Source organism: Streptomyces sp. NPDC090077, assembly GCF_044747545.1.
Lineage (GTDB): Bacteria > Actinomycetota > Actinomycetes > Streptomycetales > Streptomycetaceae > Streptomyces.
In genome coordinates this window covers 1-57,671 of the sequence record NZ_JBIVEG010000011.1, presented here as the reverse complement: position 1 = coordinate 57,671, position 57,671 = coordinate 1, and the positions used below count along the sequence as shown (strand labels likewise).

43 protein-coding genes and 1 rRNA gene (1 of these 44 running past the window's edge) are annotated in these 57,671 nt (G+C 73.6%); 33 read left to right on the top strand and 11 right to left on the bottom strand.

From position 1 onward, the window contains the following. The 11 genes from ACIPW5_RS19730 to ACIPW5_RS19680 form a co-directional block, all read left to right on the top strand. A protein-coding gene (locus tag ACIPW5_RS19730; protein ID WP_401246320.1) for an ATP/GTP-binding protein crosses the window boundary here: on the top strand, positions 1-2,181 show its 3' portion. 165 nt of this gene lie to the left of the window's left edge; the window shows 2,181 of its 2,346 coding nt (coding positions 166-2,346); its start codon lies off the left edge, out of view; its stop codon occupies positions 2,179-2,181. 111 nt (positions 2,182-2,292) lie between these two features. Further along, the gene (locus ACIPW5_RS19725) at positions 2,293-3,873 is read left to right on the top strand and encodes a PucR family transcriptional regulator (RefSeq protein ID WP_401246317.1); all 1,581 of its coding nucleotides are present in this window, start codon (positions 2,293-2,295) and stop codon (positions 3,871-3,873) included. Between the two features lie 156 nt (positions 3,874-4,029). Next, on the top strand, positions 4,030-5,475 hold the full coding sequence (locus tag ACIPW5_RS19720) for an aldehyde dehydrogenase family protein (protein ID WP_401246314.1): 1,446 nt from the start codon (positions 4,030-4,032) through the stop codon (positions 5,473-5,475). Between the two features lie 212 nt (positions 5,476-5,687). Further along, a complete protein-coding gene (locus tag ACIPW5_RS19715; RefSeq protein ID WP_401246311.1) occupies positions 5,688-7,637 on the top strand; it encodes an acyl-CoA dehydrogenase family protein in 1,950 nt (649 codons plus the stop codon). Positions 7,638-7,736: 99 nt separating this feature from the next. Continuing rightward, the gene (locus ACIPW5_RS19710; RefSeq protein ID WP_401246309.1) at positions 7,737-9,056 is read left to right on the top strand and encodes a hypothetical protein; all 1,320 of its coding nucleotides are present in this window, start codon (positions 7,737-7,739) and stop codon (positions 9,054-9,056) included. Positions 9,057-9,068: 12 nt separating this feature from the next. Next, on the top strand, positions 9,069-10,331 hold the full coding sequence (dxr, locus tag ACIPW5_RS19705; protein ID WP_401246306.1) for a 1-deoxy-D-xylulose-5-phosphate reductoisomerase: 1,263 nt from the start codon (positions 9,069-9,071) through the stop codon (positions 10,329-10,331). Continuing rightward, positions 10,328-11,629 carry a M50 family metallopeptidase gene (locus ACIPW5_RS19700; RefSeq protein WP_401246303.1) on the top strand — a complete coding sequence of 434 codons (1,302 nt, stop codon included), beginning with the start codon at positions 10,328-10,330 and terminating at the stop codon, positions 11,627-11,629. Before dxr ends, ACIPW5_RS19700 begins: the two co-directional genes overlap by 4 nt. A gap of 176 nt (positions 11,630-11,805) precedes the next feature. Continuing rightward, positions 11,806-12,963: a flavodoxin-dependent (E)-4-hydroxy-3-methylbut-2-enyl-diphosphate synthase gene (gene ispG / locus ACIPW5_RS19695; RefSeq protein WP_362470209.1), complete on the top strand. Its 1,158-nt coding sequence runs from the start codon at positions 11,806-11,808 to the stop codon at positions 12,961-12,963. 143 nt (positions 12,964-13,106) lie between these two features. Further along, on the top strand, positions 13,107-13,952 hold the full coding sequence (locus ACIPW5_RS19690) for a GNAT family N-acetyltransferase (protein ID WP_401246300.1): 846 nt from the start codon (positions 13,107-13,109) through the stop codon (positions 13,950-13,952). A gap of 120 nt (positions 13,953-14,072) precedes the next feature. Continuing rightward, positions 14,073-14,657, top strand: a complete 585-nt coding sequence (locus tag ACIPW5_RS19685) for a GNAT family N-acetyltransferase (RefSeq protein ID WP_401246297.1) — start codon at positions 14,073-14,075, stop codon at positions 14,655-14,657. A 43-nt stretch (positions 14,658-14,700) separates the two neighbouring features. Continuing rightward, positions 14,701-16,398: a proline--tRNA ligase gene (locus tag ACIPW5_RS19680; RefSeq protein ID WP_401246295.1), complete on the top strand. Its 1,698-nt coding sequence runs from the start codon at positions 14,701-14,703 to the stop codon at positions 16,396-16,398. 699 nt (positions 16,399-17,097) lie between these two features. Here the strand turns inward: ACIPW5_RS19680 and ACIPW5_RS19675 are convergent. From ACIPW5_RS19675 to ACIPW5_RS19660, 4 genes are read right to left on the bottom strand one after another with little or no spacing between them, the layout of a single operon-like run. Continuing rightward, positions 17,098-17,964, bottom strand: a complete 867-nt coding sequence (locus ACIPW5_RS19675) for a slipin family protein (RefSeq protein ID WP_401246292.1) — start codon at positions 17,962-17,964, stop codon at positions 17,098-17,100. A 44-nt stretch (positions 17,965-18,008) separates the two neighbouring features. Then, positions 18,009-18,911 carry an aminoglycoside phosphotransferase family protein gene (locus ACIPW5_RS19670; protein ID WP_401246289.1) on the bottom strand — a complete coding sequence of 301 codons (903 nt, stop codon included), beginning with the start codon at positions 18,909-18,911 and terminating at the stop codon, positions 18,009-18,011. Positions 18,912-18,927: 16 nt separating this feature from the next. Next, the gene (locus tag ACIPW5_RS19665) at positions 18,928-19,386 is read right to left on the bottom strand and encodes a DUF4439 domain-containing protein (RefSeq protein ID WP_401246286.1); all 459 of its coding nucleotides are present in this window, start codon (positions 19,384-19,386) and stop codon (positions 18,928-18,930) included. After that, on the bottom strand, positions 19,383-20,003 hold the full coding sequence (locus ACIPW5_RS19660; protein ID WP_401246283.1) for a hypothetical protein: 621 nt from the start codon (positions 20,001-20,003) through the stop codon (positions 19,383-19,385). The genes ACIPW5_RS19665 and ACIPW5_RS19660 overlap by 4 nt, the downstream gene beginning before the upstream one ends. 114 nt (positions 20,004-20,117) lie before the next feature. Here ACIPW5_RS19660 and rimP point away from each other — a divergent pair, with 114 nt between their 5' ends. The 9 genes from rimP to ACIPW5_RS19615 all read left to right on the top strand — a co-directional run bounded on the left by rimP (position 20,118) and on the right by ACIPW5_RS19615 (position 32,202). Next, on the top strand, positions 20,118-20,615 hold the full coding sequence (rimP, locus tag ACIPW5_RS19655; RefSeq protein WP_401246280.1) for a ribosome maturation factor RimP: 498 nt from the start codon (positions 20,118-20,120) through the stop codon (positions 20,613-20,615). Positions 20,616-20,617: 2 nt separating this feature from the next. Next, positions 20,618-21,619, top strand: coding sequence for a transcription termination factor NusA (gene nusA / locus ACIPW5_RS19650; RefSeq protein ID WP_401246277.1), 1,002 nt, complete (start codon positions 20,618-20,620; stop codon positions 21,617-21,619). Between the two features lie 143 nt (positions 21,620-21,762). After that, the gene (locus ACIPW5_RS19645; RefSeq protein ID WP_401246274.1) at positions 21,763-22,050 is read left to right on the top strand and encodes a YlxR family protein; all 288 of its coding nucleotides are present in this window, start codon (positions 21,763-21,765) and stop codon (positions 22,048-22,050) included. A gap of 148 nt (positions 22,051-22,198) precedes the next feature. Then, the gene (gene infB / locus ACIPW5_RS19640; RefSeq protein WP_401246272.1) at positions 22,199-25,288 is read left to right on the top strand and encodes a translation initiation factor IF-2; all 3,090 of its coding nucleotides are present in this window, start codon (positions 22,199-22,201) and stop codon (positions 25,286-25,288) included. Between the two features lie 153 nt (positions 25,289-25,441). Next, on the top strand, positions 25,442-25,735 hold the full coding sequence (locus tag ACIPW5_RS19635) for a DUF503 domain-containing protein (protein ID WP_007266901.1): 294 nt from the start codon (positions 25,442-25,444) through the stop codon (positions 25,733-25,735). A 33-nt stretch (positions 25,736-25,768) separates the two neighbouring features. After that, complete coding sequence (rbfA, locus tag ACIPW5_RS19630) at positions 25,769-26,221, top strand: 30S ribosome-binding factor RbfA (RefSeq protein ID WP_007266902.1); 453 nt, start codon at positions 25,769-25,771, stop codon at positions 26,219-26,221. Further along, positions 26,218-27,129 carry a tRNA pseudouridine(55) synthase TruB gene (gene truB, locus ACIPW5_RS19625; protein WP_401246269.1) on the top strand — a complete coding sequence of 304 codons (912 nt, stop codon included), beginning with the start codon at positions 26,218-26,220 and terminating at the stop codon, positions 27,127-27,129. The genes rbfA and truB overlap by 4 nt, the downstream gene beginning before the upstream one ends. Positions 27,130-27,372: 243 nt before the next feature. After that, positions 27,373-31,122, top strand: a complete 3,750-nt coding sequence (locus ACIPW5_RS19620; protein WP_401246267.1) for a serine protease — start codon at positions 27,373-27,375, stop codon at positions 31,120-31,122. Between the two features lie 120 nt (positions 31,123-31,242). Then, positions 31,243-32,202 carry a bifunctional riboflavin kinase/FAD synthetase gene (locus tag ACIPW5_RS19615; RefSeq protein ID WP_401246264.1) on the top strand — a complete coding sequence of 320 codons (960 nt, stop codon included), beginning with the start codon at positions 31,243-31,245 and terminating at the stop codon, positions 32,200-32,202. Positions 32,203-32,267: 65 nt separating this feature from the next. On the opposite strand, the gene ACIPW5_RS19610 is transcribed toward ACIPW5_RS19615, so the two are convergent. The 3 genes from ACIPW5_RS19610 to eccE form a co-directional block, all read right to left on the bottom strand. Beyond that, a complete protein-coding gene (locus ACIPW5_RS19610) occupies positions 32,268-35,252 on the bottom strand; it encodes an SCO5717 family growth-regulating ATPase (RefSeq protein ID WP_401246262.1) in 2,985 nt (994 codons plus the stop codon). Between the two features lie 172 nt (positions 35,253-35,424). Beyond that, positions 35,425-36,141: a hypothetical protein gene (locus tag ACIPW5_RS19605; RefSeq protein WP_401246259.1), complete on the bottom strand. Its 717-nt coding sequence runs from the start codon at positions 36,139-36,141 to the stop codon at positions 35,425-35,427. Then, positions 36,138-37,412, bottom strand: a complete 1,275-nt coding sequence (gene eccE / locus ACIPW5_RS19600; RefSeq protein ID WP_401246256.1) for a type VII secretion protein EccE — start codon at positions 37,410-37,412, stop codon at positions 36,138-36,140. The genes ACIPW5_RS19605 and eccE overlap by 4 nt, the downstream gene beginning before the upstream one ends. A gap of 157 nt (positions 37,413-37,569) precedes the next feature. On the opposite strand from eccE, the gene eccB reads away from it, so the two are divergent. The 4 genes from eccB (at position 37,570) to ACIPW5_RS19580 (ending at position 41,229) form a co-directional block, all read left to right on the top strand. Beyond that, a complete protein-coding gene (gene eccB, locus ACIPW5_RS19595) occupies positions 37,570-39,144 on the top strand; it encodes a type VII secretion protein EccB (RefSeq protein WP_401246253.1) in 1,575 nt (524 codons plus the stop codon). An 11-nt stretch (positions 39,145-39,155) separates the two neighbouring features. Continuing rightward, positions 39,156-40,370: a type VII secretion-associated serine protease mycosin gene (gene mycP / locus ACIPW5_RS19590; RefSeq protein ID WP_401246251.1), complete on the top strand. Its 1,215-nt coding sequence runs from the start codon at positions 39,156-39,158 to the stop codon at positions 40,368-40,370. A 150-nt stretch (positions 40,371-40,520) separates the two neighbouring features. Continuing rightward, positions 40,521-40,874: a WXG100 family type VII secretion target gene (locus ACIPW5_RS19585; RefSeq protein ID WP_401246248.1), complete on the top strand. Its 354-nt coding sequence runs from the start codon at positions 40,521-40,523 to the stop codon at positions 40,872-40,874. A gap of 43 nt (positions 40,875-40,917) precedes the next feature. Next, the gene (locus ACIPW5_RS19580; protein WP_401246245.1) at positions 40,918-41,229 is read left to right on the top strand and encodes a WXG100 family type VII secretion target; all 312 of its coding nucleotides are present in this window, start codon (positions 40,918-40,920) and stop codon (positions 41,227-41,229) included. 72 nt (positions 41,230-41,301) lie between these two features. On the opposite strand, the gene ACIPW5_RS19575 is transcribed toward ACIPW5_RS19580, so the two are convergent. Together ACIPW5_RS19575 and eccCa are read right to left on the bottom strand one after the other, a co-directional pair. Beyond that, on the bottom strand, positions 41,302-41,535 hold the full coding sequence (locus tag ACIPW5_RS19575) for a DUF397 domain-containing protein (protein ID WP_401246242.1): 234 nt from the start codon (positions 41,533-41,535) through the stop codon (positions 41,302-41,304). Between the two features lie 138 nt (positions 41,536-41,673). After that, positions 41,674-45,627: a type VII secretion protein EccCa gene (gene eccCa / locus ACIPW5_RS19570; protein ID WP_401246240.1), complete on the bottom strand. Its 3,954-nt coding sequence runs from the start codon at positions 45,625-45,627 to the stop codon at positions 41,674-41,676. A gap of 188 nt (positions 45,628-45,815) precedes the next feature. Between eccCa and eccD the strand changes: the two genes are divergently transcribed. From eccD to ACIPW5_RS19540, 6 genes are all read left to right on the top strand, one after another. Continuing rightward, positions 45,816-47,279: a type VII secretion integral membrane protein EccD gene (gene eccD / locus ACIPW5_RS19565; RefSeq protein ID WP_401246238.1), complete on the top strand. Its 1,464-nt coding sequence runs from the start codon at positions 45,816-45,818 to the stop codon at positions 47,277-47,279. 171 nt (positions 47,280-47,450) lie between these two features. After that, positions 47,451-47,738, top strand: coding sequence for a 30S ribosomal protein S15 (rpsO, locus tag ACIPW5_RS19560; RefSeq protein ID WP_007266917.1), 288 nt, complete (start codon positions 47,451-47,453; stop codon positions 47,736-47,738). 287 nt (positions 47,739-48,025) lie between these two features. Further along, on the top strand, positions 48,026-50,245 hold the full coding sequence (locus tag ACIPW5_RS19555) for a polyribonucleotide nucleotidyltransferase (protein WP_285346230.1): 2,220 nt from the start codon (positions 48,026-48,028) through the stop codon (positions 50,243-50,245). Further along, positions 50,242-51,621 carry a M16 family metallopeptidase gene (locus tag ACIPW5_RS19550; RefSeq protein WP_401246234.1) on the top strand — a complete coding sequence of 460 codons (1,380 nt, stop codon included), beginning with the start codon at positions 50,242-50,244 and terminating at the stop codon, positions 51,619-51,621. Before ACIPW5_RS19555 ends, ACIPW5_RS19550 begins: the two co-directional genes overlap by 4 nt. A 31-nt stretch (positions 51,622-51,652) precedes the next feature. Further along, positions 51,653-52,405, top strand: a complete 753-nt coding sequence (dapB, locus tag ACIPW5_RS19545) for a 4-hydroxy-tetrahydrodipicolinate reductase (protein ID WP_401246231.1) — start codon at positions 51,653-51,655, stop codon at positions 52,403-52,405. A gap of 16 nt (positions 52,406-52,421) precedes the next feature. Then, positions 52,422-52,871, top strand: coding sequence for a hypothetical protein (locus tag ACIPW5_RS19540; RefSeq protein WP_401246228.1), 450 nt, complete (start codon positions 52,422-52,424; stop codon positions 52,869-52,871). A 65-nt stretch (positions 52,872-52,936) separates the two neighbouring features. Here the strand turns inward: ACIPW5_RS19540 and ACIPW5_RS19535 are convergent, their stop codons facing one another. Both ACIPW5_RS19535 and ACIPW5_RS19530 read right to left on the bottom strand, forming a co-directional pair. Beyond that, positions 52,937-53,488 (bottom strand): PH domain-containing protein, encoded by a 552-nt coding sequence (locus tag ACIPW5_RS19535; protein ID WP_401246225.1) that lies wholly within the window; start codon positions 53,486-53,488, stop codon positions 52,937-52,939. Positions 53,489-53,536: 48 nt separating this feature from the next. Then, positions 53,537-53,788, bottom strand: a complete 252-nt coding sequence (locus ACIPW5_RS19530; protein WP_401246222.1) for a hypothetical protein — start codon at positions 53,786-53,788, stop codon at positions 53,537-53,539. A 484-nt stretch (positions 53,789-54,272) separates the two neighbouring features. Between ACIPW5_RS19530 and dapA the strand changes: the two genes are divergently transcribed. The 3 genes from dapA to ACIPW5_RS19515 form a co-directional block, all read left to right on the top strand. Next, positions 54,273-55,172 (top strand): 4-hydroxy-tetrahydrodipicolinate synthase, encoded by a 900-nt coding sequence (gene dapA, locus ACIPW5_RS19525; RefSeq protein ID WP_401246219.1) that lies wholly within the window; start codon positions 54,273-54,275, stop codon positions 55,170-55,172. Between the two features lie 113 nt (positions 55,173-55,285). Continuing rightward, entirely contained in the window at positions 55,286-56,971 is a 1,686-nt protein-coding gene (locus ACIPW5_RS19520; protein ID WP_401246216.1) for a ribonuclease J, read from the top strand. 616 nt (positions 56,972-57,587) lie between these two features. Then, a 16S ribosomal RNA gene (locus ACIPW5_RS19515) occupies positions 57,588-57,671 on the top strand; the annotation flags it as partial.

Below are 57,671 nucleotides of genomic sequence, written 5' to 3'. Positions count from 1 at the left end.
GGGGTGTGGCGCTACGGGCACGTGCCGCGCGGCGAGAACGAGGAGGACACGGCCACCGACCGGTCACTGCTCAGCGGTGTGGTGATCTCCTTCCTCGCGTGCGTCCTGCTGTGGTCCCTGATCACCGACAACTACATCCCGTACACCAACCTGCCGGTCAGGCTGCTCACCCCGTCCGAGTGGTGGAACAAGCTCACCGGGGAGCCCAAGACGGGCGCGGGCGTCGCCGCTCTCCAGGCGTACATGCTGCTCGTCACCGGGGTGCTGGTGTGGTGGTTCAGCCGCCTCGGTTCGTGGGGCCTGGCCTTCGAACGGCTCGTGGCCGCCAGGGGGCCGCGCGCCCGGGTGGCCGGTGCGGCGGGGCTGGCGCTGTTCGTGGTGGTCGTCATCTGGACCCGTACCGTGCCCCTGCTCAGCCTCCTCGGCGGTCATCTCCCCCTCGCGGAGATGACCGAAGGGGAGCAGCGGCTCGTCACCTACCTCGTGACCGCGGTCGCCCTGGCGCCGTTCCTCGTCTTCTTCACCCGGCTCGCCCTGAAGCCGGCCCCCGGCCGCAGGGTCCAGCGCCCGGCCGCGGTGCCGGCCGGCGCCGACCCCGCCGCCTGGCACGAAGTGGAGGCCGCCGGGCTCGTCGAGGCCGCCCGGCGGCTCGTGGCCGAGGGTGGGGGCGGGCGGATGAACGACGTGGACTTCGCGCGGATTCGGCGTGCCTGGGAGTCCGTGCGGGCCGACCCCACCCGGCTGGGGGCCTTCGACGCCGCCGTGCGGGACAAGGGCGCCGGCGCCTGCGTGCACCCCTCCGGCGACCGCGACCTGCCGGTCCGCGCCGCCCGGCACGACCTGCTCACCCGCCAGGTGCTGCTCGGCACCGTCGAGGAAGGAGAGCGCAACCCCTACGCCCGCCGCGGCACCGGCCTCGCCCTCGACCCCGGGGTGCTCGGGACCTCCCTGCTGGCCGTCGGCCCCTCCGGCACCGGCAAGACTGCCCGCCTCGTGCGGCCCGTCGTCGAATCCCTCGCGCTCCAGGCACTGGCCGGGCAGGCCGCCGTCGTCGCCGTCGGCGCGGCCGGCTCGCAGCTCGGCCCCGACGCCGCCTACGACATCGTCGTGCGCGTCGGCGACCCCGCCTCCGTCCACGACCTCGACCTCTACGGCGGCACCGCCGACCCCGACGAGGCCGCCGGCCTCCTCGCCGAGGCCTTCGTCGGAGACGTCCCCGGCATCGACGTGCGCCGCGCCGCGACCACCCTCGCCCAGCTGATCGGCCCCTTCCGCGAGGCGTACGGCCGCTTCCCCGCCGTACCCGAACTGCGCGAGCTCCTCGACGGGGTCCCCTCCGCCCTCACCGCCCTCCGCCAGGCCCTGGAGGGCACCGGACGCCAGGCCATGCTCCGCGAGCTCGACGCGCGGCTGCGCCAGCAGGGGGCACCCGGCGACCCCGGCCCGGCCCTCGCCGACCGCGCCGCCCTGCTCGACCGGCCGGCGTTCAGCGGCTTCTTCGACGTCGGCGCGGTCGTCGGCGGCTCCGAACGGCGCGGGCGCCCCTTCTCCCTGCGCGCCCTCGAACACCCCGTCCGGGTCCGCGTCGACCTCCCCGAGCGCGCCCACGCCGACGCCTCCCGGATGCTGGCCCGGCTGCTCCTCGCCCAGTTCAACGCCGCCGCCACGGCCCGCGCCGACCGCTCGCTCTTCGCCTTCCTCGCCCTCGACGACGCCTCGCACACCCTGACCCCGGAGACCGTCCGGGGCGTGCAGCGGCTGCGCTCGGCCAACGCCGGCGTGCTGCTGACCCTGCGCACCCTGGACGACGTACCGGAGCACCTGCGCACCCCGCTGCTGGGCGCGGTCGGCTGCCGGATGGCCTTCTCCGGGGTCACCACCTGGGACGGGCAGCGCTTCGCCGAGGCCTGGGGCACCGAATGGGTCGAGACCCGGGACGTCACCCACCGCACGGTCTTCGCCGACCAGCCGCTCACCCGGGCCATCCACGCCTTCCGCAAGCTGGTCACCGGGAAGGCCGTGACCACCGACGCCGTCACCGTGCGCCAGGTCGAGCGGGAGCGCTGGTCCGCCTCCGAGCTGGCGCACGCCGTGCCGCCCGGCTGCGCGGTGCTGTCGTTGACCTCCGTCCGCGGGGAACGCGCCGCCCCGCTGCTGCTCCGGCTGTCGGGAACCGGCTGAGGATCGGCTGAGAGGACCCGTACGGGGTGGCAGAATCGAAAGGGGCCGTTCATACGCCATGGCGAAAACCCGTGCCGGGCCCCCTCCGCCCGCCCTCCCGTCTGGAAACCGATGCCGCTCACCCTCGCCTCGCTCGTCCAGCACTCGGCGCTGAAGCTCACCGTCCGGGCCGGGGAGGACCGCCTCGACACCCCCGTGCGCTGGGCCCACGTCAGCGAGCTCGCCGACCCCGTCCCCTACATGGAGGGCGGCGAGCTCCTGCTCGTCACCGCGATGAAGCTGGACGCGGACGACCCCGAGGAGATGCGCCGCTACGTACGCCGGCTGGCCGCCGCCGGGGTCGTCGGCATCGGCTTCGCCGTCGGGGTCAACTACGAGGCCATCCCCGAAGCACTGCTCCAGGCCGCCCGCGAGGAGGACCTGCCGCTGCTGGAGGTGCCCCGGCGGACCCCGTTCCTCGCCATCAGCAAGGCCGTCTCCGCCGCCCTGGCCGCCGACCAGTACCGGGCCGTCACCGCGGGCTTCGAGGCGCAGCGGGAACTGACCCGGGCCGCGCTCTCCGCCGACGGCCCGGCCGACCTGCTGGCGAAGCTGGCGGCCCACGTGCACGGCTGGGCCGCGCTGTACGACACCTCCGGCGCCGTCGTCGCCGCCGCCCCCGACTGGGCGGCGCGCCGGGCCGCCCGGCTCACCCCCGACGTGGAGCGGCTGCGCGAGCGGCCCGCGCCGGCGAGCGCGGTGGTGGGCGGCGCCGAGGACCGGGTCGAGCTCCAGTCCCTCGGTACCGGGCGGCGGGCCCGGGGCGCCCTCGCGGTGGGGACGGCGGCCCCGCTCGGCACCGCCGAGCGGTACGCGGTGCACTCCGCCGTCGCGCTGCTGACCCTGACCACCGAGCGCTCCCGGTCGCTGCACGACGCGGAGTCCCGGCTCGGCGCGGCCGTGCTGCGGATGCTGCTGGAGGGCGAGCCCGAGCACGCCCGGGCCGTGGCCGGGGACCTGTACGGGGCACTGCTGGAGGCGCCCTTCCGGATCGCCGTAGCCGAGCCGGCGCTGCCGGGCACCGCCCAGCCGGAGGGGCTCGCGCTGCTGGCCGACGCGGTCGAGTCGGCGGCGGCGCGGACCGGGGAGACGCTGCTGCTGGTCCCGGAGCCCGGCCGGCTGGTGGTGCTGGCCGCCGACGGCGGTGCGGCGGTGCAGGCCTGCGCCGACCACGCGGAGGCCCTGGAGTCCCGGCGCGGCCGGGAGGCCGCCGGGCCCGAACCCGACGAACTGGTGGTCGGCCTGTCGGCAGCGGCCGCCCCCGCGGGGGTGGCGGCCGCCTTCAAGCAGGCCGACCAGGCACTCGCCGTGGCCCGGCGACGGGGCCGGGCCCTGGTCGAGCACGAGGACCTCGCGGCGGGCTCGGTCCTGCCGCTGCTCGCCGACGACGCCGTACGCGCCTTCGCGGACGGCACCCTGCGGGCCCTGCGGGAGCACGACGCGACGGGCCGCGGCGACCTGGTGGCCTCCCTCCAGGCGTGGCTCTCCCGCCACGGCCAGTGGGACGCCGCCGCCGCCGACCTCGGCGTCCACCGCCACACCCTGCGCTACCGGATGAAGCGCGTCGAGGAGATCCTCGGCCGCTCCCTGGACGACCCGGACGTCCGCATGGAGCTGTGGCTCGCCCTGAAGGCCAGTCCGGGGGCCCCTTAGCGCCGCCGCGCGAGCGGCGCCCCGGAAATGGACAGTGACAAAGCGGCGCAGGCCCGCGCGGAGGTTCTCCAACGCGGCTAAACGCCGAAAGCCCGGCGGAGTCCTACCGTGGTGGAGACAACGACCCACCGCACACTCCGAAGGGCCGGGATTCGCATGACTTCCACCCACGCCTTCTGGCTCGCCGGCCGCCAGGCCACCGGCGAGGACAGCTTCGACGTCCACAACCCGTGGGACGGCCGGCTGGTCGGCACCGTCAGCGTGCCCACCGACGCCCAGGTCGAAGAGGCCGTGGCCGCGGCGTACGCCGTGACGGCGGAGTTCTCCGCGACCCCCGCCCACGTACGTGCCGCGGCCCTGGACCACGTGTCCAAGCGGCTCGCCGAGCGCACCGAGGAGATCGCCCTGCTGATCTCCGCGGAGAACGGCAAGCCGGTCAAGTGGGCCCGCGGTGAGGTCGGCCGTGCGGTGTCCGTGTTCCGTTTCGCCGCCGAAGAGGCCCGCCGCTTCAACGGCGGAGAGGCCCAGCGCCTGGACACCGACGCCGGTGGCGTCGGCCGCCTGGCCCTGACCCGCCGCTTCGTCAAGGGCCCGGTTCTCGGCATCGCGCCGTTCAACTTCCCGCTGAACCTGTGCGCCCACAAGGTGGCCCCGGCCATCGCCGTCGGCGCGCCGATCATCCTGAAGCCGGCCCCGGCCACCCCGCTCTCCGGCCTGATCCTCGGCGAGCTGCTCGCCGAGACCGACCTGCCGGCCGGCTCCTGGTCCGTGCTGCCCGTCGCCAACGACAAGATGCCGGCCCTGGTCAAGGACGACCGCCTCCCGGTCATCTCCTTCACCGGCTCCGACACCGTCGGCTACGCCATCCAGCAGTCGGTGCCCCACAAGCACTGCACCCTGGAGCTCGGCGGCAACGCCGCGGCCGTGGTCCTCGCCGACTGGTCCTCCGACGCCGACCTCGACTGGGCCGCGACCCGTATCGCGACCTTCTCGAACTACCAGGCCGGCCAGTCCTGCATCTCCGTGCAGCGCGTGATCGCCGACGCCTCCGTCTACGACCGCCTCGTCGAGAAGGTCGTCGCGAAGGTCCAGGCCCAGGTCACCGGCGACCCCTCCGACGACGCCACCGACGTCGGCCCGCTGGTCTCCGAGGACGCCGCCAAGCGCGTCGAGTCCTGGGTGGACGAGGCCGTCTCCGCCGGCGCCAAGCTGCTCACGGGCGGCAAGCGCGACGGCGCCACGGTCGAGCCGACCGTCCTCGCGGACGTCCCGGCCGGCGTGAAGCTCGCCACCGAGGAGGTCTTCGGACCGGTCCTGACCCTGACGAAGGTCGAGAACACCGACGAGGCCTTCGCCGCCGTCAACGAGTCGAAGTTCGGCCTGCAGACCGGCGTCTTCACCCGCGACGTCCAGGTCGCCTTCCGCGCCCACCGCGAGCTCGAGGTCGGCGGTGTGATCATCGGCGACGCGCCGTCCTACCGCGCCGACCAGATGCCGTACGGCGGCGTCAAGCAGTCCGGCGTGGGCCGCGAGGGCGTCCGCTACGCGATGGACGACTACACGTACGAGCGCGTCCTGGTCCTCACGGGCCTCGACATCTGACCGACTCGTACGGTCACAGACCGACGGCCGGAGCCTACTGTGCGGGGGCTCCGGCCGTCCCCCTTTTCCGGGCAGGCCCCCGGTGTCCCTCCGGCACCTCCCCGGCATCCCCCTTTTGCAGGCGCCCGTATTTTCCCGGGCGCCCGGAGCGGGTACGACTGACAGGTAGCACCGATCGGTAGGTCCCCCGATGCGGCGAGGTGAGTACCCGGATGTCGGCAACACGGCCCGTACAGCCCAAGGTGACCGAGCGCGAGGCGCGGCAGGTCGCGGAAGCGGCCCGCGAGCAGGACTGGCGCAAACCCAGCTTCGCCAAGGAGCTCTTCCTCGGCCGCTTCCGGCTGGACCTGATCCACCCCCACCCGACCCCCGCCGACGAGGACGTCCGGCGCGGCGAGGCCTTCCTGGCCCGGCTGCGGGACTTCTGCGAGAACGAGATCGACGGGCAGCGCATCGAGCGCGAGGCACGCATCCCCGACGAGACGGTCCGCGGGCTCAAGGAGCTCGGCGCCCTCGGCATGAAGATCGGCCCCGAGTACGGCGGCCTCGGCCTCACCCAGGTCTACTACAACAAGGCGCTCGCCCTCGTCGGCTCCGTCAGCCCGGCCATCGGCGCCCTGCTCTCCGCCCACCAGTCGATCGGCGTGCCGCAGCCGCTGAAGATGTTCGGCACCAAGGAGCAGAAGGACGCCTACCTGCCGCGCTGCGCCACCAGCGCGATCAGCGCCTTCCTGCTCACCGAGCCCGACGTGGGCTCCGACCCGGCCCGGCTGGCCACCACCGCCGTCCCCGACCCGGAGGACGACGGCACGTACGTCCTCGACGGGGTCAAGCTGTGGACCACCAACGGGGTGGTGGCCGACCTGCTCGTGGTCATGGCCCGGGTCCCGAAGTCGGAGGGCCACCGCGGCGGGATCACCGCCTTCGTCGTCGAGGCCGACTCGCCCGGCATCACCGTCGAGCACCGCAACGCCTTCATGGGCCTGCGCGGCCTGGAGAACGGCGTCACCCGCTTCCACCGGGTCCGGGTGCCCGCCGCCCAGCGGATCGGCGCCGAGGGAGCCGGTCTCAAGATCGCGCTGACCACCCTCAACACCGGCCGGCTGTCCCTGCCCGCCATGTGCGTCGGCGCCGGCAAGTGGTGCCTGAAGATCGCCCGCGAGTGGTCCGGGGTGCGCGAGCAGTGGGGCCGGCCCGTCGCCCGGCACGAGGCCGTCGGCGCCAAGATCTCGTTCATCGCCGCGACCACCTTCGCCCTGGAGGCCGTGGTCGACCTCGCCTCCCAGATGGCCGACGAGGACCGCAACGACATCCGCATCGAGGCCGCCCTCGCCAAGCTCTACGGCTCCGAGATGGCCTGCCTGATGGCCGACGAGCTCGTCCAGATCCGCGGCGGACGCGGCTTCGAGACCGCCGAGTCCCTCGCCGCCCGCGGCGAACGCGCCGTCCCCGCCGAGCAGCTGCTGCGCGACCTGCGCATCAACCGGATCTTCGAGGGCTCCACCGAGATCATGCACCTGCTGATCGCCCGCGAGGCCGTCGACGCCCACCTCTCCGTCGCCGGCGACCTCATCGACCCCGACAAGGCCCTCGGAGACAAGGCGAAGGCGGGCGCCCGCGCGGCCGGCTTCTACGCCCGCTGGCTGCCCAGGCTCGCCACCGGCCTCGGCCAGGTCCCCGGCACCTACCGCGAGTTCCACCCGGCCGGCCACCCCGACCTCGCCACCCACCTGCGCTACGTCGAGCGGGGCGCCCGCAAGCTCGCCCGCTCGACCTTCTACGCCATGTCCCGCTGGCAGGGCCGCATGGAGACCAAACAGGGCTTCCTCGGCCGGATCGTCGACATCGGCGCCGAGCTCTTCGCGATGAGCGCGGCCTGCGTGCGCGCCGAGCACCTGCGCGAGAGCGGCGACCACGGCCGCGAGGCCTACCAGCTCGCCGACGCCTTCTGCCGGCAGTCCCGGCTGCGCGTCGAGGAGCTCTTCGGCCGGCTGTGGGCCAACACCGACGACCTCGACCGCAAGGTCGTCGAAGGGGTCCTCGGCGGCACCTACACCTGGCTGGAGGAAGGGGTCCTCGACCCCTCCGGCGACGGCCCGTGGATCGCGGAGGCCGCCCCCGGCCCCTCCAGCCGCAAAAACGTTCACCGTCCCCTGCGCTGACCTGCCATCATCGGCAGCAGACCGGACGAATGTACGACAGACGTACGGACGTACGGGCACGGCACCGGTACCGGCACGAGCACGAGGCGGGCGAGAACGATGGCGACGGCCGAGGAGGACCGGGCCTGCCGACGGCTGGCCTGGTGCGTGGCGCACCTGCTGCGCCACGCACCGCACCACGTCGTGGCCGACCTGCTCGACCGGCTCGACGGGCCCACCCGCAAGTACCTCTGCCGCGACCAGTGGCTGCCCGCCGCCGCCGTCACCCTCCTGCTGCGCCACGGCACCGACGCCGACCGGCACTACATCGCCCGCAACCCGCACGTCCTCGGCCGCCCGCTGCCCGGCCTGCCCGGCCCCGCGCGGTACGCCGCCCGGCCGGGGCCCTCGCCCGAACTGCTCGCCGAGACCGGCCCCGGCCCCCTCACCCCCGACGAGCTGATCCGCCTGCTGCGCCGGCACGGCCGCCGCCCCCGGATCCCGCTCACCCTGCTCCGCATGCCGCACCTGCTCGACCTCCACGACCCCGAGCCGCTGCTGCGCGCCCACGCCCGCGCCCCGCTGCCGGCCGGCGCCGTCGAGGCGCTGCTGCTGGCGGGCGGACTGCCCCGGCAGGCGTACCGCGCCCTGCTCGAGGCGCGCACGGGGGACACGTACGGCCGCCACTGGTACCGGCCCGCCGTCCGCGCCGTCCGGATGGGCCTGCTGACCTGCGACGAGCTCGTCGCGTACGTGGCCCCCGCCCCCCGCACCCTGCTGCTCGGCCACCTCCCCGCCACCCGCGGGCTGCGCTGGACCCTGCCCGAACAGGCCGAGATGCAGTCGGCCGTGCACCGCGCCCTGCGGCCCGTGCTCGGCGACGACCCCCGGCTGTGGGCCGAACTGGGCCGCCGGGCCGCCGCCTTCCGCGGCACCCTGCCCGAACTGGCGGCCGCGCTGGCCGCGGGCGCCCCGTCCGCACCCGGCGACGTCCGCCACGACCCGGCGCTGGCCCGCGCCGTCCGCCACCTCGCCCCGGACCCGGCCCCCGCCGATCCGGCCGGCGCGTGGGAGCGCGAGCTGGCCCTGGTGAGCCTCGCCGTCCCGATGGACACGGCCGCCGAGGACGTCCGCTGGGTCCGCGACTGCCTGGACCGGGGCCTGCTCACCGGCGCCGACGTCATCCGGCACAAGGTCCCCGCCTGCTGGGCGCTCGACGAGGACCAGTGGCTCGGCGACACCGGCCACCCCGACCGCCACGACCGCCCGGCGGCCGTCCTCGCCGCCCGCGCCGAGGCGGACCGGCTCTTCGCCGCGGCCCTCGGCGACGACCCCGGGGCCTGGTGGCGGGCCGCCCGCGCGCTCCCCGACTTCGCCGGAACCCTCCCCGAACTCCTCGCGCGCGTCACGGACGGGGACTCCGTGTCCAAGCGTCCCTGAGATGCGGCAACAATGGGGGGCATGAGCGACAGTCCAGCCCCCCTCGCCGACCCGCACCTCCTCTTCGACGCCGCGGCCGGCCGCCGGGACATCGTCATCCTCGGGTCGACCGGGTCCATCGGAACCCAGGCCATCGACCTCGCCCTGCGCAACCCGGACCGGTTCCGGGTCACCGCGCTGTCCGCCGCCGGCGGGCGCGTCGACCTGCTGGCCGAGCAGGCGCGCAAGCTCGGGGTCCGGGCCGTGGCCGTCGCCCGCGAGGACGCCGTACCGGCCCTGAAGGAGGCGCTGGGCGAGCAGTACGGCACGGCCGAGCCGCTGCCCGAGATCCTGGCCGGTCCCGACGCGGCGGCCGAACTCGCCGCCTCCGACTGCCACACCGTCCTGAACGGCATCACCGGCTCCATCGGCCTCGCCCCCACCCTCGCGGCGCTGCGGGCGGGCCGCACCCTGGCCCTGGCCAACAAGGAGTCGCTGATCGTCGGCGGCCCGCTGGTCAAGGCCCTCGCGAAGCCCGGCCAGATCATCCCCGTGGACTCCGAGCACGCCGCCCTCTTCCAGGCCCTCGCCGCCGGCACCCGCGCCGACGTCCGCAAGCTCGTCGTCACCGCCTCCGGAGGCCCCTTCCGCGGCCGCACCCGCGCCGAACTGGCCTCGGTCACCGTCGAGGACGCGCTCGCGCACCCCACCTGGGCCATGGGCCCGGTCATCACCGTGAACTCGGCGACCCTGGTCAACAAGGGGCTGGAGGTCATCGAGGCCCACCTGCTCTACGACATCCCCTTCGACCGCATCGAGGTCGTGGTCCACCCGCAGTCCTACGTGCACTCCATGGTCGAGTTCACGGACGGCTCCACCCTCGCCCAGGCCACCCCGCCGGACATGCGCGGCCCCATCGCGATCGGTCTCGGCTGGCCCCAGCGGGTCCCCGACGCTTCCCGCTCCTTCGACTGGAGCAAGGCCTCCACCTGGGAGTTCTTCCCGCTCGACACCGAGGCCTTCCCCTCGGTCGGCATCGCCCGCCACGTGGGAGAACTGGGCGGAACCGCCCCCGCCGTCTTCAATGCGGCGAACGAGGAGTGCGTGGACGCCTTCCTGGCCGGTCGGCTGCCGTTCACAGCAATCATGGATACGGTCTCGGCAGTGGTCGAGGAGCACGGAACGCCCACGTCGGGAACTTCCCTGACGGTGGCGGACGTCCTCGAAGCGGAGACCTGGGCCAGGGCCCGGGCACGGGAGATGGCGGCGCGGGCCGCCGTGGAGGCGGGCGCATGACCTTGCTGCTGACCCTGACGGGCGTGCTCGTCTTCGTCGTCGGGCTGCTGTTCTCGATCGCCTGGCACGAGCTCGGCCACCTCTCCACGGCCAAGCTCTTCGGTATCCGCGTGCCCCAGTACATGGTCGGCTTCGGCAAGACCATCTGGTCCCGGAAGAAGGGCGAGACCGAGTACGGGATCAAGGCCATCCCGATGGGCGGCTACATCCGCATGATCGGGATGTTCCCGCCCGGCGAGGACGGCAAGGTCACCGCCCGCTCCACCTCGCCCTTCCGGTCGATGATCGAGGACGCCCGCTCGGCGGCCTACGAGGAGCTCCAGCCCGGCGACGAGACGCGGCTCTTCTACACGCGCAAGCCGTGGAAGCGCGTGATCGTGATGTTCGCGGGCCCCTTCATGAACCTGGTGCTCGCCCTCGCGATCTTCTTCGGCGTCTGGATGACCTTCGGCATCAACCGGACCACCACCCAGATCGCCACCGTCTCGCCCTGCGTCATCCAGCAGAGCGAGAAGCGCGACGTCTGCAAGGACGGCGACCCGGTGGCCCCCGCCAAGAAGGCCGGCCTGCGGGCCGACGACCGGATCGTCGCCTTCAACGGCAAGAAGGTGGCCGACTGGTCCGCCCTCCAGAAGCGGATCCGCGACACCGTCGGCCCCGCCACCGTCACCATCGTGCGCGACGGCCAGCAGCTCAGCATCCCCGTCGACCTGATCGCCAACCAGGTCGCCAAGACCGACGGCCACGGCGGCTACGTCAAGGGCCAGTACGTCACCGCCGGCTGGCTCGGCTTCAGCCCGAAGAACGAGATCGCCGCCCTGTCCTTCGGCGAGTCCGTCGACCACATGGGCGAGATCGTCGACAGCAGCGTCCAGGGTCTCCTGAAGCTCCCCGCCAAGATCCCCGCCCTCTGGAACGCGGCGTTCAGCGGCGGCGAGCGCGAGGCCGACTCCCCGATGGGCATCGTCGGAGCGGCCCGGATGAGCGGCGACATCGCCGCCCTGGACCTGCCCAGCGAGCAGAAGATGTCGATCCTGCTCAACGTGCTCGGCATGTTCAACCTGTCGCTGTTCCTGTTCAACATGCTGCCCCTGCTGCCCCTGGACGGCGGGCACATCGCCGGCGCCCTGTGGGAGTCGCTGCGCCGCGCCGTGGCCAAGGTCTTCCGGCGCGCCGACCCCGGCCCCTTCGACGTGGCGAAGCTGATGCCCGCCGCGTACGTGGTCGCCGGCGTCTTCGTCTGCTTCACCCTGCTGGTGCTCGTCGCGGACGTGGTCAACCCGATCAAGATCACCTAGCCGTACGGGAACGAACCCGAACACACGGGGAGCCGGGCACGTTGTGTGCCCGGCTCCCTACGTTCGGGTGGCGTCACCCCCTCGGATGCAAGGGGGGCGCGCTGCTTGGCGTAACCTCGAAGGCTGGAGCCCGCCGATCTCGGGACCTCGATCCACACCTTGGGGTTGCACAGCAGATGACTGCCATCTCTCTCGGAATGCCGTCCGTGCCGACGAAGCTTGCCGACCGCCGGGTCAGCCGCAAGATCCAGGTCGGTTCCGTGGCCGTCGGCGGCGACGCACCCATCTCGGTGCAGTCGATGACCACGACCCGCACCTCCGACATCGGCGCCACCCTCCAGCAGATCGCCGAGCTGACCGCCTCCGGCTGCCAGATCGTCCGCGTCGCCTGCCCGACGCAGGACGACGCCGACGCGCTGGCCGTCATCGCGAAGAAGTCGCAGATCCCGGTCATCGCCGACATCCACTTCCAGCCCAAGTACGTGTTCGCCGCGATCGACGCCGGCTGCGCCGCCGTCCGCGTCAACCCGGGCAACATCAAGCAGTTCGACGACAAGGTCAAGGAGATCGCGTACGCCGCCCGGGAGACGGGCACGCCGATCCGCATCGGCGTCAACGCCGGCTCCCTCGACGCGCGCCTGCTGAAGAAGTACGGCAAGGCCACCCCCGAGGCGCTCGTCGAGTCCGCGCTGTGGGAGGCCTCCCTCTTCGAGGAGCACGGCTTCGGCGACATCAAGATCTCGGTCAAGCACAACGACCCGGTCGTCATGGTCAACGCCTACCGCCAGCTCGCCGCCCAGTGCGACTACCCGCTGCACCTCGGCGTGACCGAGGCCGGCCCCGCCTTCCAGGGCACCATCAAGTCCGCCGTCGCCTTCGGCGCCCTGCTCTCCGAGGGCATCGGCGACACCATCCGCGTCTCCCTCTCGGCCCCGCCGGTCGAGGAGGTCAAGGTCGGCAACCAGATCCTGGAGTCGCTGAACCTCAAGCCGCGCCGCCTGGAGATCGTCTCCTGCCCCTCCTGCGGCCGCGCCCAGGTCGACGTCTACAAGCTGGCCGAGGAGGTCACCGCCGGACTGGACGGCATGACCGTCCCGCTGCGCGTCGCCGTCATGGGCTGCGTCGTCAACGGTCCCGGCGAGGCCCGCGAGGCCGACCTCGGCGTCGCCTCCGGCAACGGCAAGGGCCAGATCTTCGTCAAGGGCGAGGTCATCAAGACCGTCCCCGAGTCGAAGATCGTGGAGACCCTCATCGAAGAGGCGCTGAAGATCGCCGAGCAGATGGAGAAGGACGGCGTCGCCTCCGGCGAGCCCAGCGTCGCCATCGGCGTCTGAGTCCGCCCCGGCAGGACCCCGCCCGGCCCCGTTCGCGCAGCTCGCGGACGGGGCCGGGCCTTTTCGTGACCTGCGGGACCGGGCGGGCGCAGGTTGCGGCGGGTACAGTGCGGAGATCAGCAGACTTGCACGGTGAGGCCCCAGTGTTGACGCAGACCACGACCAGGGTCCTTGAGCCCAGTGATCTCGACGCCGCGCTCGCCATCCTCGGACGCGAGCCGGTCGAGAACGCCTTCGTCACCTCCCGGGTCCAGGTCGCCGGACTCGATCCGTGGCGCCTGGGCGGCGAGATGTGGGGCTGGTACGCCGGCGGCGAGCTCCGCTCCATGTGCTACGCCGGAGCCAACCTCGTCCCCGTCTGCGCCGGCCCCGACGCCGTGCGCGCCTTCGCCGACCGGGCCCGCCGCACCGGCCGCCGCTGCTCCTCCATCGTCGGCCCCGCCGCACCCACCCGGCTGCTGTGGCAGCTCCTGGAGCCCAGCTGGGGCCCGGCCCGCGACGTCCGCGCCCACCAGCCGCTCATGGTCACCGAACAGCCGTCCACCGAGATCGCCGCCGACCCGCTCGTCCGCCGGATCCGCAAGGACGAGATGGAACTGATCATGCCCGCCTGCGTGGCCATGTTCACCGAGGAGGTCGGCATCTCGCCGCTCGCCGGGGACGGCGGACTGCTCTACCAGGCCCGCGTCGCCGAGCTCGTCGGCAGCGGCCGCTCCTTCGCCCGCGTCGAGAACGGCAAGGTCGTCTTCAAGGCCGAGATCGGCGCCGCCACTGCCGCCGCGTGCCAGATCCAGGGCGTGTGGGTCGACCCCGAGTTCCGCGGCCGCGGACACTCCGAGACCGGCATGGCCGCCGTCGTCGCGTACGCGCTGCGCGACGTGGCCCCCGTGGTCAGCCTCTACGTCAACGACTTCAACACCGCCGCCCGCGCCTCCTACCGGCGGGTGGGCTTCCGCGAGGTCGGCGCGTTCATGAGCGTGCTGTTCTGAGCGTCCGGTTCTGAGCGTGCTGTTCTGGTCGTGTGTCCTGTTCCGACATACGGAGAGGGGCGGCCGGTTTCGTGCGGGAAGCCGTACCGGAGCGGGCCTACCCCGAAGTAAGGTCGCCGCATGCTGCCACCTTCCCCGGGCGACGACGCCGTACGGCCAGCCGGACTCCGCATCGGGCACCTCGACCTGGCCGGCCGGGTGGACGAGGCCCTGCGCGTCCAGGCCGTCGCCTTCGGGCTCAGCGAGGAGGAAGTCGGCATCCGGCGCTACATCGTGCAGCGCCACATGACCTGCCCCGGTGCCCGCGCGCTCGGCGCCTTCACCGACGACGGGGCGCTGGCCGGCTTCGTCTACGGCATGCCCAACGACCGCGCCCACTGGTGGTCCACCATCGTCGAGCCCTACCTCCGGGCCCGCGGAACCGACCACTGGCTCGACCACTCCTTCGTCATCACCGAGCTGCACGTCCACCCCGGCTTCCAGGGCCGCGGCGTCGGCCGCACCCTCATCACCCGGATCACCGACGGCGCCGCCGAGCCCCGGTCGATCCTCTCCGCCATCGACACCGACAGCCCGGCCCGCGGGCTCTACGCCGCCCTCGGCTACCGCGACCTGGCCCGGAAGGTCCACTTCCCGAGCGCCGGCCTGCCGTACGCGGTCATGGGAGCCCCGCTGCCCCTGCTCAGGCCCCCGCACACGGGCTGAAACGGGTTTCCGGGCTCCACCCGGTTCTCGGTAGCCTCGCGGCATGTCCACTCACCACGTGCAGCGCATGTCCCGCCTCATGGCCAAGACCCTCCGCGAGGACCCGGCCGACGCCGAGACCCTCAGCCACCGCCTCCTCGTCCGGGCCGGCTACGTCCGGCGCAGCTCCGCCGGGGTGTGGACCTGGCTGCCGCTCGGCAAGAAGGTCCTGGACAACGTCTCGCGCATCGTCCGCGAGGAGATGGACGCGATCGGCGCCCAGGAGGTGCTGCTGCCGGCGCTGCTGCCGAAGGAGCCGTACGAGGTCAGCGGCCGCTGGTCGGAGTACGGGGACCTGCTGTTCCGGCTGAAGGACCGCAAGGGCGCGGACTACCTGCTGGGCCCCACCCACGAGGAGATCTTCACCCTCGTGGTGAAGGACCAGTGCACGTCCTACAAGGACCTGCCGGTCATGCTCTACCAGATCCAGACCAAGTACCGGGACGAGGCCCGGCCCCGGTCCGGCGTGCTGCGCGGCCGCGAGTTCCAGATGAAGGACTCGTACTCCTTCGACGTGTCCGACGAGGGCCTCGCCGAGTCCTACCGGCTGCACCGCGAGGCCTACGTGCGCATCTTCGAGCGCCTCGGCCTGGACCACCGGATCGTGTCGGCGGTGTCGGGCGCCATGGGCGGCTCGGCGTCGGAGGAGTTCCTGGCGCCGGCGGGTGCGGGCGAGGACACCTTCGTGGACTGCCCGAGCTGTGACTACGCGGCGAACACGGAAGCGGTGACCTTCGCGTTGAAGGCGGTCGAGGGCGGTGCGCACCCCGCCCTGGAGGAGATTCCGACCCCCGACACCCCCACCATCGAGACCCTGGCCGCGCACCTCGGCGTGCCGGCCTCCGCGACCCTGAAGAACCTGCTGGTCAAGGTGGACGGCGAGATCACCGCCGTCGGCGTGCCGGGCGACCGCGAGGTGGACCTCGGCAAGCTCGGGGAGCACCTGGCCCCGGCGGTGGTGGAGCTGGTGACGGCGGAGGACTTCGCGGACCGGCCCGACCTGGTACGCGGCTACGTGGGCCCGCAGGGCCTGGAGAAGGTCCGCTACCTCGCCGACCCGCGCGTCGCGCCGGGGACGGCGTGGGTCACGGGTGCGAACAAGCCGGACACGCACGCCCGGAACGTGGTCTGCGGCCGCGACTTCGAGGTGGACCGGTACCTGGACGTGGTCGTCGTCGAGCCGGGCGACCCCTGCCCGGCGTGCGGTGCGGGGCTGAAGCTGGACCGGGCCATCGAGATCGGGCACATCTTCCAGCTGGGACGGAAGTACGCCGACGCCTTCGGGCTGGACGTCCTGGGCAAGGAGGGCAAGCCGGTCCGGGTCACCATGGGCTCCTACGGCATCGGCGTCTCCCGGGCCGTGGCCGCCCTGGCCGAGCAGACGGCCGACGAGCGGGGCCTGCGCTGGCCCGCGTCGGTGGCCCCGGCCGACGTCCACGTGGTGGCGGCGGGCAAGGCGGGACCGCTCGCGCTGGCCGAGGAAGCGGCGGCCGCCCTGGCCGCGGCGGGGCGTCGGGTCCTGCTGGACGACCGCCCCGGGCTGTCGCCGGGCGTCAAGCTGACGGACGCGGAGCTGATCGGCGTGCCGTGGATCCTGGTCGCGGGACGCCGCTCCGCGGAGGGCGTCGTCGAACTCCAGGACCGCGCCGCCGGCACCCGCGAGGAACTCCCGCTGGCGGAGGCGCTGGGGCGGGTGGGGTAGGGGCGGGGACGGGGGCGGGGGCGTTGGCTCGCGGTGCGGGCCCGCCATCTCCCCCTCGACCCCGCGTGGCCGGGCGGTGGCTGCCCACCCGCCTCCCCGGGTGCGGGTCGGTGGGGTGGGGAGCGGTAGTCCCTCGGGCGGTCTCGGGGAGGGGCGGGGGTTTCCCGGCAGTCCATCGTCCTTCCGTGTCGGGCCGGTCCCTCAAGGGCGCTCCCTTCGGTCGCGTCGCTTCGCGATGGCCTTCGGCCACCCTTGACCGACCGACCCGCCCCGGAAAGCCGAAAGACTGCCGGGAAGCCCCCGAAGGAACGGTCACACGGCAGGAGTGGGAGGGGCGGGCCCGTCAGTGACGAGGCGAGGGGCCGGGCTTTGGTCGGCCGGGCATCCGGGCCCTGGAGAGCCCCCGCGGAGCACCCCGGCGCGACGGATCGCTACGAGCTTCTCCCGGCTTGGCGTCCGACGGCCGCCTGGCCTGATACCTGCAGCAGAGCACGACCAGAGCAGCCGACGGACCCGGCAAGCGCGACAGATCGCTACGCGCTCCTCTCGGCTTGGCGTCAGGCCGCTGTCCGGGGCTGATGCCTCTGCCTGATTCAGCCCCGCCGGCGTTTGAGGCGAGGGGGTCCGGGGCGCAGCCCCGGGGAACGGGCGAAGGGTGGGTAGGGGACCGTTCCGCGCAGCGGCAGGCACCGGCGAGGGCTACGCAGTCGGCGGCTCGGACGTGGGGCCACCAGGCGCGGGAGCAGCAGGGGCGGGGCCACCAGGCGCGGGAGCAGTAGGGGCGGGGCCACCGGGCGCGGGAGCAACAGGGGTCGCGCGTTCCAGGAAGCGGAGGAGTTCCACCGGGAAGGGGAGGACCAGGGTGGAGTTCTTCTCCGCCGCCACCGCGATCACCGTCTGGAGGAGGCGGAGCTGGAGGGCCGCCGGCTGGTCGGACATGACGGCGGCGGCTTCGGCGAGTTTGTGCGAGGCCTGGAGTTCGGCGTCCGCGTTGATGAGGCGGGCGCGGCGTTCGCGGTCGGCTTCGGCCTGGCGGGCCATCGACCGCTTCATCGTCTCCGGGAGGGAGACGTCCTTGATCTCCACGCGGTCGATCTGGACGCCCCAGCCCATCGCGGGGCTGTCGATCATGAGTTCCAGGCCCTGGTTGAGCTTCTCGCGGTTCGAGAGGAGGTCGTCCAGGTCGCTCTTGCCGATGATCGAGCGCAGCGAGGTCTGCGCCATCTGGGAGACGGCGAAGCGGTAGTCCTCCACCGCGATGATCGCGCTCGCCGGGTCGACGACCTTGAAGTACACGACGGCGTCCACGCGGACGGTGACGTTGTCCCGGGTGATGCCCTCCTGCGCCGGGACGGGGAGGGTGACGATCTGGAGGTTGACCTTGTGGAGGCGGTCGGCCAGCGGGAGGACCATCGTGAAGCCTGGCGGGCGGACCCCTTCGCGCAGGCGGCCGAAGCGGAAGACGATGCCGCGCTCGTACTGCTTCACCACCCGGGCGGCCGCACCCAGGTAGACCGCGACGCCCACGGCGGCGGCGATGCCTGCTGTCAGCAGTTCCTCGACCATGACGGCCCCCTGCCGGACCTGTGTCCCCCAGGGGTGTTATGCCCTCACAGCCAGGCCGCGAACTCCAGCAGGAGCTCCGCGTCGCGTCGGCGCCCGGCGGCCAGTGCGCGGAGGCCGGACTCCACCGCCCGGAACACCGTCCAGCCGCGCAGGCGCTCCCGGTCCACCTCCAGCGAGTCGGCGAGCTTGTTCACCCGTCGCCGGGCGCCGGCCGCCCCCGTCGAGGCGGCCATCTGGTCCTCCAGCCGGTCCCGGACCAGCCGGGCCAGGTCGTAGGCGCGCTCGCCGACCAGCGGATCGGGGCCCACCGTCAGCCAGGGGGCGCGTTCGGCCGCCAGGACCTTGCCCTGACGGAAGTTCCCGTGCAGGAGGACGGCTTCGGGGGGTGCGGACGTCAGGTCGTGGCGGAGGGCGAGGGCCGTCTCCGCGAGGGGGCGCGCCTCCGGCGGGGCCGTGCGCAGCAGGGCCGACCGGGCCGCCGTGTGCTCGGCCACCGTCTCGAAGGGGTGGTCCTGCGGCGGGGCCACCCACAGCCGGCGCAGCGTGCCGCAGGCCTCCAGCAGGGCCTTGGCCTCCGGCAGCGAACGCAGCGACACGTCGGGGTGCAGCCGTTCCAGCAGCAGCGCCCCGTCCTGCTCGTGGTGGCGCGAGTCGAGGACCCGGACCGCCCCGAAGCCGCCCCAGTGGGCGAGCGCGGCCAGCTCCCGGTCCGGGCGGGCCCCCGGCGGCGCCAGCTTCAGGGCGGCCGGGGTGCCGTCGGGGTAGCGGACCAGCAGCACCGCGCTGCTGCGCCCGCCGGGGGCCTGGACCCGCTGGGCCGTGACGTCCCGCCGCTTCAGCGCCTCCTCGGCGAGCTCGGGCAGGCGCCCCAGCCACTCCGTGTCCCGCTCGGTCGGCGGCAGCTCGCCGAGCGCCCGTACGAGCCGCTGCGGCGGTTCGAAAGCCATGCGTGCCTGGTCCCTTTCAGCTGGTACGGGCCGCCTGTGCGCGTTCCGTGAGCCCAGGGAAGGCTACGCCGACACCGCGCCAGCGTGCCGCGCGCACGGCCGCGGCGCTCAGTGCGTCAGCCGCCTCGCGGCGCAACTGGCCGTCCGCCGACCGCACCAGGTCGGAGTACGCGCCCGCCACCCGGTCCTCGATCACGGCGGCCAGCCGCTCGCAGTCGGCCGGCGTGCGCACCTCGAAGGGCAGGGCGTACGCGGCCTCGGCGGCCTGCGGCGCACCGCCCAGCTCCCGGACGGTCCGGGTCAGCCGGTCGCGGCGGGCCAGGTGGCTGCCGTAGGCCTCGCGGGCCTCGGCCGCCCGGGCGGCCGCGACGCGCGCGCCGATCACCCCGTACCCGTACGCGGCGGCGTGCTCGGCGGCCAGCGCGGCCTGGGCGGCCCGGAGCGGGCCGCCGGCGGGGGAGGGCGAGGGCTTCACGAAGGGGCTCCCGGGGTCGAGGTGAGCAGGTAGGTGTGGACGGCCCCGCAGGCGGCCACCGAGGCGAGCATCCGGGCCAGCTCCCCGGGGGCGCCGGCCAGGGCGACGGTCCGGGCCTCCGACAGGTCCCGCTCGGCGTCCGCGAGCGCGCTCAGGGCCTCGGCCTGCTGCTCCGGGACCGGCTCCTTGCGCGCGGCCGGGGCGCCGGGAGCGGGTGCGGCGGCGCCGGACCCGGACGGGGAGGGCGGCCCCGGGCGGGGGGACGGCTTCCCGGCCGCGGGGTCGGCGAGGGCCAGGGCCGCGGTGTGCGCCGCGACGGCCGCGCGGAGCGGCCCGAGGCGCTCGGCGAGGCCGGGATGGGCCGCCAGGGTGGCGTCGTAACGTTCCAGCAACTGCTCGCTGTCACGGACGGCGCTCTCCCGCATCCGCCGTTCGAGTGCAATCCCGCTGTCGGTGCCCGGGGCGTCGCCGCCACCGGCGCACCCGGTGAGCAGCACGGCCCCGGTCGCACCGGCGGCTCCGGCGAGCAGGCTCCTTCGGGAGGGCGAGCGCCTCAAGGGCGTGGTCCAGGGCACGGCGGCGTCCTCGGGGGTGATGGCGGGGCAGGGTGTGATCACGGTACCCGGGGGTCCCGTCCGCAGCGCGGACGGCAACACCCTCCGCGACCGGATACCCTTTGACCTGACACGACGGAAAACCACAACAGCACACGCGGCCGAGGAGTCACCCGGATGAGCACCACCCAGAGCGACAGGCTGCGCGGACTGCTGGAGCCACTCGTCGCCGCCAAGGGCCTGGACCTCGAGGACATCGAGCTCTCCAAGGCGGGCAAGCGCCGCATGCTGCGCATCATCGTGGATTCCGATGAGGGTGTCGACCTGGACGAATGCGCCGAGCTGAGCCGTGAGATCTCCGACCGGCTCGACGAGTCCGACGCGATGGGCGAGGACGAGTACAACCTCGAAGTCAGCTCCCCGGGCGCGGACCGCCCGCTCAGCGAGCACCGTCACTACGTTCGGGCGACCGGCCGCCTCGTGAAGTTCCAGCTGGCCGAGGGTGGGGAACTGATCGCCCGCATCCTCGGTGTCGACGACGAGGGCATGGACCTCGAAGTCCCGGGTGTGAAGGGCCGCAAGGCGACCGCCCGTCGTATCGCATTCACCGACATCGCCAAGGCGCGAGTCGAGATCGAGTTCAGCCGCAAGGACAAGAAGGAAGAGGAGGCGTAGCCGTGGACATCGACATGAGTGCCCTGCGGGGTCTGGTCCGGGAGAAGGAGATCTCCTTCGACCTGCTCGTCGAGGCGATCGAGTCGGCCCTCCTCATCGCGTACCACCGCACCGAGGGCAGCTTCCGGCGCGCCCGTGTCGTGCTCGACCGCACCAACGGTCACGTGGTCGTGTGGGCGACCGAGGACCCGAGGGACCTCGAAGAGGGACAGGAGCCCAAGGAGTTCGACGACACGCCGTCGGACTTCGGGCGGATCGCCGCGACGACCGCCAAGCAGGTGATCCTCCAGCGTCTGCGCGACGCAGAGGACGACCTGACCTTCGGCGAGTTCGCCGGCCGCGAGGGCGACGTCATCACCGGTGTCGTGCAGCAGGGCAAGGACCCCAAGAACGTCCTCGTCGACATCGGCAAGCTGGAGGCCATCCTGCCGGTGCAGGAGCAGGTCCCCGGCGAGGAGTACACGCACGGCCTCCGTCTGAAGACGTACGTCGTGCGGGTGGCGAAGGGTGTCCGCGGTCCGTCCGTGACCCTGTCGCGCACCCACCCCAACCTGGTGAAGAAGCTGTTCGCCCTGGAGGTCCCGGAGATCGCCGACGGCAGCGTCGAGATCTCCGCGATCGCCCGCGAGGCGGGCCACCGCACCAAGATCGCCGTCCGGTCCACCCGCTCGGGCCTGAACCCGAAGGGCGCCTGCATCGGCCCGATGGGCGCCCGTGTGCGCAACGTGATGGCCGAGCTGCACGGCGAGAAGATCGACATCGTCGACTGGTCGGACGACCCGGCGGAGATGGTGGCGAACGCGCTGTCACCCGCCCGGGTGAGCAAGGTCGAGGTCGTCGACTGGGACACCCGCTCCGCCCGGGTGACCGTGCCCGACTACCAGCTGTCGCTGGCGATCGGCAAGGAGGGGCAGAACGCCCGCCTCGCCGCCCGCCTCACCGGCTGGCGCATCGACATCCGGCCCGACACCGAGGTGCCCGCCGACGCGGACACCGGTGCCTGACCGGGAATAAACCGCTACCGGCCGGGGTTCCCGGCCGGTAGACAGGTACTCCGGCACCGCCGGAGCACCTCGGAAACCACGACGACATCCGTTCGATTTTTCACCTGAAGGGGTGAGGTCGGTACGGGGAGGTAGACTTAGGCGTGTCTGGCCGGACGCAAGCCCGCGCATGCCCCGAACGCACCTGTGTGGGGTGCCGGGAGCGAGCGGCCAAGAGCGATCTGCTGCGGATCGTGGCGGTCGGGGACGAATGCGTCCCCGATCCTCGCGGTACGCTGCCCGGCCGGGGTGCCTACGTGCACCCCGCCGTGGTCTGCCTCGACCAGGCGGTCCGCCGCCGGGTGTTCCCCCGGGCCCTCAGGTCCGCCGGAGCGCTCGACACGGAAGAACTGCGCAAAGCCCTGGCCGTACCGGCCGAGGCGACACCGTAAGAAGAAGTACGGCACGGGCACCCCGTGCGGTCAGGTACCTCGCGAGTTGGAAGTAGGTCGAGATTGCGATGAGCACTCGATGAGTACGCGATGAGTACGCCCATGAAGTAGCGACGGTCCGGCGTAACCCGGACCTAAAAGGAGCGAAGTGGCTAAGGTCCGGGTATACGAACTCGCCAAGGAGTTCGGGGTTGAGAGCAAGGTCGTCATGGCCAAGCTCCAAGAACTCGGTGAATTCGTCCGTTCGGCGTCCTCGACGATCGAGGCGCCGGTTGTACGCAAGTTGACTGACGCACTGCAGGGGCCCGGCGGCAACGCCGGCAAGTCCGCTGCGAAGCCCGGCGCGCCCCGCAAGGCCGCGCCCGCCAAGCCCGCGGCGCCCTCCCCGGCGACCGCGGCACGTCCTGCTGCCCCCAAGCCCGGCGCGCCGGCGGCCCCCAAGCCCGCCGCTGCCGAGGCCCCGGCGGTCAGCGCCCCGGTGACTCCGGCCACTCCCGGCCCGCGTCCCGGTCCCAAGGCTCCCGCCCCGAAGCCCGCTCCGGCGGCTCCCGTGGCGACCGAGTTCTCCGCGCCCCCGGCGGCTCCGGCCGCTCCGGCGCGTCCCGCCGCGTCCCCCGGCCCGCGTCCGGCGCAGCAGCGTCCGGCCGGCCCGGGTCAGGGTGCCCGTCCCGGCGCCCCGCGTCCGGCCGGTGCCACCCCCGGTGCCCAGGCCCCGCGCCCCGGTGGCGCCGGCGGCTCCCAGGCCCCGCGCCCCGGCGGCGCCCGTCCGGCCGGTCCCCGTCCGGGCAACAACCCCTTCACCTCCGGCGGCTCGACCGGCATGGCGCGCCCGCAGGCGCCCCGTCCGGCCGGCGCTCCCCGTCCCGGTGCCCCCGGCGCCGGCGGCCAGGGTGCCCCGCGTCCGCAGGCCGGCCCCGGCGGCGCCCCGCGTCCGCAGGGTCCCGGCGGCGCCCGTCCCACCCCGGGCGGCATGCCCCGTCCGCAGGGCGGCGCTCCGCGTCCGGCCCCGGGCGGCAACCGTCCGAACCCGGGCATGATGCCGCAGCGTCCCGCTGCCGGTGGTCCCGGCCCGCGTCCCGGTGGCGGCCCCGGCCGTCCCGGTGCCGGCGGTCCGCGTCCCGGCGGTGGCGCCGGTCGTCCCGGCGGCGGCTTCGCCGGCCGTCCGGCCGGTCCGGGCTCGCGTCCGGCCGGCGGCGGCTTCGGCGGCCCGCGTCCGGGTGGCGGCGGCTTCGGCGGCGGCCCGGCCGGTGCCGGTGGCGGCGGTCGTCCCGGCTTCGGCGGGCGTCCCGGTGGTCCCGGTGCCCGTGGTGGCACGCAGGGTGCCTTCGGCCGTCCCGGCGGTCCGGCCCGTCGCGGTCGCAAGTCCAAGCGCCAGCGTCGCCAGGAGTACGAGGCCATGCAGGCCCCGTCGGTCGGCGGCGTGATGCTGCCGCGCGGTGGCGGCGAGACCGTGCGCCTGTCGCGCGGTGCCTCCCTCACCGACTTCGCGGAGAAGATCAACGCCAACCCGGCGTCGCTCGTCGCCGTGATGATGAACCTCGGCGAGATGGTCACCGCCACGCAGTCCGTCTCCGACGAGACCCTCCAGCTCCTCGCCGACGAGATGAACTACACCGTTCAGATCGTCAGCCCGGAGGAAGAGGACCGCGAGCTCCTCGAGGGCTTCGACATCGAGTTCGGCGAGGACGAGGGCGGCGAGGAGTTCCTGCTCCCGCGTCCGCCGGTCGTCACCGTCATGGGTCACGTCGACCACGGTAAGACCCGACTGCTCGACGCCATCCGCAAGACGAACGTCGTTGCGGGCGAGGCCGGCGGCATCACCCAGGGCATCGGTGCCTACCAGGTCTCCACCGAGGTCAACGACGAGCAGCGTCGCATCACCTTCATCGACACCCCGGGTCACGAGGCGTTCACCGCCATGCGTGCCCGTGGTGCGAAGTCGACCGACATCGCGATCCTCGTGGTCGCGGCCAACGACGGCGTCATGCCGCAGACGATCGAGGCGCTCAACCACGCCAAGGCCGCCGGCGTCCCGATCGTCGTCGCGGTCAACAAGATCGACGTCGAGGGTGCCGACCCGACCAAGGTCCGCGGTCAGCTCACCGAGTTCGGTCTGGTCGCCGAGGAGTACGGCGGCGACACGATGTTCGTCGACATCTCCGCCAAGCAGGGTCTGCACATCGACTCCCTGCTGGAGGCCGTCGTCCTCACCGCCGACGCCTCGCTCGACCTGCGCGCCAACCCGGAGCAGGACGCTCAGGGTATTGCGATCGAGTCCCACCTCGACCGCGGCCGCGGTGCCGTCGCCACCGTCCTCGTCCAGCGCGGTACCCTCCGCGTCGGCGACACGATGGTCGTGGGCGACGCCTACGGCCGTGTGCGCGCCATGCTCGACGACAAGGGCAACAACATCGAGGAAGCGGGTCCGTCGACCCCCGTCCTGGTCCTGGGTCTCACCAACGTCCCCGGCGCCGGCGACAACTTCCTCGTCGTCGACGAGGACCGCACCGCCCGTCAGATCGCCGAGAAGCGTGCTGCGCGCGAGCGCAACGCCAACTTCGCCAAGCGCGTCCGCCGGGTGTCCCTGGAAGACCTCGACTCGGTCCTCAAGGCCGGTCTGGTCCAGGAACTCAACCTCATCATCAAGGGCGACTCGTCCGGTGCGGTCGAGGCCCTCGAGTCCTCGCTGCTCCAGCTCGACGTCGGCGAAGAGGTCGACATCCGCGTCCTGCACCGCGGTGTGGGTGCGGTCACCGAGTCGGACATCTCGCTCGCGATGGGCTCCGACGCCATCGTCATCGGCTACAACGTCCGCGCTGTCGGCCGTGCCGCGCAGATGGCGGACCGCGAGGGCGTCGACGTCCGGTACTACTCGGTGATCTACCAGGCCATCGAGGAGATCGAGGCGGCCCTGAAGGGTCTGCTCAAGCCGGAGTACGAAGAGGTCGAGCTCGGTACGGCGGAGGTCCGCGAGATCTTCCGCTCGTCCAAGCTGGGCAACATCGCGGGTGTCCTCATCCGCTCCGGCGAGGTCAAGCGCAACACCAAGGCGCGGCTCCTGCGCGATGGCAAGGTCATCGCCGAGAACCTCACCATCTCCGGTCTGCGCCGCTTCAAGGACGACGTCACCGAGATCCGCGAAGGCTTCGAGGGCGGTATCAACCTCGGTTCCTTCAACGACATCAAGATCGACGACGTCATCGCGACGTACGAGATGCGCGAGAAGCCCCGCGCGTAAGCGCGAGGCGGTTCGTACCGTGTCGTAACACCGGGGCCGGTCGGCGGAATATCCGTCGATCGGCCCCGGCCGTTGCGTGTACGGTTCTGGTGACCCTGCCGAGCGTCGGCCGGCAGGCCACCGAACCCGCACCGGCGGGATATCCGGAACTGCATGTACGTGGGGACTCTGTCCTTCGACCTGCTCCTCGGCGACGTCCACTCGCTGAAGGAGAAACGCTCCGTCGTCCGGCCCATCGTCGCCGAGCTCCAACGCAAGTTCTCCGTGAGCGCGGCCGAGGTGGGAGACCAGGACCTGCACCGCAGGGCCCGCATAGGGGTCGCCCTGGTGAGCGGGGACGCGGGGTTCGTGTCGGACGTGCTCGACCGCTGTGAGCGGCTGGTCGCGGCGCGTCCGGAAGTGGAGCTGCTGTCCGTGAGGCGGCGGTACCACGGTGATGAAGACTGATTGCTTGTCTGCAACAAAGAAGGAGACGGACCAGTGGCCGACAATGCGCGGGCGAAGAAGCTGGCGGACCTCATCCGGGAGGTGGTGGCCGAGAAGCTGCAGCGCGGTGTCAAGGACCCCCGCCTCGGTACGCACGTGACCATCACGGACACCCGGGTCACCGGCGACCTGCGGGAGGCCACGGTCTTCTACACGGTCTACGGCGACGACGAGGACCGGGCCAGCGCGGCAGCGGGCCTGGAGAGCGCCAAGGGCGTACTGCGCTCCGCGGTCGGCCGGGCGGCGGGAACCAAGTTCACGCCCACCCTGACCTTCGTCGCGGACGCCCTCCCGGAGAACGCCCGGACCATCGAGGACCTCCTCGACAAGGCGCGGGCCTCCGACGCCCAGGTGCGCGAGGTGTCCTCCGGCGCGAAGTACGCCGGCGAAGCCGACCCGTACAAGAAGCCGGGCGACGAGGACGACGAGGACGCAGCCGCGGAATGAGCAACAACGCAGGGAAGACGACGCCGGACGGCCTTGTCATCGTCGACAAGCCGTCCGGCTTCACTTCGCACGACGTGGTCGCCAAGATGCGCGGGATCGCCAAGACCCGCCGCGTCGGCCACGCCGGCACCCTCGACCCGATGGCGACGGGCGTCCTCGTCCTCGGCGTGGAGAAGGCCACCAAGCTCCTCGGCCACCTCGCGCTGACCGAGAAGGAGTACCTCGGCACCATCCGGCTCGGGCAGAACACCCTCACGGACGACGCCGAGGGCGAGATCACCTCGTCCGCCGACGCCTCCGGGGTGACCCGCGAGGGCGTGGACGCCGGCATCGCCAAGCTGACCGGCGAGATCATGCAGGTCCCGTCCAAGGTCAGCGCCATCAAGATCAAGGGCGTGCGCTCCTACAAGCGCGCCCGCGACGGCGAGGACTTCGAGATCCCGGCCCGGCCGGTCACCATCTCGTCGTTCCAGGTGTACGACATGCGCGAGGCCGAGGCCGAGGACGGCACCAAGGTCGTCGACCTCGTCGTCTCCGTCGTCTGCTCCAGCGGTACGTACATCCGCGCCCTCGCCCGCGACCTGGGCGCCGACCTGGGCGTCGGCGGCCACCTCACGGCGCTCCGGCGCACCCGGGTGGGCCCGTACAAGCTCGACAAGGCGCGCACGCTGGACCAGCTCCAGGAGGAGCTGACCGTCATGCCGATCGGCGAGGCGGCCGCCGCCGCGTTCGCGCGCTGGGACCTGGACGCGCGCCGGGCCTCGCTGCTCGCCAACGGCGTGCGGATCGAGATGCCGGACGAGTACCGGGACGGCCGCACCGTCGCCGTCTACGGGCCGGACGGCAAGCTGCTCGGGCTCGTGGAGAGCAAGGGCGGCAAGGCGAAGTCCCTCGCGGTCTTCGTCTGAGGGGCCCCGCCCCCGGTCGTTGACGTGGAGCGGTGAGCGCACACGGACTGCTGCTCACCGCTCCACAACCCCCCTCGGGTAGGTCTCTATCCATCCGGAGCACCCTATTCACCCTTCCGAGCAGGCGCTCGGAGTGAACGCGGGGAGTGCAAGGGGGCGCTTTCGGCCCGCGTGCTTTCCGCGCTGATCTTCACTTGCCTACCGTCGTGCACACGGGTCCCGCGGCGGGGGAGTGGTGCGGCGATGACGGACGAGGTCACGGACGGTACGGGGGAGGCCGGCCGCGGAGCCTTCGCGGGCGCCGCCGGGCTGGTGACGATCCGGGACCGGGACGGGATCCCGCGCGGGAGCGGCTTCGTCGCCGACCACCGCGGCACGGTGATCACCAGCTGCGCGGCCGTCGCGGGGGTGGCCGGACTGGTCCTGCACGCACCCGGCGCCGAGGAGCGCGCCCGGCCGGCCGAGGCCGATGACGTCACCGTCCTCCCGGAGCTCGGGCTGGCCCTCGTGCGCAGCGCCGGACTGGAGGTCCCGCCGCTGCCCGTGGCGATGTGCGAGGCGATCCCTCCGGGGACGTACGTACGCCTGCCCGCGCGGGGCTGGCGCCAGGCGCGGGTGCTCGGGGCGGGCGCGGAGGTCACCCACACCGCGGCGGGCCGCCCCCACGTGCTCCCCGCCGCCGTCGAGCTGGCCATCGGCACGGCCGGCCGGGACGCCCTGCGGCTCGGCGGCGAGGTCTGCGGGGGGCCGGTCCTGGACGCGGCGACCGGAGCGGTGCTCGCGGTACTCGGCACCGCTCTCGCAGCGGAGCACCGCTCCGGGAGCTTCGCCGTACCCCTGCGCGCGGCCGCCGCGTCCGCACCCGGCGGCCCCCTCGCGGAGCTGCTGGAGCGGAACTCCGCCACCGTGCCGGGCTACGGGGCGGACCTCAACCTGGCCGGCGCCCTGGAGCTGACCGGCACCACCCTCGGCTCGGCGTTCCCCCCGGCCACCGCCGCCGAGCCCGCCCCGGACCCCGTGCCGCGCCCCGGGATCACCGCCGGGCTGGCCGCCTTCACCGCCGGGACGGACCTCGTGCTCGGCCTGGTCGGGGCCCCCGGCACCGGCCGCACCACCGCCCTCGCCGCCCTCGCCGCCGACCGGGCCCGGGGGGCCCGCCCCGCGCCGACGCTCTGGCTGCGCGGAGCCGACCTGCGCGACGGCGACGCCTCCCTGGCCGACGCCGTGACCCGGGCCCTGACGGCGGCGGGCCGCATCCTCACGGCGGGCCCGGCCGCGGCGGGCTCCGCGCCGGGGCCGGCCGCGCCGGGCTCCGCAGTGCCGGGACCGTCGGGGCACGGACCGTCGGGGCGCGGACCGGAGCCCGCCCGGCCGGGGCAGGCCGTGGACACCGACCCGACCGGGCGCACTCCGGCCGAGCCCGGAGAACCCGGACCCTTCCGTTCCGGCACGTCCGGTGCGGGCGCGGCCGACCCAGGGTGGTCCGGGCCCGGTCCGGTGGGGCCGGCCGGTTCGGGATCCGCCCCCGTGGGGTCCGCGCTGGCCGGGACCCCGGGCGGGCCCGGTACGGAGGGGGAGGGGGTCGGGGAGCGGGTGGCGCGGCTCGCGGGGGACGCCGGACGGGCGCTGCTGGTGGTGCTGGACGCACCCGAGGAGATGCCGCCCCGGCTCGCGCAGCGCCTCGCACCCTGGACCACTTCCACCGCCGCCTGGCTGTGCCGCACCGGGGCCCGGCTGGTGGTCGCCGCCCGGCCCGAGTACTGGGAGCGGGCCGGGGAGCTCTACCCGCCGGAGCTGCTGCACACCCCGGCCCGCGCCGCCCGGCGGCTGCCGCCCGCACTGCCCGTCGGGGACCTGACCCCGCAGGAGGCGGGCGAGGCCCGGGCCCGTCTGGGGATCCCGGACGGCGCCGTGCGCGAGGCCGACGCCCGGCACCCGCTCACCCTGCGCCTGCTCGCCGGGATCCGCGCCGCCGAGGTCACCGCGGGCCGCCCCGGCCGTGACGAGGTCTTCGCGGCGCACCTGGACCTGGTGGCCCTGCGCGTGGCCGTCCGGATCGCGGCGGCGGCCGGCGCGGGGCGCGGGCCGGGGGCCGGACCGGGGGCCGGGCCGGCGTCGGGGGCCGGGGTGCACGGCCCCGGGGTGCGGCGGCTCGCGGCCCGGGTGGCCGGCCGGGTGCACGAGGCCGCCCGGCGGTGCCTCGGCCCCGGCCGGGGCCAGCTGGACCGGGCGGCCTTCGAGGAGCTGTTCCCCTGGCGCACCGGCTGGGCCTCCGCCGTCCTCACCGAGGGCCTGCTCGTCCCCGCGGGCCCCGGCTACCGCTTCGCCCACGAGGAGCTGTCCGACTGGCTCCAGGCCGGACACCTCGACGTCCCGGGCGCCCTGGACGGCCTCGTCCACCACGGCCCCGCCGACGCCGGCCCGCCCGTACCCCGGCACCGCATCGGGCCCGTACTGGAGGCCCTCCGCAGGCTCCCGCCCGCCGAGGCGCGCGGCCGGCTCGACGGGCTGGTGGCAGCCCTGAACGCGTTCGCCGAGCAGGCGGGGCAGGCCGGGCAGGACCCCGGCCCGGTCCACCCCGACCGCGTCTGGTGGGCCTCCCGCCTGCTGCGGGCCACCCTGCTCGGCGCCGCCGACGCCACCCCGTACCTGCCCGTCCTGCACGCCCTCGCCGAGCACGTGGCCCGGTCCGGCAGCGCCGAGTTCGGCGGCTGGTTCTGGAACCGGCTCCGGCTGCCCGAGTGCGACCGGCTGGACCTGCTGCGCCGGCTGCTGCCCTCCGACCACCACTACCTGGAGGCCGCCGGCCGCCGCCTGGCCCGTGCCCCGCGGCTCGTCCTGCCCCTGGTCTGCGCCTGGTTCACCGACGAGCGCCGGCTGCGCGGCCGCCCCGGGGCCACCGTCGCCACCGCGGCGCAGGCCCTGCTCCACACGCACCGCGGCCTCGCGGTCGACGACCTCACCGAAGCCCTGGTCGGCGCCGCGCACCCGCGCGCCGACGAACTCCTCGCCGTCCTCGCGGAGGACGAGCCGTCCGCCCTCTGCCGGGCCGTCGGCCGCTGGGCGCACGACGAGCGGCCCGAGCGCCGGGTGGCCGCCGCCGCGTACGGACTCGCCACCGCCCCGCACGTCCGCACCCCCGCCGACCGGGAGCTGCTGCGCCACGCCGCGCAGGCGCTCCTGGACCGGCCCGGCGACACCGGCCTGCACGGCCCCGCCCTCGGCATGCTGCTCCGCGACCCGCAGGCGCGGGCCCGCTACCTGCCCGACGCCCTCGCCTGCTTCGGCGATCCCGCGGGCGGCTCCCGGCTGCCGGCCTCCGCGCTGGTCGCGGCGCTGCCCGTACTGCCCGACCCGGACGCGGTGTTCGCCGCGCTGCGGGCCCGCGCCGACGGGGAGGTGATCCGCGCCCTGGCCGCGCTGACCACCCCCGGCCTGGCCCGCCGCGCGGGCGACCTCGTACGCGACCACCTCGGCCGCCGCCCGGAGGACGCCCCGCACGCCGCCGCCTTCGTGGACCGGCGCCTGGACCAGGGCCCGGCGGCCGGGCCCGTACTGCGCCCGCTGGTCCTGGCCCTGCTGCGGGGTGCTCCGCCGCAGGTCCGGGCCGAGCTGGCCGGCGTACTGGCGGCGCCCGGGGCGGAGTCCTCGTACCCGCTGCGGGCCGAGCTGGCCGACGTGCTGCTGCGCGAGGAGTCGGACGCGGCGGTGCTCGGCGCCTTCCTGGCGGGGCTCGCCGCCGGCAGCTGCCGGCGCCCGGAGGCCCGTACCCGCGAGCTGCTGAGGCGCACCGGGCGGCAGCTGCTGCGGGCGCCCGGCGGACCGGCGGTCTTCGAGCACCGCACGGTGGAGCTGGCCCGGGCCGATCCGGTGTTCGGAGCGCTGGTCTCCCGCTGGCTCACGGACGCGGCGACGGAGGCGGCGGCACTGCTCGGGCCGGGCGCCCGCCGTACCGTGGAGACTCTTCGTAGGGCCGCGCCCGACATTACGTGAGGCGGGGAACGATTCCGGCCAGAGCCGATGCGGGGCCCCGGCCGACGGCATGGCAGTCTTAGACCTGCAATCGGCAATTCAGTACAGGGACTACACGGGTTCGGGCGAGGAGCGGTCACAGTGCAGCGCTGGCGTGGCTTGGAGGACATCCCCCAGGACTGGGGACGCAGCGTCGTCACCATCGGCTCCTACGACGGTGTGCACCGGGGACACCAGCTCATCATCGGACGGGCCGTGGCGAAGGCCCGCGAGCTCGGCGTCCCGGCGGTCGTCGTCACCTTCAGCCCGCACCCGAGCGAGGTCGTGCGCCCCGGCAGCCACCCGCCGATCCTGGCCCCGTACGACCGCCGTGCCGAGCTGATGGCCGGTCTCGGCGTCGACGCGCTGCTGATCCTGCCGTTCACGGCGGAGTTCTCGCAGCTGTCCCCGGCCGACTTCATCGTGAAGGTGCTGGTCGACAAGCTGCACGCGCGCGCCGTCATCGAGGGCCCGAACTTCCGGTTCGGCCACCGGGCCGCGGGGAACGTCGACTTCCTGCGCGAGCTGGGCTCCACCTACGACTACGAGGTCGACGTCGTGGACCTGGTCGAGCGCGGCGAGGCGGGCGGCGGCGTGCCGTTCTCCTCCACCCTGGCGCGCAGGCTGGTCGCGGAGGGTGACATGGACGGGGCCGCCGAGATCCTGGGCCGTCCGCACCGGGTCGAGGGCATCGTGGTGCGCGGTGCGCAGCGCGGCCGCGAGCTCGGCTACCCGACGGCCAACGTCGAGACGCAGCCGCACACCGCGATCCCGGCCGACGGGGTGTACGCGGGCTGGCTGACGGCCGACGGAGAGCGGATGCCGGCGGCGATCTCGGTGGGCACGAACGTGCAGTTCGACGCCACCGAGCGGACCGTGGAGGCGTACGCGATCGACCGCGTCGGGCTGGACCTGTACGGCAAGCAGGTGTGCGTCGACTTCCTCGCGTACGTGCGGGGGATGGCGAAGTTCGAGTCGCTGGACGGGCTGCTGGAGGCCATCGCGGACGACGTGAAGCGGGCGCGGGTCCTGACGGACGCCTTCGACGCCGCGCGGCGCTGACCCGTACGAAGGGCCCGTACCGTCCCCTGGACGGTACGGGCCCTTCGCGTTGTCCGGCCGGCCGGTCAGCCGAGGCGCGGGTCGCGCGGCGGGGGCTGGGGGGCGGCCGGGGGCTGCTGCCAGGGCTGGCCGGGCTGCGGATAGGGCTGCTGCCCGTACGGCGACGGTGCCTGCGGCGGCTGGGCGTACGGCTGCTGGTACGGGCCCGGCTGGTGGGGCTGCGGCTGGGCCTGCGGCTGCTGGTGGGCCTGGGGTGCGCCCCAGTGGGCCTGCGCGGTCTGCTGCTGGGCGCGTACGAAGTCCTCGGCGACCAGGGCGGACAGGTTGAAGTACGCCTCCCGGGTCTTGGGCCGCATCAGGTCGAGGTCGACCTCGGCGCCGGCCGCGAGGTGCTCGTCGAACGGCACGACGACGACGCCGCGGCAGCGGGTCTCGAAGTGCTGCACGATGTCCTCGACCTTGATCATCTTGGCGGTCTCGCGGACGCCGGAGATCACGGTGATCGAGCGCGAGACCAGATCGGCGTAGCCGTGTGCGGAGAGCCAGTCGAGGGTGGTGCTCGCGCTGCTCGCACCGTCCACGGACGGGGTGGAGATGATGATCAGCTGATCGGCCAGGTCCAGGACGCCGCGCATCGCGGAGTAGAGCAGCCCGGTGCCGGAGTCGGTCAGGATGATCGGGTACTGGCGGCCGAGCGTCTCTATGACGCGGCGGTAGTCCTCGTCGTTGAAGGTCGTCGAGACCGCCGGATCCACGTCGTTGGCGATGATCTCCAGGCCGGAGGGGGCCTGCGAGGTGAACCGCCGGATGTCCATGTACGAGTTCAGGTACGGGATCGCCTGCACCAGGTCGCGGATCGTCGCACCGGTCTCGCGGCGTACGCGGCGGCCGAGGGTGCCGGCGTCGGGGTTCGCGTCGATGGCCAGGATCTTGTCCTGGCGCTCGGTGGCGAGGGTGGCGCCGAGTGCGGTCGTCGTCGTGGTCTTGCCGACACCGCCCTTGAGGCTGATGACGGCGATGCGGTAGCAGGACATCACCGGGGTGCGGATGAGCTCCAGCTTGCGCTGGCGGTCCGCTTCGGCGGCCTTGCCGCCGAAGCGGAAGCCGGAGCGGGTGGGCCGGGGCTTCTGCTTGGCGCGGATCAGGCGGTCGGAGGACAGCTCCACGGCGGCGGTGTACCCGAGCGGGGCGCCGGGCCCCTGGCCGGGGGCGGGCTGCCAGTGCGCCTGCGGCGGCTGGGGGGCCGGGTATCCCTGCTGCGCCTGCTGGGCCTGCTGGGGCGGCACGGGCGGGAACCCGTACCCCTGCGGGGGCTGCGGCGCGGGAACCGACGGCTGCGGCTGCGGTTCGGGGGTGCCGGGCGGGAGGCCATGGCCCTGGGCATGCGGCTGCGCCCCCGGGGCGCCGGGCGGGAATCCGTACCCCTGGGCCTGCGGCTGAGGTTCGGGGGTGACGGGCGGGAACCCGTAGCCCTGGGCCGGGGGTTGGGCTTCGGGGGTGCTGGGCGGGAACCCGTACCCCTGGGCCTGGGCCTGGGCCTGGGGCTGGGCCTGGGGCTGCGGCTCGGGGGCGCCGGGCGGGAGGTCGTGGCCCGGGGCCTGCGGCTGCGCTTCCGGGGTGACGGGCGGGAGGCCGTGGCCCTGGGGCGCCGATGCCGGTGCTTCCGGGCCGGAGGGCGGGAAACCGTAGCCCTGGGGTGCGTCGGTAGGGGTGAACGCGGGCGGTAGCGGCGGCAGTTCGGAGCCGGATCCCCCGAACGGGGTATCCGCGGGCCCGGCGACCGGGTTCCCCCCGGCCGGGGCGGGCGCCGCGGCGTCGCCGAAGGAGGCCGACACGGCGATGGGAGGCACGGTGGGCACCGCGAACGGCGCCGCGGCGGCGAACCCCGCCGGGGTGCCTCCGGGCAGCGCCGGCAACGGCCCGGCCCCGCCCGCACCCTGCGGGCCCGCGGCCTCACCCCGGGTTTCGTCCTGGGCCGGGTGAGCGGCATGACCGCCCGGCTCCCCGGCACCCGGAGCCCCGTCCCCCTGCACGGGGAACCCCGACCCGGCCGGGGCCCCACCCTCCGGTCCGGAGTACGGAGCCCCCTGGCCCGGAGCCCCGTCCTGCGCGGCGGACGTGCCCCCAGCCGGGATTCCGCCCTGCGGCTCGGGACGTGCGGCCTCGGCCCCCTGAGCGGGGGCGGCGGGCACGGCGGGGGCCGCGCCCTGCGGGCCGGGGTGGCCCGGGGTCCCGTCACCCTGCGCGGTGAACGCGCCCGGGGTGTCGGCCTGCGGGCCCTGGCCCGAGGTCCCGTCCCCCTGCGCGGGATACGCGCCCACCGCCGGGGCTCCGCCCTGCGCGGGGAAGCCGTCCTGCTGTCCGGGGTACGAGGCCGCCGCGCCCGGTGCCTCGGCCCCCTGAGCGGGGGAGGCGGGCACGGCGGGGGCCACGCCCTGCGGGCCGGGGTACGCGGCCCCCTGGTCCGGGGTCCCGTTCCCCTGCGCGGGGAACGCCCCCGCCGCCGGGGCTCCGGCCTGGGCCGGGACGGCGACCGGAACCTCGGCCGGGGTGGTCGGGAACGCGGGGGCCCGGCCCGGGGCTTCGGCGCCCTGGGCCGCGAACGCAGCAGCCCCGCCCGGGGTTCCGCCCGGAGCCGGAGCCGGAGCCGGAGCCGGAGCCGGAGCCGGAGCCGGAGCCGTAACGGTGGCCGGAGTGGCGGCCGGAGCCGGAGCCGGAGCCGGAGCGGGAGCGGCGGCCGGAGCAGGGACCGGTACCGGCGCGGCCGGCGCAGGGGCAGCGGCTTCGGACCGCCGCGCCGGTTCCGCCGCGGCGCTCGGCGCCGGCGGCGCGGCCGCGTCCGCCGGGCGGTGGGGTTCGAAGCCGCTGCCCTCCGGCAGCCCGGGCAGCCCCGGCACCGGCGCGGCCTGCGCCGGCGCGCCCTGGGTGTACCAGGCCGGCGGGGTGTAGTCGATGGTGAACTCGCCCGTCACATCGGGCTCCGCGTCGGACTGATCGTCCGTCGGGACGTCCCACGTCCCGCCGCGCCTCTCGTTCCGATCGCCGCTCACTGGTCCTCCTGGTCTGTCGAACACCGGTCGGCGCCCACCTCGACGCCGCGCCCGCGCTCAGCCTAATCGCGCCCCGTGCCCGAAAGCCCCCGAGGTCGCACCCCCGTACTCCTGCCTACAGGCCGCTCCGCCCCCGGGCAACCGTCATCCCGCACGCGCCGCGAACGGCGCGTCAGTCGATGCGCCGGGCCGCCCCCAGCAGTTCGGTCTCCGCTTCCGTCCCCTGCGTCATCACGAACGTCCGGTCCCGCGGCGTGCACCACAGCGTCACCCCGTCCCCCAGGGTCGGCAGCGACTCGACCGCCGCCCCCGGCAGCCGCATCAGCGCGCCCACCCGCTCCGCCTCGTCCGGGGACACCCGCTGCACGCCGACGAGGGCGGAGTTCCGCAGCAGCAGGGGCGCCGCCGGGCTCAGGTACGGCAGCAGGGTCAGCACCGACTGCCACGGCCCCGCCACCACCCGCCCGCGCGGCGGCCGCATCCCGCAGTCCCGCACCACCAGCACGGGGCTGCCCGCCGAGGCGCCCTGCGGCGGGACCCGGCCCACGTCGTGCAGGGTCACGCACGGCTGCCCGCCGCCGGCCGCCCGGGCCAGCCCGGACCAGACGGGGGCCCGCCCGGTCTCCACCGCGACCCGAGCCCCGGTCGCGGCCGTGCGCAGGGCCAGCACCTGGGCCGTCCACAGGCCGCCGACCAGCGTGACCTCGTACGGGGTGGGCCGGTTCACGCCGAGCACCGCCGGCCGCCCATCGGCGTCCACGCCGATGACGACCCCGTCGTCCCCGACGGGCAGCGCCAGCGCGTCCAGGTCGGCCGCCGCGACCACGTGCGGTTCCCGGCGCGGTCCGATCAGCCCGAAACCGCCCCGGACCCGGGCCGGGCCCCTCATCGCGCACCTCCCAGCGGCAGCGAGGCCAGCAGCCCCGGCACCTGTTCCCGGTCGAGCCGCACCAGCCCGGCCCGTACGCCCCGCGCCGTCCGCTCCAGCTCCCGCCGGGCGGCGGCCAGTTCCTCGTCGCTGCGCCCGGTGATCCGCACGTACCCGGTCAGGGCCACGCCGTGGCGCCCCGCCGGGGCCATCGTCAGGCTGAAGTTGGTCGCCAGCGCGGGCAGCGAGGTGAGCAGCGCCGCGAACTGCGGCAGCCCGGCACCCGTCCCGCCCAGCAGGGGCCAGCGGCCCATCCAGTACGTGGTGTGGCGCCGGTCGTCGCAGCGCCAGGTCCGCGGGGTCTCCTCCGTGCGCCGCCCGGTGCCCGCCGAACGCCCCGCCCGGGTGATCGCCATCGGGTTCGCGCACGAGGAGGTGGCCAGCGCGCCCGTCAGCTCCTGCTCCGTGAGCAGGGTGGCCCGGAACCCGGCCCCGGCCAGCCGGCCGGCCAGCTGGTCGGCGACCCGCACCACGCAGCGCTGCGCCCCCGCGAGCCCGCCGCCGCGCGCGGCGACCGCCTCTGGGCACCGTTCCGGGTCGAGCTTGAGCGCGATCCACGTCAGCCGTACGGCCGGGGCGCCCGTGAGGGCCTGCAGGGGCGCGTAGTTGAGGGCGGCCGTCGAGCGGGCCGGCAGGTGCGGTGCCGGGGCGGGCTGGGTGTGCTGCACCAGCTGCGCCGACTCCAGCCGGATGCCGTCCACTTCGAGGGCGTCCCGGACCAGGGACAGCGGCAGCGGCCGCTCCGCACGGTCGGGCCGCAGCGCGGTGGCGTCCGCGTCGACCTGGACCACGGCCGTCAGGAACGTCCCGTCGCCGACCAGGCCGACGGGCCGCCGGTCGCGGTCGCCGAAGGACGTGGTCCGCAGCGCCGGATCGGCCTCGACCAGCGGCGCGAGCCCCGGTTCGGTGCCCGCCGGCACGGTGCGGGCGGCCGCCCCGCGCCGCCTGGCCCGCAGGGCGAGCGCGCCGCCGATCCACTCGGGCAGGGAGCGCCGGCGGCGGCGGACGAGGGCGAGCAGGGCCAGCGCCACCGCCAGGACGCCCGCGGGCACCAGCAGCAGTGGCCGCACCACCCAGGACACGAGCAGCGCGGCGGCCGCGAGCTGGAGGAGCACGAGCTGTTGCAGTCGGAACGGACCGAACCGGCCCGGACCCGGCATCGGACGCAGCGCGACCCCGCCGCGTGCGGGTGCGGCCGCGGCAGCCCGCGGCGCCGTCGTACGGGCCCTCACGCGCACACCTCCCCAACTCGTGCGTCAAGCGCGGGAGTCACGGCTCACCCTGCACCTGCCGACCCTCCGTCAAGAGGCATAGTAGGTGCCCGGTCCGACAACCAAGGCCCGGAGAGCGGCCCCACCGGCCGGTCCGTGCGGGGAGGAGCAGGCGGTCATGGCATCCCGACGCGACGAGCTCAACGCGTACACCTTTGCGAAGCGGCGCACCGTGGCCGCGTTCCTCCAGCCCTCCGCCACCGGCACCGAGGAGGGCGCGCCCCGCCCGCTGCGCGCGGTCCTGCCCGGCGTGGTGACCGGCGCGCTCCTCGTCGCGGGCTTCGGAGCCTGGGGCATGTTCCGGCCGCAGGCCCCCAAGGGGTGGGACGAGCCCGGAGCGGTGGTCGTCGTCGGCAAGCAGTCGACGACCCGGTACGTGGTCCTGACCACGAAGGTGAACGGCAAGGACCGGACCCGGCTGCACCCCGTGCTGAACCTCGCCTCGGCGCGGCTGCTGCTCGACCCGCGCACGTCCAAGGTCGTCCAGGTGGAGGACAGGGTCCTGGACGCGGGCAGGCCCCCGCGCGGCCCCGTCATCGGCATCCCCTACGCCCCCGACCGGCTGCCCGCCGAGGCCGACGCGGCCCGGCCCAAGCGCTGGGCCGTCTGCCAGCAGCCCGGCGGCAACGGCCGGGGCGTGCAGACCGCCGCCTTCGTCCTCGCCGACCGGGAGGCGGGCCTGACGGACGACGGGAACCGCACCACCGACACCCAGGTGCTGTACGTACGGAGCACCGGCGGGGCCGAGGAGCGCTTCCTCGTCGACGCGGCCGGCACGAAGTACCGCTTCCCCGAGGGGCGCCCGGACTCCGGGACCCTGACCACGGCCCTGGTCGGCACCGGCGCCACCCCGCAGCCGGTGACCGAGGAGTGGCTGGCCACCCTGAACCCCGGCGACGAGCTGGGCTTCCCGCAGGTCCCCGGCACCCCCGGGGCGCGGACCTCCGCCCCGGGCGGCGCCGACGCCGGGGTCGGCACGGTGCTGACCGCGCAGACCGGCCTCGGCACGCAGTACTACGTCGTGCTGCCGGACCGGATCGCCCCGGTCTCGGAGTTCGTCGCCTGGCTGCTGGTCCACGCGCCGGCCGCCGCGGGCCTCAACATGCACGGCAAGGCCCGCGAGACCGACCTGAAGGCCCTGAACCCGGACGCGCCCCCCTTCGGGGAGGACGCCAGGTGGCCCCGCCGCCGCGGCACCCAGGTCAACCGGGTCGCGGACGTCCCCGGTGCCGCGAACACCGGCGAACGGCGCGACACGGTGTGCAGCGTCCTGCGCTCCGTCGACGGCCGGGGCGGGCAGACGCTGAGCACCTGGGCCGGCACCGGCTTCCCCGTCGACATCACCGCCGGCGGCACCGGCGCGTACGTCACCCCCGGCACGGGCCTGCTCTACACCCAGGTCCGGGGCCGGCCGGCCGACGGGGCCGGCGCCCTGTTCCTGGTCACCGACACCGGCCTGCGGTACGCGGTCCAGGCCAACGGCGACAGCGACGCCCGGCAGTCGGCCATCGGCGCCCCCGGACCGCACGCGGCGGGTGCCGCCGGCGACGGCCGGCCCGAGCCCAGCCAGGCGCAGGTACGGCTCGGCTACGGCAGGGTCGTGCCCGCCGTGGTGCCGATCGCCTGGTCGGAGTTCCTCTCCAAGGGGCCCCGCCTGGACACCAACTCGGCCCGTCAGCCGCAGGGTTCGTAAGGGAGCCGGTCGTGTCGCAGTCCTCCCGCGCGGCCCTGGCGGCCGCCGTCCTCGCCCTGGCCGCCCTGGGCGGTGCGGCGCCGCCCGCGCCGCGGTCCCCGTACCCGCTCGCCCCGGACGGGTCGGGCGAGTGCACCTTCCCCATGAAGGAGCAGATCGCCGACCGGCCCTGGGCCCTCCAGCGGGTCGTGCTGGAGGCCCTGTGGGCCCGCGGCAAGGGCGAGGGGGTACGCGTCGCCGTCATCGACACCGGCGTGGACCGCGCCAACCCGCAGCTCGCCGGCGCCCTCGACACCGGCGCCGGCCGGGACTTCGTCGCCCCCGAGGGCGGCGACGGCACCCACGACACCGTCGGGCACGGGACCAAGGTCGCCGGGCTGATCGCGGCCCGCCCCCGGCAGGGCACCGGCTTCGTCGGCCTCGCCCCCGGGGCCACCGTCATCCCCATCCGGCAGAACGACGGACGGGCCACCGGCAACGCGGTCGCCACCCTCGCCCGGGCCGTCGACCACGCCGTCGCCAAGGGGGCCAGGGTCATCAACATCTCCCAGGACACCGACGCCCCGCTGACCCCGGATTCCGAACTGGGCCGGGCCGTCCGGCGGGCCCTCGCCGCCCGGGCCGTGGTCGTCGCCTCGGCCGGCAACGACGGACTGCGCGGGCACAAGCGCCGCACCTATCCGGCGGCCTTCCCCGGGGTCCTCGCCGTGGCCTCCTCCGACCGCAACAACGAACGGGCCGACTTCTCCCAGCCCGGCGACTTCATCGGGGTCGCCGCCCCCGGCGTCGACATGGTCTCCACCGTCCCCGGCTTCGGCCAGTGCATCGACAACGGCACCAGCTTCTCCGCCCCCTACGTCGCCGGCGTCGCCGCCCTGCTGGTGGCCGCGCATCCGCAGTGGACCCCGCAGGAGGTGGTCTGGCAGATCCAGAACACCGCCGAACGCTCCGTCAAGGGCCGTGACGACTACGTCGGATGGGGTGTCGTGGACCCGGTGCGGGCCGTCACCCAGGACGACGGGCCCCCCGAGCCGCCCGTCCCCGACCCCGGCCCGCCGCCGGCGGCCGCACCGCAGCCCGCCGCCCTCCCGGTGTCGGAGACCGCCCGGGAGCGCGACGAGCGGATCGGCACGTACGCGCTCGGGATCACGGGCGTGCTCGTCGCCGTCGTTGCCGGGACCGCGAGGGTGCTGCGCGACGCCCGCGGCGGCGGCCGAACTGGCTAGAGTGACGCCGGGCTTCACGACCGTGATCGTGGATCCGGGTGAAGCGGAGCGGGAACTCCGGTGCGCACGGAGTGCACGGGCGCGCCCGGAAGCCGCTCCGCCCCGCAGCCCGGCGGTCCTGCCGGGGGCGTGAGAAGTGAGGAGCTTCGGATGACCAACACTTTCGGACTCGCGGACGATCCGGTCGTCAAGGCGGCCGACAAGATCTCCGAGACGGCCGCCGCCGTCACCACCCAAGCCCGCGAGCTGGCCGACATCCTCGCCACCGTCCACGCGGGCTGGACCGGTGTCGGCGCCGACGGCTTCAGGAAGGCCCAGTCGGACCTCAACCTCGACCACGACGAGATCCGCCGGCTGCTCAGGGTCCTGCACGACGCCGTCAACCAGACGAAGAACCTCACCAACGCGCAGGACGCGGACGTGCACACGGCGTTCAACGCCATCAACCCCCGCTCCGCGGCCGCCTCCGCGGGCGGCGCCCGCTCGGGCCTCGAACACCTCTGACGCCCGCGTCGCCCGGCACACCCCCGCCCGAAGGAGCAAGGACATGGCAGGCAGCGAACACGGCCACACCCGGGTCCGGTACGAGAGCGTCCAGCAGATGGCGGACCGCATCCGCGTCGTCTCCAGGAACATCCTCAAGGACCTGGAGGACATGGAGTCGGCCGTCAAGGTCGTCACCGACACCTGGGACGGCGAGGCGCACGCCGCCTACCTCGACCTCCAGAAGAAGTACCACGGCCGCGCCGACCACATGCAGAAGCAGCTGGAGGGCGTCGCCCGGCTCATCGAGCGCGGCAAGGGCGACTACCGCGCCACCGACGTGAAGGCCTCGCGCCTGTTCACGGAGGCCTTCTGAGCCCGTCCGGCATGCCGAAGGGGGCGCACCCCGCACAGGACGCGCCCCCTTCGCCGTACCCGGGCCACGGCCTCAGGTGAGGTCGAACTCCCCGTCCCGGGCCCCGAGCACGAAGGCCTCCCACTCGGCCGCCGTGTAGCGCAGCACCGTGTCGCGGTCCAGGGAGGAGCGCATCGCCACCGCGCCTTCGGGCAGCCTGGCGATCTCCACCCGCTCCTCGTCCGGGCTGGTCCCGGGCGGCCCCTGCCACTCGACGTCGCTGATGTCGAGCGCGTACAGCTCGTCCTTCTCCTGCTGGGTGCCCATGTGCGGCCCTTCCCGTCGGTCGTGCGGTGCTGCTCGGTCTTCGCTGCCGATTATCGGCGGAACGCGGCCGCCGGGGGAGCCCTTTCCCCCGATGGCCGAGACACCCCGGACCGGGCCCCTCCCCGCGGCCCCGGCCCCCTACCGTCCCGGCAGCCGCCCCAGCTGGACCAGTGAGGTGCCGCGCCGGCGCGATACGTAGTGCCCCCGGCCCGGGGGCATCGGGCGGGAGCGGACGGTGCCCAGCAGGTCGCCCTCGGAGGGATCGCCCGACAGGACGACGCCCTGCGCCCCCAGCTCCTTGATCCGCTGCAGGAACGGCTCGTACATCGCCCGTGACGCCCCCGCCGAACTGCGCGCGATGACGAACCGGACCCCGGTGTCCCGGGCGAACGGCAGGAACTCCACCAGCTGCGCCAGCGGGTTCCCCCGGCTCGTGGCGACCAGGTCGTAGTCGTCGATCACGATGAACACGTCCGGACCCGTCCACCAGCTGCGGTCCCGCAGCTGCTGCGGGGTGACGTCCGCCGGCGGCTGCCTGCGCGAGAACACCCCGACCAGCGCCTCCATGTGCATCTGGAGGGAACCCGCCATCGGCGCGTACTCCAGCAGGTGCTCCTCGGGCAGCGCCCCCAGCAGCCCGCGCCGGTAGTCGCCGACGACCAGCTTGGCCCGGTCCGGGCGGTACCGTCCGGCGATCTGCTGCGCGATCAGCCGCAGCAGGTTCGTCTTGCCCGACTCGCTCTCGCCGAACACCAGGAAGAAGGGGTCGCTCTCGAAGTCCACGAACACCGGCTCCAGAGCCGTCTCGTCGATGCCGATCGCGATCCCGCGCTCCGGAAACTCCCCGCCCTTGGGCAGCCGGTCCGCGTGCAGCAGCCGCGGCAGCAGCCGCACCCCGGGAGCGGAGGGGCCGGCCCAGGCCGACCGCACCGCCGCCGTGAACTCCCGCGTGCCCTCCGAGAGGCTCTCCACGTCGTGCGCCCCGTCGATCCGCGGCAGCGCCCCCAGGAAGTGCAGCTTCTCCGGCACCTGGCCGCGTCCCGGCATCCCCGGCGGCACGTTCGCCGCCACCCGCCGGTCGAACTCGGAGTCCATCACGTCGCCGAGCCGCAGCTCCAGCCGCCCCAGCAGCTGGTCCTTCAGGGCCGCCCGCACCTCCATGTACCGGGCCGCCGTGACCACCACGTGGATGCCGTAGCCGAGCCCGCGCGCCGCGATGTCCGTCACCACCGGCTCCAGGCCCTCGTACTCGCCGCGGAACCCGCCCCAGCCGTCGACGACCAGGAACACGTCCCCCCACGCCTCGCCCGGCAGCCCGCCCGCCGCGCGCCGACGCCGGTAGGTGCCGACGGAGTCGATGCCGTTCGCCCGGAAGAACTCCTCGCGGCGGGCCAGGATCCCCGCCACCTCCGCCACCGTGCGCCGTACCCGATCCGGATCCAGCCGGGAGGCGATCCCGCCCACGTGCGGCAGGTCCGCCACCGCGGACAGCCCGCCGCCACCGAAGTCCAGCCCGTAGAACTGCACCTCGCGCGGGGTGTGCGTCAGCGCGAACGAGCAGATCAGCGTCCGCATCAGCGTCGACTTCCCCGACTGCGGCCCGCCCACCACCATCATGTGGCCCGACGCACCCGAGAAGTCCCGGTACAGCACCTCGCGCCGCTGCTCGAACGGCTTGTCGACCAGCCCGAGCGGCACCACCAGCCCGCCCGGCCGCGTGTACCCCTCCGCGTGCAGCCCGCGCTCCGCCGACGGCACCGGCGCCGGCAGCAGCTGGTCCAGGGACGGCGCCCGGTCCAGCGGCGGCAGCCACACCTGGTGCGCGGGCACGCCCTGTCCCTCCAGCCGGCCCACGATCACGTCGAGCACCGTGTCCGCCAGTGCGTCGTCCGGCCGCTCCGCGCGCTCCACCGGGTGCACCGGGTCCGGAGCCGCGTACACCACCGGCACCGGAGCCGCCGTGAACAGCACCGGGCGGCGCTCCACCGGGAACGGGCCCGCCGACGGGTCCGGCCCGCCCGCGCGGTGGACGCCCGAGACGTACGCCGCCTTGAAGCGGGTCATCTCGTCCGTACCGGACTTCAGGTAGCCCGAACCGGGCACCGACGGCAGGTGGTACGCGTCCGGCACCCCGATCGCCGTCCGCGACTCCGACGCCGAGAAGGTCCGCAGGCCGATCCGGTACGACAGGTACGTGTCCAGGCCGCGCAGCCTGCCCTCCTCCAGCCGCTGCGAGGCCAGCAGCAGGTGCACGCCCAGCGAGCGGCCGATCCGGCCGATCTGGACGAACATGTCGATGAAGTCGGGCTTCGCGGTCAGCAGCTCCGAGAACTCGTCGATGACCAGCACCAGCGAGGCCAGCGGCTCCAGCGGGGCGCCCGCCGCGCGCGCCTTCTCGTAGTCGTGGACGTTCGCGTAGTTGCCGGCCGAGCGCAGCAGCTCCTGCCGGCGCTGGAGTTCGCCGCGGATCGAGTCGCCCATCCGGTCGACGAGGGTCAGGTCGTCCGCCAGGTTGGTGATCACCGCCGCGACGTGCGGCATCCGCCCCATACCGGTGAACGTGGCACCGCCCTTGAAGTCGGCGAGGACGAAGTTCAGCGTCTCCGAGGTGTGCGTCACCGCCAGCCCCAGGACCAGCGTGCGCAGCAGCTCCGACTTGCCCGAACCGGTCGCGCCCACGCACAGCCCGTGCGGGCCCATGCCCTCCTGCGCGGCCTCCTTCAGGTCCAGCATCACCGGCGTGCCGTCCTCGCCCACCCCGATGGGCACCCGCAGCCGCTCCCCGGCCGACCGCGGCCGCCAGGTGCGGGACACGTCGACCGAGGCCGCGTCGCCCAGGTTCAGCAGGTCGGTGAAGTCCAGGTTCGCCAGCAGCGGCTCGTCCTCGTCCCCGCCGCCCGTGCGCAGCGGTGCCAGCTGCCGGGCCAGCGCCTCCGCCGCCGGCAGCGACAGGGTGTCCGGCACGCCCTCGTAGACGACCCCCGCGCCCGACTCCAGCCGCAGCCGGCCCGGCCCCACCACGACCGACAGCCCGCCCCTCGGCTCGTCGAGCTCCCCCGCGACCACCTCGACGACGGTCACGCCCTGCAGGCCCTCGGCCGCCGCGAACACCGAGTCCGGCGGCACCAGCCCGCCGTCCAGCACCACCACCAGGTGCGGCCGGTCCAGCACCGGCGGCACGTCCCGGCCGAACCGCGGGCGGCCCTCCAGCCGGGACCCCAGCAGCCCCTCCAGCTCACCCAGGTCGTCGCCGAACAGCCGCTTCGTACCGGCCCCGTCGACCTGCCCCGGCACCTGCGCGTGCGGCAGCCACTTCACCCAGTCCCACGACGGCACCGCCCCCGGCGCGACCACCACCGCCACCACCAGGTCCTCGGGGGAGTGCAGCGTCGCCAGCTGCGCCACCATCGCCCGCGCCGCACCCCGCGCCGACTCCGCCTCCCCGGACACCGTCACGTGGTAGAACGCCCGGATCGACACCGCCACCGGCAGCCCGTCCAGCGAGGAGTGCACCTTCAGGAACCGCTGCATCGCCCCCGCCGCCAGCGGCTCAAGCTCGTCCACCGGGGCCGTGTCCGGAGCCACCAGCGGGGTCGCGAGCCGCTGCGCGCCCAGCCCCAGCCGGGCCTGCCCGAAGTCCGGGTCGCCGACCCGCCGCTCCCACAGCCGCGAGCCCTCGGCCACCACCGACCACAGCTGCTCGGGCGCGGGGTGCAGGTACAGCTGGGCGTCGCGCTGCGCCCGCGCGGTGCGCCGCACCCGGCGGCGCGTCCGTGCCAGGTACGCGAGGTAGTCCCGCCGCGCATCGGCCATCTGCCCCTGCGTACCGCGCCGGTGGCGCACCAGCTGGGCGATGACCATGCCCACCGTCGACACCAGCATCAGCGCGCCCATGATCCGCATGAACGGCGCCGAGCCCGGCACGAAGAAGAAGACGACCGAGGAGCCCATGCCCAGCATCGGCAGGAGTTGCATCAGCAGGCCCTCCTGCTGCCCCCGCGGGAGTTCCGGCGGCGCCTCCAGCCGTAACTCGTCCGAGGGAACCCCGGGCGGCAGCGACCGGGGCGGGCGTTTGACGACGATCTGGCTCACCGGAGCACCCATCCCTCGAGAACGGGCGGGCCGCCGCAGCCGGACCGCCCAAGTCCCGGACACCGGGGGACACTTCCGCACCCCGCGCCCGACGCGGACGGCGATCCTACTCGCGGCCCGGCGGCCCGCCCCCGGGGTACGGTGACGCCGCTCCCCGCCCGCTCCACGCCCGTCTGGGGGTCACCCAGGTGAGTACCGCCGAGACGACCGGTTTCTGCCGGGTCACCGTCGTGGCCCCGGACAGCCGCATCGACGTGGCCCTCCCCGAGGACATCGCCGTCGCCGACGTCTGCCCCGAACTGCTGCGCCTCACCGGCCAGACCCAGCCCGTCGGCGCCCCCACCGGCTTCCACCTGGTCCGCCGCTCCGGCGCCGTCCTCGACGGCGCCCGCACCCTCGCCGCCCAGCAGGTCCTGGACGGCGAGGTGCTCAGCCTGCGCCCCTTCGCCGAGTCCCTGCCCCCGGCCGTCTTCGACGACGTCTCCGACGCCGTCGCCTCCGCCGTCGTGCGCGACCGCCACCGCTGGAGCGAGGACATGCTGCGCGGCGCGGGCCTGGCCGGCGCGGTGCTGCTGCTCGTCCTGCTCGGCCTCGTCCTTTGGTACGCCGACCCCGTCCGGCACGACATGCACGGCCTCCCCGGGACCGTCGCCGGGGCCGTCGGCCTGCTGCTCACCGCCGCCGCCGGGGTGCGCGCCCGCGTCTACCGCGACCGGGGCTCCGCCGTCGCCCTCGGCCTCGGCGCCCTGCCGCACCTGCTGATCGCCGGCTCCGGCACGGTCGCCGCCGGTGCCGGCCAGGGACCCGGCCGGCTGCAGTTCCTGCTCGGCTGCGCCTGCGTCCTGGTCGCCTTCGTCGCCCTGGTCGCGCTCACCCCGGACGGGGACGCCCCCTTCGTCGCCGCCACCTTCCTCGCGGCCGTCGGGACCCTGGCCGCCTTCGGTGCCCTCGCCGCCGACGCCTCCGCCACGGCCGCGGCCGCCGTGTGCGCCCCCGTCGCCATCGGGCTCGTCGCCTTCCTGCCCGCCCTGTCCGCCCGCTTCGCCCGGCTGCCCATCGGGTACGCCGCCCCGCAGAGCGCGGCCCCGGGGTACGAGGCCCCGGACGGCCACGACGCCGCCCCGCACGCCGACCCGGGCGCCGCCGGCCGGCAGGCGGCCCCGCTCGACGCAGGGGCCATCGCCGCCCGGGCCCGGCGGGGGCACGAGATGCTGCTCGGCCTCGTCGGGGGGTGCGCCGCGGCCTCCGTCGCGGCCGCCGCCGTCCTCGGTTTCTCCGACGGCACCTGGGCCCGCCTGCTGGCCCTGGCCACCGGCCTGGCGATGCTGCTGCGCGCCCGCCTCTTCCGCTACACCTCCCAGGTGGTCTGCGCCCTGGCCGCCGGCCTGGCCGCGGTCGGCCTGCTGGTCCTGGGGCTGGCCCTCCACACGCCGGTCGGTCTGGTGTTCGAACGCACGGTTTGGCTGTCGGCCGCCGTCGCCGCCGGAGCCGCCCTCCTCGTGGGAATCTCGCTTGTCATCCCCGGCAAGGGCCTGTCACCCTTCTGGGGAAGGCTGCTCGACCTCACCGAGGCCGCGGTCCTGCTCAGCCTGGTCCCGCTGGCCCTGGCGGTGCTCGACGTGTACGGCCGCGCCCGGTCTCTCACCAGCTGAGACGCCGGGACCCGGCAGCCTGGTACGCTGTGTGACGGCCGTTTGTGTACGCGTCCCCGGAGACCTCTGGAGACAGCGCCCAGCGGACCTCGCCTCCCGAGTTACGGAAGCTCCCCAGAGAATTCGACCTGGGGCACTCGGTGGCCACGAAGACCAAAACGAGGAGTAAGCGTGCCGCTCGACGCCGCTACGAAGAAGCAGATCATCGCCGAATTCGGTGCCAAGGAGGGCGACACCGGCTCTCCCGAGGTCCAGGTCGCGATGCTGTCCCGCCGCATCTCGGACCTGACCGAGCACCTCAAGACCCACAAGCACGACCACCACTCCCGCCGTGGTCTGCTGATCCTGGTCGGCCAGCGCCGCCGCCTGCTGCAGTACCTGGCCAAGAAGGACATCCAGCGCTTCCGTACGCTGGTCGAGCGCCTCGGCATCCGCCGCGGTGCGGCCGGCGCCAAGTAAGCACGCTGTGAAGGGAGCGGTTCCCACACCGATGGGGCCGCTCCCTTTGCTGTACGTGCGCGACCTACCCGACGCTTTGTAGTCTGGGACACAGCGCACAACCGAAGAGGAGGAGCGCCCTCCCTACGCCGCCGGTCCTCGGTAGTGGCATCCGGAAAGCCCCGTCGGAGGGGCCGAGACCCGGGTGCTTCGATCGAAGACCGGCCCGCACGCCAGGAGCGCTTCTCCGCAACCGTCCACCACCACACGGGTGGCGGACGGAGACGACGAAAATGGAGAAAACGCTAGTGGAGAACGAGACCCACTACGCCGAGGCCGTCATCGACAACGGCTCCTTCGGCACCCGCACCATCCGCTTCGAGACGGGCCGCCTCGCCCGCCAGGCCGCCGGCTCCGCCGTTGCCTACCTGGACGACGACACGATGGTCCTCTCCGCGACCACCGCGTCGAAGAAGCCCAAGGACCAGCTCGACTTCTTCCCCCTCACGGTGGACGTCGAGGAGCGCCAGTACGCGGCCGGCAAGATCCCCGGCTCGTTCTTCCGCCGCGAGGGCCGCCCCTCCGAGGACGCGATCCTCACCTGCCGCCTGATCGACCGCCCGCTGCGCCCGTCCTTCAAGAAGGGCCTGCGCAACGAGATCCAGGTCGTCGCCACCGTCATGGCGCTCAACCCGGACCACCTGTACGACGTCATCGCGATCAACGCCGCGTCCGCGTCCACCCAGCTGGCCGGCCTGCCCTTCTCCGGCCCGATCGGCGGCGTCCGCGTCGCGCTGATCCGCGGCCAGTGGGTCGCCTTCCCGACGCACACCGAGCTCGAGGACGCCGTCTTCGACATGGTCGTCGCGGGCCGCACCCTCGAAGACGGCGACGTCGCGATCATGATGGTCGAGGCCGAGGCCACCGAGCAGACCATCGCCCTCGTCAAGGGCGGCGCCGAGGCGCCGACCGAGGAGATCGTCGCCTCCGGCCTCGAGGCCGCGAAGCCGTTCATCAAGGTCCTCTGCAAGGCCCAGGCCGACCTGGCCGCCAAGGCCGCCAAGCCCGAGGGCGAGTTCCCGGTCTTCCTGGACTACCAGGACGACGTGTACGAGGCCCTCGCGGCCGCCGTCAAGGGCGAGCTCTCCCAGGCGCTGACCATCGCGGGCAAGCAGGACCGCGAGGCCGAGCTGGACCGCGTCAAGGAGATCGCCGCCGAGAAGCTCCTCCCGGCCTTCGAGGGCCGCGAGAAGGAGATCTCCGCCGCCTACCGCAGCCTGACCAAGGCCCTGGTGCGCGAGCGCGTCATCAAGGACAAGGTCCGCATCGACGGCCGTGGCCTGACCGACATCCGCACCCTGGCCGCCGAGGTCGAGGCCATCCCGCGCGTGCACGGCTCGGCGCTGTTCGAGCGTGGCGAGACCCAGATCCTGGGCGTCACCACCCTCAACATGCTCCGCATGGAGCAGCAGCTGGACACCCTCTCCCCGGTGACCCGCAAGCGCTACATGCACAACTACAACTTCCCGCCGTACTCCGTCGGCGAGACCGGCCGCGTCGGCTCCCCGAAGCGCCGCGAGATCGGCCACGGCGCGCTCGCCGAGCGCGCGATCGTGCCGGTCCTCCCGACCCGCGAGGAGTTCCCCTACGCGATCCGCCAGGTGTCCGAGGCCCTCGGCTCCAACGGTTCGACGTCCATGGGCTCGGTCTGCGCCTCCACCATGTCGCTGCTGAACGCCGGTGTGCCCCTCAAGGCCCCCGTCGCCGGCATCGCCATGGGCCTGATCTCCCAGGAGATCGACGGCAAGACGCACTACGTCGCCCTCACCGACATCCTCGGTGCGGAGGACGCCTTCGGCGACATGGACTTCAAGGTCGCCGGCACCAAGGAGTTCGTCACCGCCCTCCAGCTCGACACCAAGCTCGACGGCATCCCGGCCTCCGTCCTGGCCGCGGCCCTGACCCAGGCCCGCGACGCCCGCCTCCACATCCTCGACGTGATGATGGAAGCGATCGACACGCCGGACGAGATGTCCCCGAACGCCCCGCGGATCATCACCGTCAAGATCCCCGTGGACAAGATCGGCGAGGTCATCGGCCCCAAGGGCAAGATGATCAACCAGATCCAGGAGGACACCGGCGCCGAGATCACGATCGAGGACGACGGCACCATCTACATCGGTGCCGCCGACGGCCCGGCCGCCGAGGCCGCCCGCTCCACGATCAACGCGATCGCCAACCCGACCATGCCGGAGGTCGGCGAGCGCTACCTGGGTACGGTCGTCAAGACCACCACCTTCGGTGCCTTCGTCTCCCTGATGCCCGGCAAGGACGGCCTGCTGCACATCTCGCAGATCCGCAAGCTCGCCGGTGGCAAGCGCGTGGAGAACGTCGAGGACGTGCTCGCGGTCGGCACCAAGGTGCAGGTCGAGATCGCCGAGATCGACCAGCGCGGCAAGCTCTCCCTCGTCCCCGTGATCGAGGGCGAGGACGCCGCTGAGGCCGACAAGGACGACTCCGACAAGTGACGTCGCGTAGTTCCCGTGTGACGGCCCGCCCCTCCTCCGAGGGGCGGGCCGTCGCCCGTACCCAAACTCTCCTCAAGGGCCAGAACGGCATCGGCACCGTCCGGCGCACGGTCCTGCCCGGCGGGCTGCGCATCGTCACCGAGACGCTGCCCTCCGTCCGCTCCGCCACCTTCGGCATCTGGGCCAACGTGGGCTCGCGCGACGAGACGCCCGCTCTCAACGGCGCCACCCACTACCTGGAACACCTCCTCTTCAAGGGCACCGCCCAGCGCAGCGCCCTCGACATCTCCTCCGCGATCGACGCGGTCGGCGGCGAGATGAACGCCTTCACGGCGAAGGAGTACACCTGCTACTACGCGCGGGTCCTCGACACGGACCTGCCGCTGGCCATCGACGTGGTCTGCGACATGCTCACCGGCTCGCTGATCCGCGAGGAGGACGTCGACGCCGAGCGCGGGGTCATCCTCGAAGAGATCGCGATGACCGAGGACGACCCGGGCGACATGGTCCACGACCTGTTCGCCCAGACCATGTACGGGGACTCGCCGCTCGGCCGCCCCGTCCTCGGCACCGTCGACACCATCAACGCACTCGGCGCCGACCGGATCCGCCGCTTCTGGAAGAAGCACTACGACCCGACCCGCCTGGTCGTGGCCGCCGCCGGCAACGTCGACCACAACAAGGTCGTGCGCCAGGTCCGCGCCGCCTTCGAGAAGGCCGGCGCCCTGAAGCACACCGACGCCGTGCCGCTCGGCCCGCGCACCGGCACCAAGCGGATCCGCACCGCCGGCCGCGTCGACCTGGTGAACCGCAAGACCGAGCAGGCCCACGTGGTCCTCGGCATGCCCGGCATCTCCCGGACCGACGAGCGCCGCTGGGCCCTCGGTGTGCTGAACACCGCCCTCGGCGGCGGCATGTCCTCCCGGCTCTTCCAGGAGGTCCGCGAGAAGCGCGGCCTGGCCTACAGCGTGTACTCGTACACCTCGGCCTTCGCCGACACCGGCCTCTTCGGCGTCTACGCCGGCTGCCGGCCCAGCCAGGTCCACGACGTGCTGCGGATCTGCCGCCAGGAGCTCGACACCGTCGCCTCCGAAGGCCTCACCGACGAGGAGATCCGGCGCGCCATCGGCCAGCTTTCCGGCTCCACCGTCCTCGGCCTGGAGGACACCGGCGCGATCATGAACCGGATCGGCAAGAGCGAGCTGTGCTGGGGCGACCAGATGTCCGTCGACGACATGCTGGCCCGGATCGCCGAGGTGACCCCGGACGAGGTCCGCGCGGTCGCCCGCGATGTACTGGCCCAGCGGCCCTCGCTGGCGGTGATCGGCCCGCTCAAGGAGAAGCAGGCCGCCCGACTCGACGAAGCGGTCGCCTAGACCCGTACGCACGCACCCTAAGGAAGCAACAATGAGCAAGCTGCGCGTGGCAGTCCTCGGCGCCCGGGGCCGCATCGGCTCCGAGGCGGTCAAGGCGGTCGAGGCCGCCGAGGACATGGAGCTGGTGGCGGCCCTCGGACGGGGCGACAAGCTGGAGGCGGTGGCCGAGGCGGGTGCCCAGGTCGCCGTCGAGCTGACCACCCCCGACTCGGTCATGGGGAACCTGGAGTTCCTCGTCGGCCACGGCATCCACGCCGTGGTCGGCACCACCGGCTGGAACGAGGACCGCCTCGCCCGGCTGAACACCTGGCTCGCCGCCTCCCCGGAGACCGGTGTGCTCATCGCCCCGAACTTCTCCATCGGCGCCGTCCTCACCATGAAGTTCGCCGTCCAGGCCGCCCGCTACTTCGAATCCGTCGAGGTCGTCGAGCTGCACCACCCGAAGAAGGTCGACGCCCCCTCCGGTACCGCGACCCGCACGGCCCAGCTCATCGCGGCCGCCCGTGCCGAGGCCGGCCTTGGCGCCCAGCCCGACGCCACCGCCACGGCCCTCGACGGCGCCCGCGGCGCCGACGTCGACGGAGTCCCCGTGCACGCCATCCGCCTGCGCGGCCTGCTGGCCCACCAGGAGGTGCTGCTCGGCGGCGAGGGCGAGACCCTGACCATCCGTCACGACTCCCTGCACCACAGCAGCTTCATGCCGGGCATCCTGCTCGGCGCCCGCCGCGTGACGCAGACCCCGGGCCTCACCTTCGGCCTGGAAAACTTCCTCGACCTCGGCTGATGAGGCAGTAACACCCATGCGCGCGAAGATCACCTACCTCGTCACGGCCGCCGTCCTGGTCGTCTACTTCGTCCTGGTCGGCAGCCGGGGCCTGCTGCTCATCGAGCAGGGCACCTGGCTCACCGTCACCTTCGGTGCGGCCGTGCTGATCCTGCCGGTCATCGGCATCTGGTTCCTCTGGATGAACACCCGCTTCGTCACCCGGGCCAACCAGCTCGCCGCCGAGCTGGAGGCCGAGGGCGGACTGCCCGTCGACGAGCTGGCACGGGACCAGTACGGCCGGATCCTGCGGGACTCCGCGGACGAGGTCTTCGCACGCCGCAAGGCCGAGACCGAGGACGCGCCGGGGGACTGGCGCACCTGGTTCCGCCTCGCCGTCGCCTACCACGACGCCCGCGACACCCCGCGGGCGCGCAAGGCCATGCAGCGGGCCATCGCCCTGCACCAGGCGCACGCAGCCGCGTAGACGGGCACACGGAAGGGCCCGTACAGGACGATCCCCGTACGGGCCCTCGTGCTGTTGCGCCGCCGTCAGGCGGGCACGCCGCGGTACTCCTCGGCCCACGCCTCGACCCGGCCGGCGGCCCGGTCGAAGGCCTCGTCCCGGGAGAGGAAGTCGGCGCTGTGGTCGGTCAGCAGCACCGACTCCTCCTTGCCCCGCGCGGCGACCGTCAGGGCCTGACCCTGCACCGTCCGCGGCAGTCCCAGCCAGCGCACCGGCTGCTGGACCCGGTGCACCTTCTCGACCTGGCTCCAGGCGACCGAGCGGGTCCCGAAGAACCCGACCCGGCGCAGCCCGGAGGGGCTCACCCAGACACCCGTGCGCAGGATCCGCAGCGCGGAGCCGACCACGGCCAGCGAGGCGGCCAGGGCGACGCCCGCGCCCGCCCAGGTGCCCGCGAAGGCGATGATCACGGTGGCCAGCAGCATGAACGCGGAGATCAGCAGCAGTACCGACGCACCGGCGACCCGCCAGGGGCCGGGCCGGTAGGGGCGCCGCCAGCGCTCGGGGTCCACATGGGGGAGGGCTTCGTCTTCGTGTGCGTCGAAGACGCCGTCGGCCGTCAAGAAGGGCAGGGGCACGGCAGGACCTCACTCACATGCACGTTCGGTTGGGCTGTGCCCGAGAGGCTACCGCCCCCCGGACACCTCTGATTGCTGCGCCGTCCCCGCGGGCCGGTCGGACGCCTGGTAGGGCTGCAGTGCGGGTATGCCGAAGAGCAGTGAGCCCACGAGTCCCGCCGCCACGGTCAGTCCGACCAGACTACGGGCGGTGAGCTGGGCGACGCTCAGACTCTCGCGCGGCGGCGGAGTGACGTTGCTACGGAATCGTTCGGCCTCGGCGACGAAGGCGAAGGGGACGGGTTCGCGCCGGCGAAACACAGTGTCGGCTCTCCTCGTGATCGGGGGCTCTGGGCCCGGGTTCTGACGGATGGTGTGCTCTCACCTGGAGAGACGAACGAACGGCCCCATCGGTGCCGAATTTCGGGACATTAGCCAAAATTCATGGCGCCCCGTCAGCTCGGCGCGGGCCCCACGGGAGGGCGGGGGCGGTGGCGCGGCGCCGGGCGGAGCCCGTGCGGCCGATCCGTGCGCCCGATCCGTACGGCCTTCGGCACCGGTGACCGCGTTGCCCCGTAAGGGCTGATGCACGCGTGGCGTACGCATGTACGGGGGCAAGTCCCAAGTGTCCGTATTGCGGCGTTTCGGAAAGTTCATCTAGGCTGATCAAACGGACCCGGCACTGCTTGAACCCCCGAGCAGGCAGTGCCGGGATCCAACACCTCCCGGCTCCCGCCGGGCGGCACCGCCTGTTGACGTCCCCCGAGGGGACACCGCGAGCATGGCAGCGAGTAGCGTGTTACCCATGGCTCCGATCTCGACTCCGCAGACCCCCTTCGGGCGGGTCCTCACCGCCATGATCACGCCGTTCACGGCGGATGGCGCACTTGACCTCGACGGCGCGCAGCGTCTCGCCGTCCACCTGGTGGACGCAGGCAACGACGGCCTGATCATCAACGGCACCACCGGTGAGTCGCCCACCACCACCGACGCGGAGAAAAGCGACCTCGTACGAGCCGTACTCGAAGCGGTCGGCGACCGCGCCCACGTCGTCGCCGGCATCGGCACCAACGACACCCGCCACACCCTGGAGCTCGCCCGCCAGGCCGAGCGCACCGGGGCCCACGGCCTCCTCGCCGTGACGCCCTACTACAGCAAGCCGCCGCAGGAAGGGCTCTTCCAGCACTTCACGGCCATCGCCGACGCCACCGGGCTGCCGGTCATGCTCTACGACATCCCCGGCCGCAGCGGTGTCCCGATCAACACCGAGACCCTGGTCAGGCTCGCCGAGCACCCCCGCATCGTCGCCAACAAGGACGCCAAGGGCGACCTCGGCCGCGCCAGCTGGGCCATCGCCCAGAGCGGCCTGGCCTGGTACTCCGGCGACGACATGCTGAACCTGCCGCTCCTGTCGGTCGGCGCCGTCGGCTTCGTCTCCGTCGTCAGCCACGTGGTCACCCCCGAGCTGCGCGCGATGCTGGAGGCCCACGCCGGCGGCGACGTCCAGAAGGCCACCGAGATCCACCAGAAGCTGCTCCCGGTCTTCACGGGTATGTTCCGTACCCAGGGCGTGATGACCACGAAGAAGGCCCTGTCCCTCCAGGGCCTGCCCGCCGGCCCGCTGCGCCTCCCCCTCGTCGGCCTGACCGACGAAGAGACCGCGCAGCTCAAGATCGATCTTGCCGCGGGCGGGGTACAGCTCTGACAACAGACTTCACAACTGAATAAGCAAGAACGAAACAGACGAAAGCAAGTGCACGAATGACATGCGCGCCACGTGCCTCAGGGGTACGTGGCGCGCGTGGTGAAGGAGAACCTTTGAGCCATCCGCACCCTGAACTCGGCCCGCCGCCGAAGCTCCCCAAGGGCGGCCTCCGGGTCACCCCGCTGGGCGGCCTCGGCGAGATCGGCCGCAACATGACCGTCTTCGAGTTCGACGGCCGTCTGCTGATCGTCGACTGCGGCGTGCTCTTCCCCGAGGAGGAGCAGCCGGGCATCGACCTGATCCTGCCGGACTTCACGTCCATCCGGGACCGGCTCGACGACATCGAGGGCATCGTCCTCACCCACGGCCACGAGGACCACATCGGCGCCGTTCCGTACCTTCTCCGCGAGAAGCCGGACATCCCGCTGATCGGCTCCAAGCTGACCCTCGCCCTCATCGAGGCGAAGCTCCAGGAGCACCGCATCCGCCCCTACACCCTCGAGGTGAAGGAGGGCGAGCGCGAAAACCTGGGCCCCTTCGACTGCGAGTTCATCGCCGTCAACCACTCCATCCCGGACGCCCTGGCCGTCGCGATCCGCACGGACGCGGGTCTCGTCGTCGCCACCGGCGACTTCAAGATGGACCAGCTCCCGCTGGACAACCGCCTCACCGACCTGCACGCCTTCGCGCGTCTGAGCGAAGAGGGCATCGACCTCCTCCTCTCGGACTCGACGAACGCCGAGGTCCCGGGCTTCGTCCCGCCGGAGCGCGACATCTCCAACGCCATCCGCGGAGTCTTCGCGGGTGCCCAGAAGCGGATCATCGTGGCCTCGTTCGCGAGCCACGTGCACCGCATCCAGCAGATCCTCGACGCCGCCCACGAGTACGGCCGCCGTGTCGCGTTCGTCGGCCGCTCGATGGTCCGGAACATGGGCATCGCCCGTGACCTGGGCTACCTGCGGGTGCCGGCCGGCCTGATCGTCGACGTCAAGACCCTCGACGACCTGCCGGACGACGAGGTCGTGCTGGTCTGCACGGGCTCCCAGGGCGAGCCGATGGCGGCCCTGTCCCGCATGGCCAACCGCGACCACCAGATCCGGATCGTCCCCGGCGACACCGTGATCCTGGCGTCGTCCCTGATCCCGGGCAACGAGAACGCGGTCTACCGCGTGATCAACGGCCTGACCCGCTGGGGCGCCAACGTCGTGCACAAGGGCAACGCCAAGGTGCACGTCTCCGGCCACGCCTCCGCCGGCGAGCTGCTGTACTTCTACAACATCTGCAAGCCGCGGAACCTGATGCCGGTCCACGGCGAATGGCGCCACCTGCGCGCCAACGCCGAGCTCGGTGCCATGACGGGCGTCCCGAAGGACCGCATCGTCATCGCCGAGGACGGCGTGGTCGTCGACCTGATCGACGGCAAGGCCCGGATCTCCGGCAAGGTCCAGGCCGGCTACGTGTACGTGGACGGCCTCTCGGTCGGCGACGTCACCGAGGCCTCCCTCAAGGACCGCCGCATCCTCGGCGACGAGGGCATCATCTCGGTCTACGTCGTGGTCGACAGCACCACGGGCAAGGTCGTCAGCGGCCCGAACATCCAGGCCCGCGGTTCCGGCATCGAGGACTCGGCCTTCGGCCCGGTCAGCGCGAAGATCGAGGAAGCCATCGCCCGCGCCGCGGCCGACGGCGTCGCCGAACCGCACCAGATCCAGCAGCTCATCCGCCGGACCATGGGCAAGTGGGTGTCGGACAGCTACCGCCGCCGCCCGATGATCCTCCCGGTCGTGGTCGAGGTCTGACCTCGGCGTACGCCTGCGCGTACGTAGCGACCCCACTGGAGCGGGGCAACCGGATTTGCGTCCGGGGGCCCCGCTCCAGTACGTTTACGTCTCCACCTCGCAAGGAACCGGGCACACACGTGTGCCCGTTGCCGTGTGCGAGCGGGTGGCAATCAGCACTCAGGGAAACCTGATAAAGTCTGATCCACCCGAAAGGGAAAGGCCCCCCGAAGGCCATCGGAATTCGAAACCGAGTCGGAAACGACAAGGAAAAGGATCTGATAGAGTCGGAACCGCCGGAAAGGGAAAGCGCGAAAGCGAAGGACCTGGAAAGCAAGCGAGAAAGACTCTGATAGAGTCTGAATCGCAAGAACGAAAGCCCGGAGGAAAGCCCGAGAGGGTGAGTACAAAGGAAGCGTCCGTTCCTTGAGAACTCAACAGCGTGCCAAAAATCAACGCCAGAAGTTGATACCCCGTCCACTCCGGTGGATGAGGTTCCTTTGAAAAAGACCTGTGAGGTCGCCTTCGGGTGATGCTTGCAGGCAACAACACAGCGAGGACGTTGTGGTCAGTCGGTCATATTCCGACCAAGGCTGACCCGCTCTTTCGTGCGTGTGCACCGGATTACCGGTAAACATTCATGGAGAGTTTGATCCTGGCTCAGGACGAACGCTGGCGGCGTGCTTAACACATGCAAGTCGAACGATGAAGCCCTTCGGGG

Bases quoted from the DNA above. Each gene is read 5' to 3' on its own strand.
- ACIPW5_RS19715 (WP_401246311.1), top strand. From the start codon at position 5,688: ATGTCGGCAACACGGCCCGTACAGCCCAAGGTGACCGAGCGCGAGGCG.
- dapB (WP_401246231.1), top strand. From the start codon at position 51,653: ATGAGCAAGCTGCGCGTGGCAGTCCTCGGCGCCCGGGGCCGCATCGGC.
- ACIPW5_RS19700 (WP_401246303.1), top strand. From the start codon at position 10,328: ATGACCTTGCTGCTGACCCTGACGGGCGTGCTCGTCTTCGTCGTCGGG.
- ACIPW5_RS19575 (WP_401246242.1), bottom strand. From the start codon at position 41,535: ATGGGCACCCAGCAGGAGAAGGACGAGCTGTACGCGCTCGACATCAGC.
- dxr (WP_401246306.1), top strand. From the start codon at position 9,069: ATGGGGGGCATGAGCGACAGTCCAGCCCCCCTCGCCGACCCGCACCTC.
- eccB (WP_401246253.1), top strand. From the start codon at position 37,570: ATGGCATCCCGACGCGACGAGCTCAACGCGTACACCTTTGCGAAGCGG.
- dapA (WP_401246219.1), top strand. From the start codon at position 54,273: ATGGCTCCGATCTCGACTCCGCAGACCCCCTTCGGGCGGGTCCTCACC.
- ACIPW5_RS19670 (WP_401246289.1), bottom strand. From the start codon at position 18,911: ATGGCTTTCGAACCGCCGCAGCGGCTCGTACGGGCGCTCGGCGAGCTG.
- ACIPW5_RS19585 (WP_401246248.1), top strand. From the start codon at position 40,521: ATGACCAACACTTTCGGACTCGCGGACGATCCGGTCGTCAAGGCGGCC.
- ACIPW5_RS19620 (WP_401246267.1), top strand. From the start codon at position 27,373: ATGACGGACGAGGTCACGGACGGTACGGGGGAGGCCGGCCGCGGAGCC.
- ACIPW5_RS19720 (WP_401246314.1), top strand. From the start codon at position 4,030: ATGACTTCCACCCACGCCTTCTGGCTCGCCGGCCGCCAGGCCACCGGC.
- ACIPW5_RS19540 (WP_401246228.1), top strand. From the start codon at position 52,422: ATGCGCGCGAAGATCACCTACCTCGTCACGGCCGCCGTCCTGGTCGTC.
- ACIPW5_RS19680 (WP_401246295.1), top strand. From the start codon at position 14,701: ATGTCCACTCACCACGTGCAGCGCATGTCCCGCCTCATGGCCAAGACC.
- ACIPW5_RS19725 (WP_401246317.1), top strand. From the start codon at position 2,293: ATGCCGCTCACCCTCGCCTCGCTCGTCCAGCACTCGGCGCTGAAGCTC.
- ACIPW5_RS19635 (WP_007266901.1), top strand. From the start codon at position 25,442: ATGTACGTGGGGACTCTGTCCTTCGACCTGCTCCTCGGCGACGTCCAC.
- ACIPW5_RS19710 (WP_401246309.1), top strand. From the start codon at position 7,737: ATGGCGACGGCCGAGGAGGACCGGGCCTGCCGACGGCTGGCCTGGTGC.
- ACIPW5_RS19685 (WP_401246297.1), top strand. From the start codon at position 14,073: ATGCTGCCACCTTCCCCGGGCGACGACGCCGTACGGCCAGCCGGACTC.
- rimP (WP_401246280.1), top strand. From the start codon at position 20,118: ATGAGCACCACCCAGAGCGACAGGCTGCGCGGACTGCTGGAGCCACTC.
- ACIPW5_RS19580 (WP_401246245.1), top strand. From the start codon at position 40,918: ATGGCAGGCAGCGAACACGGCCACACCCGGGTCCGGTACGAGAGCGTC.
- ispG (WP_362470209.1), top strand. From the start codon at position 11,806: ATGACTGCCATCTCTCTCGGAATGCCGTCCGTGCCGACGAAGCTTGCC.
- truB (WP_401246269.1), top strand. From the start codon at position 26,218: ATGAGCAACAACGCAGGGAAGACGACGCCGGACGGCCTTGTCATCGTC.
- ACIPW5_RS19675 (WP_401246292.1), bottom strand. From the start codon at position 17,964: ATGGTCGAGGAACTGCTGACAGCAGGCATCGCCGCCGCCGTGGGCGTC.
- ACIPW5_RS19605 (WP_401246259.1), bottom strand. From the start codon at position 36,141: ATGAGGGGCCCGGCCCGGGTCCGGGGCGGTTTCGGGCTGATCGGACCG.